This window comes from Pannonibacter sp. I15F10I1 (assembly GCF_900185665.1).
GTDB classification, from domain to species: domain Bacteria; phylum Pseudomonadota; class Alphaproteobacteria; order Rhizobiales; family Stappiaceae; genus Pannonibacter; species Pannonibacter indicus.
In genome coordinates, this window is sequence record NZ_FYAN01000018.1 from 1 (window position 1) to 55246 (window position 55246).

61 protein-coding genes (1 of these 61 cut by a window edge) are annotated in these 55246 nt (G+C 62.8%); 16 read left to right on the plus strand and 45 right to left on the minus strand.

The window, feature by feature from the left end:
* The first annotated feature begins 216 nt into the window (after positions 1-216).
* Both IF10I1_RS12040 and IF10I1_RS12045 read left to right on the plus strand, forming a co-directional pair.
* Entirely contained in the window at positions 217-1308 is a 1092-nt protein-coding gene (locus tag IF10I1_RS12040; protein WP_186392958.1) for a 4-oxalomesaconate tautomerase, read from the plus strand.
* On the plus strand, positions 1305-2270 hold the full coding sequence (locus IF10I1_RS12045) for a D-2-hydroxyacid dehydrogenase family protein (protein WP_186392959.1): 966 nt from the start codon (positions 1305-1307) through the stop codon (positions 2268-2270). The genes IF10I1_RS12040 and IF10I1_RS12045 overlap by 4 nt, the downstream gene beginning before the upstream one ends.
* Here IF10I1_RS12045 and IF10I1_RS12050 read toward each other — a convergent pair.
* Positions 2251-3279: an AbrB family transcriptional regulator gene (locus tag IF10I1_RS12050; RefSeq protein ID WP_208977655.1), complete on the minus strand. Its 1029-nt coding sequence runs from the start codon at positions 3277-3279 to the stop codon at positions 2251-2253. The genes IF10I1_RS12045 and IF10I1_RS12050 overlap by 20 nt on opposite strands.
* A gap of 97 nt (positions 3280-3376) precedes the next feature.
* Here IF10I1_RS12050 and IF10I1_RS12055 point away from each other — a divergent pair, with 97 nt between their 5' ends.
* Genes IF10I1_RS12055 through tcuB form a run of 3 tightly spaced genes read left to right on the plus strand, consistent with a single transcriptional unit; the run spans position 3377 to position 6508 of the window.
* Entirely contained in the window at positions 3377-4045 is a 669-nt protein-coding gene (locus IF10I1_RS12055) for a GntR family transcriptional regulator (RefSeq protein ID WP_186392960.1), read from the plus strand.
* The gene (tcuA, locus tag IF10I1_RS12060) at positions 4042-5433 is read left to right on the plus strand and encodes an FAD-dependent tricarballylate dehydrogenase TcuA (RefSeq protein WP_186392961.1); all 1392 of its coding nucleotides are present in this window, start codon (positions 4042-4044) and stop codon (positions 5431-5433) included. Before IF10I1_RS12055 ends, tcuA begins: the two co-directional genes overlap by 4 nt.
* A complete protein-coding gene (gene tcuB, locus IF10I1_RS12065; protein ID WP_186424517.1) occupies positions 5423-6508 on the plus strand; it encodes a tricarballylate utilization 4Fe-4S protein TcuB in 1086 nt (361 codons plus the stop codon). The genes tcuA and tcuB overlap by 11 nt, the downstream gene beginning before the upstream one ends.
* A 60-nt stretch (positions 6509-6568) precedes the next feature.
* Here tcuB and IF10I1_RS12070 read toward each other — a convergent pair whose 3' ends face one another.
* Positions 6569-8782, minus strand: a complete 2214-nt coding sequence (locus IF10I1_RS12070) for a SulP family inorganic anion transporter (protein ID WP_186392963.1) — start codon at positions 8780-8782, stop codon at positions 6569-6571.
* A gap of 563 nt (positions 8783-9345) precedes the next feature.
* On the opposite strand from IF10I1_RS12070, the gene IF10I1_RS12075 reads away from it, so the two are divergent.
* Positions 9346-10446, plus strand: coding sequence for an HD-GYP domain-containing protein (locus IF10I1_RS12075; RefSeq protein WP_162936295.1), 1101 nt, complete (start codon positions 9346-9348; stop codon positions 10444-10446).
* Positions 10447-10477: 31 nt separating this feature from the next.
* Here the strand turns inward: IF10I1_RS12075 and IF10I1_RS12080 are convergent, their stop codons facing one another.
* The gene (locus IF10I1_RS12080) at positions 10478-10966 is read right to left on the minus strand and encodes a DUF3237 domain-containing protein (protein WP_162936294.1); all 489 of its coding nucleotides are present in this window, start codon (positions 10964-10966) and stop codon (positions 10478-10480) included.
* A 117-nt stretch (positions 10967-11083) separates the two neighbouring features.
* Between IF10I1_RS12080 and IF10I1_RS12085 the strand changes: the two genes are divergently transcribed.
* The gene (locus tag IF10I1_RS12085) at positions 11084-11575 is read left to right on the plus strand and encodes a MarR family winged helix-turn-helix transcriptional regulator (RefSeq protein WP_058898109.1); all 492 of its coding nucleotides are present in this window, start codon (positions 11084-11086) and stop codon (positions 11573-11575) included.
* A 92-nt stretch (positions 11576-11667) separates the two neighbouring features.
* Here the strand turns inward: IF10I1_RS12085 and IF10I1_RS12090 are convergent, their stop codons facing one another.
* The 5 genes from IF10I1_RS12090 to IF10I1_RS12110 all read right to left on the minus strand — a co-directional run bounded on the left by IF10I1_RS12090 (position 11668) and on the right by IF10I1_RS12110 (position 16415).
* Positions 11668-12990, minus strand: coding sequence for a TRAP transporter large permease (locus tag IF10I1_RS12090; RefSeq protein WP_050474428.1), 1323 nt, complete (start codon positions 12988-12990; stop codon positions 11668-11670).
* Positions 12983-13507: a TRAP transporter small permease gene (locus IF10I1_RS12095; protein WP_082206086.1), complete on the minus strand. Its 525-nt coding sequence runs from the start codon at positions 13505-13507 to the stop codon at positions 12983-12985. Before IF10I1_RS12095 ends, IF10I1_RS12090 begins: the two co-directional genes overlap by 8 nt.
* A 57-nt stretch (positions 13508-13564) precedes the next feature.
* A complete protein-coding gene (locus tag IF10I1_RS12100) occupies positions 13565-14599 on the minus strand; it encodes a TRAP transporter substrate-binding protein (protein ID WP_208977580.1) in 1035 nt (344 codons plus the stop codon).
* A gap of 62 nt (positions 14600-14661) precedes the next feature.
* Complete coding sequence (locus tag IF10I1_RS12105) at positions 14662-15444, minus strand: crotonase/enoyl-CoA hydratase family protein (RefSeq protein ID WP_186392964.1); 783 nt, start codon at positions 15442-15444, stop codon at positions 14662-14664.
* A gap of 101 nt (positions 15445-15545) precedes the next feature.
* Positions 15546-16415 carry a LysR family transcriptional regulator gene (locus IF10I1_RS12110; RefSeq protein ID WP_186392965.1) on the minus strand — a complete coding sequence of 290 codons (870 nt, stop codon included), beginning with the start codon at positions 16413-16415 and terminating at the stop codon, positions 15546-15548.
* Positions 16416-16522: 107 nt separating this feature from the next.
* Here IF10I1_RS12110 and glyA point away from each other — a divergent pair, with 107 nt between their 5' ends.
* Complete coding sequence (glyA, locus tag IF10I1_RS12115) at positions 16523-17845, plus strand: serine hydroxymethyltransferase (RefSeq protein WP_186392966.1); 1323 nt, start codon at positions 16523-16525, stop codon at positions 17843-17845.
* A 16-nt stretch (positions 17846-17861) separates the two neighbouring features.
* Here glyA and IF10I1_RS12120 read toward each other — a convergent pair whose 3' ends face one another.
* From IF10I1_RS12120 to IF10I1_RS12145, 6 genes are all read right to left on the minus strand, one after another.
* Entirely contained in the window at positions 17862-18581 is a 720-nt protein-coding gene (locus IF10I1_RS12120) for a glutamine amidotransferase (protein WP_186392967.1), read from the minus strand.
* A 176-nt stretch (positions 18582-18757) separates the two neighbouring features.
* A complete protein-coding gene (locus IF10I1_RS12125) occupies positions 18758-19501 on the minus strand; it encodes a response regulator transcription factor (protein ID WP_186392968.1) in 744 nt (247 codons plus the stop codon).
* Between the two features lie 313 nt (positions 19502-19814).
* Positions 19815-21137 (minus strand): flagellar protein export ATPase FliI, encoded by a 1323-nt coding sequence (gene fliI, locus IF10I1_RS12130; RefSeq protein ID WP_058898114.1) that lies wholly within the window; start codon positions 21135-21137, stop codon positions 19815-19817.
* The gene (locus tag IF10I1_RS12135) at positions 21124-21849 is read right to left on the minus strand and encodes a hypothetical protein (protein ID WP_186392969.1); all 726 of its coding nucleotides are present in this window, start codon (positions 21847-21849) and stop codon (positions 21124-21126) included. The genes fliI and IF10I1_RS12135 overlap by 14 nt, the downstream gene beginning before the upstream one ends.
* Positions 21846-22571, minus strand: coding sequence for a flagellar basal-body rod protein FlgF (gene flgF / locus IF10I1_RS12140; protein ID WP_050474418.1), 726 nt, complete (start codon positions 22569-22571; stop codon positions 21846-21848). Before flgF ends, IF10I1_RS12135 begins: the two co-directional genes overlap by 4 nt.
* Positions 22572-22574: 3 nt before the next feature.
* Positions 22575-23447, minus strand: coding sequence for a DUF1217 domain-containing protein (locus IF10I1_RS12145; RefSeq protein WP_244284702.1), 873 nt, complete (start codon positions 23445-23447; stop codon positions 22575-22577).
* Positions 23448-23642: 195 nt separating this feature from the next.
* Between IF10I1_RS12145 and motA the strand changes: the two genes are divergently transcribed.
* The 7 genes from motA to IF10I1_RS12180 all read left to right on the plus strand — a co-directional run bounded on the left by motA (position 23643) and on the right by IF10I1_RS12180 (position 29164).
* Positions 23643-24536, plus strand: coding sequence for a flagellar motor stator protein MotA (gene motA, locus IF10I1_RS12150; RefSeq protein ID WP_094463447.1), 894 nt, complete (start codon positions 23643-23645; stop codon positions 24534-24536).
* A gap of 3 nt (positions 24537-24539) precedes the next feature.
* A complete protein-coding gene (locus IF10I1_RS12155; protein ID WP_050474415.1) occupies positions 24540-25487 on the plus strand; it encodes a flagellar motor switch protein FliM in 948 nt (315 codons plus the stop codon).
* Positions 25468-26004 (plus strand): hypothetical protein, encoded by a 537-nt coding sequence (locus tag IF10I1_RS12160; protein ID WP_050474414.1) that lies wholly within the window; start codon positions 25468-25470, stop codon positions 26002-26004. The genes IF10I1_RS12155 and IF10I1_RS12160 overlap by 20 nt, the downstream gene beginning before the upstream one ends.
* 110 nt (positions 26005-26114) lie before the next feature.
* Complete coding sequence (fliN, locus tag IF10I1_RS12165; protein ID WP_371328666.1) at positions 26115-26390, plus strand: flagellar motor switch protein FliN; 276 nt, start codon at positions 26115-26117, stop codon at positions 26388-26390.
* 95 nt (positions 26391-26485) lie between these two features.
* Positions 26486-27520 carry a flagellar motor switch protein FliG gene (locus IF10I1_RS12170; protein ID WP_050474413.1) on the plus strand — a complete coding sequence of 345 codons (1035 nt, stop codon included), beginning with the start codon at positions 26486-26488 and terminating at the stop codon, positions 27518-27520.
* An 88-nt stretch (positions 27521-27608) separates the two neighbouring features.
* Complete coding sequence (gene flhB, locus IF10I1_RS12175) at positions 27609-28685, plus strand: flagellar biosynthesis protein FlhB (protein WP_122519162.1); 1077 nt, start codon at positions 27609-27611, stop codon at positions 28683-28685.
* 26 nt (positions 28686-28711) lie between these two features.
* Positions 28712-29164 carry a hypothetical protein gene (locus IF10I1_RS12180; RefSeq protein ID WP_200901784.1) on the plus strand — a complete coding sequence of 151 codons (453 nt, stop codon included), beginning with the start codon at positions 28712-28714 and terminating at the stop codon, positions 29162-29164.
* Between the two features lie 42 nt (positions 29165-29206).
* On the opposite strand, the gene IF10I1_RS12185 is transcribed toward IF10I1_RS12180, so the two are convergent.
* From IF10I1_RS12185 to flgB, 31 genes are all read right to left on the minus strand, one after another.
* Complete coding sequence (locus IF10I1_RS12185) at positions 29207-29533, minus strand: YnfA family protein (protein ID WP_186392970.1); 327 nt, start codon at positions 29531-29533, stop codon at positions 29207-29209.
* Between the two features lie 245 nt (positions 29534-29778).
* Positions 29779-30237, minus strand: coding sequence for a hypothetical protein (locus IF10I1_RS12190; RefSeq protein WP_050474411.1), 459 nt, complete (start codon positions 30235-30237; stop codon positions 29779-29781).
* Positions 30234-30647, minus strand: a complete 414-nt coding sequence (locus IF10I1_RS12195) for a hypothetical protein (RefSeq protein ID WP_152967583.1) — start codon at positions 30645-30647, stop codon at positions 30234-30236. The genes IF10I1_RS12190 and IF10I1_RS12195 overlap by 4 nt, the downstream gene beginning before the upstream one ends.
* Before the next feature lie 17 nt (positions 30648-30664).
* Positions 30665-31156, minus strand: a complete 492-nt coding sequence (locus IF10I1_RS12200; protein WP_050474409.1) for a rod-binding protein — start codon at positions 31154-31156, stop codon at positions 30665-30667.
* A gap of 14 nt (positions 31157-31170) precedes the next feature.
* Positions 31171-31608, minus strand: a complete 438-nt coding sequence (locus IF10I1_RS12205) for a hypothetical protein (RefSeq protein WP_050474408.1) — start codon at positions 31606-31608, stop codon at positions 31171-31173.
* A gap of 7 nt (positions 31609-31615) precedes the next feature.
* Positions 31616-32371, minus strand: coding sequence for a flagellar biosynthesis protein FliR (gene fliR, locus IF10I1_RS12210; protein WP_208977656.1), 756 nt, complete (start codon positions 32369-32371; stop codon positions 31616-31618).
* Between the two features lie 17 nt (positions 32372-32388).
* Positions 32389-34479 carry a flagellar biosynthesis protein FlhA gene (gene flhA, locus IF10I1_RS12215; protein WP_050474406.1) on the minus strand — a complete coding sequence of 697 codons (2091 nt, stop codon included), beginning with the start codon at positions 34477-34479 and terminating at the stop codon, positions 32389-32391.
* Between the two features lie 214 nt (positions 34480-34693).
* Positions 34694-34960, minus strand: a complete 267-nt coding sequence (locus IF10I1_RS12220; protein WP_050474405.1) for a flagellar biosynthetic protein FliQ — start codon at positions 34958-34960, stop codon at positions 34694-34696.
* Between the two features lie 2 nt (positions 34961-34962).
* Positions 34963-35367, minus strand: coding sequence for a flagellar hook assembly protein FlgD (flgD, locus tag IF10I1_RS12225; RefSeq protein ID WP_050474404.1), 405 nt, complete (start codon positions 35365-35367; stop codon positions 34963-34965).
* Between the two features lie 9 nt (positions 35368-35376).
* A complete protein-coding gene (gene flbT / locus IF10I1_RS12230) occupies positions 35377-35799 on the minus strand; it encodes a flagellar biosynthesis repressor FlbT (protein WP_050474403.1) in 423 nt (140 codons plus the stop codon).
* A 5-nt stretch (positions 35800-35804) separates the two neighbouring features.
* Positions 35805-36155: a flagellar biosynthesis regulator FlaF gene (flaF, locus tag IF10I1_RS12235; protein ID WP_186392972.1), complete on the minus strand. Its 351-nt coding sequence runs from the start codon at positions 36153-36155 to the stop codon at positions 35805-35807.
* Positions 36156-36220: 65 nt separating this feature from the next.
* A complete protein-coding gene (locus IF10I1_RS12240) occupies positions 36221-37270 on the minus strand; it encodes a flagellar hook-associated family protein (RefSeq protein WP_186424518.1) in 1050 nt (349 codons plus the stop codon).
* Between the two features lie 3 nt (positions 37271-37273).
* On the minus strand, positions 37274-38758 hold the full coding sequence (flgK, locus tag IF10I1_RS12245; RefSeq protein ID WP_186392974.1) for a flagellar hook-associated protein FlgK: 1485 nt from the start codon (positions 38756-38758) through the stop codon (positions 37274-37276).
* Between the two features lie 28 nt (positions 38759-38786).
* A complete protein-coding gene (locus tag IF10I1_RS12250) occupies positions 38787-40061 on the minus strand; it encodes a flagellar hook protein FlgE (protein WP_186392975.1) in 1275 nt (424 codons plus the stop codon).
* Positions 40062-40232: 171 nt separating this feature from the next.
* Complete coding sequence (locus tag IF10I1_RS12255; RefSeq protein WP_208977582.1) at positions 40233-40814, minus strand: transglycosylase SLT domain-containing protein; 582 nt, start codon at positions 40812-40814, stop codon at positions 40233-40235.
* On the minus strand, positions 40771-42051 hold the full coding sequence (locus IF10I1_RS12260; RefSeq protein WP_186392976.1) for a flagellar hook-length control protein FliK: 1281 nt from the start codon (positions 42049-42051) through the stop codon (positions 40771-40773). Before IF10I1_RS12260 ends, IF10I1_RS12255 begins: the two co-directional genes overlap by 44 nt.
* Positions 42052-42053: 2 nt before the next feature.
* Positions 42054-43313 (minus strand): hypothetical protein, encoded by a 1260-nt coding sequence (locus IF10I1_RS12265; protein ID WP_058898119.1) that lies wholly within the window; start codon positions 43311-43313, stop codon positions 42054-42056.
* Positions 43313-44725 carry a MotB family protein gene (locus IF10I1_RS12270; RefSeq protein ID WP_186392977.1) on the minus strand — a complete coding sequence of 471 codons (1413 nt, stop codon included), beginning with the start codon at positions 44723-44725 and terminating at the stop codon, positions 43313-43315. Before IF10I1_RS12270 ends, IF10I1_RS12265 begins: the two co-directional genes overlap by 1 nt.
* Entirely contained in the window at positions 44722-45357 is a 636-nt protein-coding gene (locus tag IF10I1_RS12275) for a hypothetical protein (RefSeq protein WP_050474394.1), read from the minus strand. Before IF10I1_RS12275 ends, IF10I1_RS12270 begins: the two co-directional genes overlap by 4 nt.
* Positions 45357-46997 carry a flagellar basal-body MS-ring/collar protein FliF gene (gene fliF, locus IF10I1_RS12280; RefSeq protein ID WP_186392978.1) on the minus strand — a complete coding sequence of 547 codons (1641 nt, stop codon included), beginning with the start codon at positions 46995-46997 and terminating at the stop codon, positions 45357-45359. Before fliF ends, IF10I1_RS12275 begins: the two co-directional genes overlap by 1 nt.
* Before the next feature lie 144 nt (positions 46998-47141).
* Entirely contained in the window at positions 47142-48059 is a 918-nt protein-coding gene (locus IF10I1_RS12285) for a flagellin (protein WP_186392979.1), read from the minus strand.
* Between the two features lie 263 nt (positions 48060-48322).
* A complete protein-coding gene (fliP, locus tag IF10I1_RS12290) occupies positions 48323-49072 on the minus strand; it encodes a flagellar type III secretion system pore protein FliP (RefSeq protein WP_122519159.1) in 750 nt (249 codons plus the stop codon).
* The gene (locus IF10I1_RS12295; RefSeq protein WP_050474390.1) at positions 49069-49575 is read right to left on the minus strand and encodes a flagellar basal body-associated FliL family protein; all 507 of its coding nucleotides are present in this window, start codon (positions 49573-49575) and stop codon (positions 49069-49071) included. The genes fliP and IF10I1_RS12295 overlap by 4 nt, the downstream gene beginning before the upstream one ends.
* A 23-nt stretch (positions 49576-49598) precedes the next feature.
* The gene (gene flgH / locus IF10I1_RS12300; protein ID WP_050474389.1) at positions 49599-50303 is read right to left on the minus strand and encodes a flagellar basal body L-ring protein FlgH; all 705 of its coding nucleotides are present in this window, start codon (positions 50301-50303) and stop codon (positions 49599-49601) included.
* Complete coding sequence (locus tag IF10I1_RS12305) at positions 50303-50899, minus strand: MotE family protein (RefSeq protein ID WP_058898123.1); 597 nt, start codon at positions 50897-50899, stop codon at positions 50303-50305. Before IF10I1_RS12305 ends, flgH begins: the two co-directional genes overlap by 1 nt.
* A 249-nt stretch (positions 50900-51148) precedes the next feature.
* Positions 51149-52267, minus strand: a complete 1119-nt coding sequence (gene flgI, locus IF10I1_RS12310; RefSeq protein ID WP_058898124.1) for a flagellar basal body P-ring protein FlgI — start codon at positions 52265-52267, stop codon at positions 51149-51151.
* A 2-nt stretch (positions 52268-52269) separates the two neighbouring features.
* Positions 52270-52734 carry a flagellar basal body P-ring formation chaperone FlgA gene (flgA, locus tag IF10I1_RS12315; protein WP_050474387.1) on the minus strand — a complete coding sequence of 155 codons (465 nt, stop codon included), beginning with the start codon at positions 52732-52734 and terminating at the stop codon, positions 52270-52272.
* Positions 52735-52762: 28 nt separating this feature from the next.
* The gene (gene flgG / locus IF10I1_RS12320) at positions 52763-53551 is read right to left on the minus strand and encodes a flagellar basal-body rod protein FlgG (RefSeq protein WP_050474386.1); all 789 of its coding nucleotides are present in this window, start codon (positions 53549-53551) and stop codon (positions 52763-52765) included.
* A gap of 50 nt (positions 53552-53601) precedes the next feature.
* Positions 53602-53943, minus strand: coding sequence for a flagellar hook-basal body complex protein FliE (locus IF10I1_RS12325; protein WP_026355490.1), 342 nt, complete (start codon positions 53941-53943; stop codon positions 53602-53604).
* A 2-nt stretch (positions 53944-53945) separates the two neighbouring features.
* A complete protein-coding gene (gene flgC / locus IF10I1_RS12330; RefSeq protein WP_050474385.1) occupies positions 53946-54362 on the minus strand; it encodes a flagellar basal body rod protein FlgC in 417 nt (138 codons plus the stop codon).
* Between the two features lie 3 nt (positions 54363-54365).
* Positions 54366-54746 carry a flagellar basal body rod protein FlgB gene (flgB, locus tag IF10I1_RS12335; RefSeq protein WP_050474384.1) on the minus strand — a complete coding sequence of 127 codons (381 nt, stop codon included), beginning with the start codon at positions 54744-54746 and terminating at the stop codon, positions 54366-54368.
* 232 nt (positions 54747-54978) lie between these two features.
* On the opposite strand from flgB, the gene IF10I1_RS12340 reads away from it, so the two are divergent.
* Positions 54979-55246: the start of an Hsp70 family protein gene (locus IF10I1_RS12340; protein WP_186415657.1), read on the plus strand. Its footprint extends 1031 nt past the window's final position; only the first 268 of its 1299 coding nucleotides appear in the window; the start codon lies at positions 54979-54981; the stop codon falls past the right edge of the window.

The following is a 55246-nucleotide window of genomic DNA, read 5'->3' on the forward strand; positions in this document are numbered from 1 at the left end:
TCATCCTCACCCTCGCATGGGCCCTCTCCCTCAACTTCCCGTCAGGCATGCTGCAGGACGCAATGGACCTGCCCTGGCCATTCCGCTAAGCAAAAACCTGACCCGCCCGGAACAAACGGGCGGGTCATATCAAGGCTTTCGATGCTGACGCATCACACCTTGGAAATGCTCAAACGCCGCACGGGCTTAACCAGTCTTCGGCTTCAGGAGATCAAGATGGCGCAGACAGCCATTCCCTTCCATTTTTTCCGTGGCGGCACCTCGCGCGGCCCCTATTTCCGGCGGGAAGACCTGCCGCAGGACCGCGAGACGCTGGCCCGGGTTCTCGTGGCGGCGCTCGGCTCCGGGCACAAGCTGAACATTGACGGCATCGGCGGCGGTGCCGCGGTGACGACCAAGGTCGCCATGCTCTCCCGCTCCGAAACGAGCGGCTGCGATATCGACTACTTCTTCGCTCAGGTCAGCGTCGAGGACGGTCTGGTTGATTTCAAGCCCACCTGCGGCAACATCCTTTCGGGCGTCGGCCCAGCCGCCATCGAGATGGGCCTGATTGCCCCTCAGGGTGATGAAACCCGCATCCGCATCCTCTCGGTCAACACCGGCGCGAAGGTGGAGGCCGTTGTCCGCACCCCCGGCGGGCAGGTCGAATATGCGGGCGACGCCGCGATCGACGGCGTTCCGGGCACGGCTGCGCCGATCTATCTCAACTTCATGGATGTGGTGGGCTCCGCCACCGGCGCGCTGCTGCCCACCGGCAATCTGCGCGACGTGATTGACGGCATCGAAGTGACCTGCATGGACGTGGCCATGCCGATCGTCATCGCCCGCGCTTCCGATTTCGGCCTGAGCGGCGCGGAGACGGTTGAGGAACTGGACGCCAACCGCGCCTTCTATGACCGGATGGAGCCGATCCGCCGCAAGGCGGGCGAGCTGATGGGCATGGGCAATGTCGAAAAGTCCGTGACGCCGAAGTTCGCCCTGCTGTCTGCGCCGCGCAACGGCGGCACGATCACAGCCCGCTACTTCATGCCCTGGAACTGCCACCCCACCATGGCCGTCACCGGCGCGCAGTGCCTTGCTTCCTGCGTACTCACCCCCGGCACCGTGGCCGAAGGACTGTTCACCGCTCCGCAGGGAATGCCTGCGCTCGTGCTCATCGAGCATCCCGGCGGCGTGATCGACGTGACCGTCGACTATGAAAACGGCCCCGGCGGCTTTGCGCTGAAATCGGCCGGGCTGCTGCGCACGGCGCGCCTGCTCGCCAAGGGAGAGGTGATGGTTCCGGCAGAGGTGTGGGGCGGCAAATGAAGGTCCACATTCTGGACGACTGGTCCGATACCCTGCGCCACCTGCCCTGCTTTGACCGGCTCAAGGGGCATGAGGTGACGGTCTGGACAGATCACGTGGAAGGGGCCGCGCTGGCCGAACGCCTCAAGGAGGCGGAGGCTGTCTGCCTCTTCCGCGAGCGGACCCGTGTGACCGCTGATCTGCTGGAGGCTCTTCCCGGCCTGAAGCTGATTTCCGGCCGGGGCGCCTGGCCGCATGTGGATGTTGCCGCCTGCACGGCCCGCGGTGTGGCCTTTGCCTCCATGAAACCGGCTGAGGTTCCCAACCACGCCGCCGCCGAGCTGACTTGGGCCCTCATTCTGACAGCGCTGCGGGGCCTGCCGGAGCAGATGACAAGTGCCAAGGCCGGCCAGTGGCAGGCCGGGGTCGGCCGCACGCTGCAGGGCAAGACCATCGGCATCTATGGCCATGGCCGGATAGGCCGGCTGATCGCCGGCTATGCCGCGGCTTTCGGTGCCAGAGTGATCTGGTGGGGATCGGAGGCCGGACGGGCGAGAGCGGCCGCAGAAGGCGGAGAAGTCGCGGCCAGCCGCGAGGCCTTTTTCGCCGGATCGGACATCGTGACGCTGCATCTGCGCCTGACGCCGGACACCAAGGGCATCGTCACGGCCGCAGACCTTGCCCTGATGCAGCCCCGCTCCATTCTGGTGAACACGGCACGGGCCGGGCTGATTGCCCCCGGCGCCCTGCGCGCGGCACTGGACGCGGGCCGCCCCGGACTTGCGGCGCTGGATGTGTTCGACGAAGAGCCGCTGACCGATGCCGGCGACCCCGTTCTGTCGCATCCGCGCGTGATCGCAACGCCGCACATCGGCTTCGTCACGGAGGAGGAGTTCGACCTGCAGTTCGCCGACGTGTTCGATCAGGTCAATGCCTTTGCCGCCGGCAAGCCGGTGCACCTGGTCAATCCGGAGGTGCTTTGACCCCAAAGAGGCGCGCCGCAACCGGCGCGCCCAGGATCACGATGACGATGCGGGTCAGATGGTGCAGGATGACGAAACCAAGATCCGCACCGGCCACGATCGCCAGCACCGTCATCTCCGCCTGTCCGCCCGGCGCAAAGGCGAGGAAGCCTTCCACCGGCTGAGCCAGGCCTGTGAGCGTGACAATTTCGGTGAAGATGGCCGCAAGCCCGGCCAGCAGCACGACGAAGGCAAGGCCGGACAGGATGAAGCTGCGCAGCTCGCGCAGCGTCACCCCCATGTACTGAACACCGATCCCGATGCCGATGAACAGCTGCGCGCCGAGGATCGCTTCAGCGGGCGGGCGGCTGTGAATGAGACCGCTCAACGACAGGACTGCGGTCACGATCATCGGCCCCAGGATCGACGCGCCGAATAGCCCGATCCGCTCCCCGCCTTTCCACCCGATGATGGCTGCCGCTGCCATCAGCAGAAGCTCGATCACCGGCAGATCCCGCATCGGAGCGCCGACGGCGCCCGAGAGACTGGCCCCATAAAGGGTGGTCAGAATGATGGGTGCCAGGGTGACAATGACCAGAACGCGGGTGGCATGAATGAGGGCCAGGGCCCGGACGTTCGCCCCGGCCTCTTGACCGAAAATCACCATGTCCTGCAGGCCGCCGGGCATCGCCGCGTACCAGGCCGTCACCGGGTCATAGCCGAGGCGCCGGAAGAAGGGCACGCCGACAGCCCCGATCACCGCCACATATACCGGAACCAGGGCAACGCTGCCGGCCATCTGGGGAATGCGCCCGACCACCTCCGGTGTGATGGAGGCCCCCACGGCAACGCCCAGGACCGTCCGTGCCAGAACAGAAACCGTGCCCATGCCCTTCAGCGGTGCACCGGACAGGGCCGCCAGCAGGCATGCGGCCATCGGGCCAAAGAGAAAAGGCAGCGGCAGACCGAGCACATAGAACACCGCCACACCCAGCCCCGCAATGGCGAGCGTCATCATTCTTTTTGTCATGCTTTTTGTCAGGTCCGCCGGCACATCTGCCTCCTTGCGCTTTCTTGTATCCAGATGTATACAGCCGGATACCAAAAGACACAAGCGAGTTCACCCGATGGCTGAAGACAGCGAAATCCCGCAGGGCCAGGCGGCCTACCGCCGCTTGCTGGAAGACATCCGCGATGGCGGCCTGGCCCCCGGCATGCGCCTTCGCGAGACCGAGCTGGCCGAGCGGCTGGGCATCAGCCGCACGCCCGTCCGCGAGGCCATCCGGCAGCTGGAAGCCGACGGCCTCGTCGTTCACCTGCCCCGGCAGGGCGCCTCGATCCGCACGCTGGACCATGCGGAAGTGGTCGAGCTCTATGAAATGCGGGCGGTGCTGGAAGGCACGGCGGCACGGCTGGCCGCACGCGCGGCCTCCAGCATCGAGCTGGCGGAACTCGCCGCCCTCAACAACGAGCTGGCGGCCGCGCCGGCTGGTCCGCAGGCCCGCGAGCTGAACCGGCAGTTTCACCGCACCCTGTTCGATGCGGCACGCAACCGGTTTCTGCTGAAGTCGATCAGTGCCCTGCAGAAGACCCTGCTCATTCTCGGCCCCAGCACCCTGTCAGACCCGGAGCGCGCTGCGCTGGCCGTGGCCGAACATGCGGCGGTGCTGGCCGCCTTTGAGGCCCGCGATGGCGCGGGTGCTGAAGCGGCGATGCGTGCGCATGTGGAAGCTGCCTTGTCGGCCCGGATCCGCAGCATGCGCGGCCGCGAAATTCCGCTGGAGGATGACGTATGAAAGACTGGCCCGGCACATTTGACGTTGCTGTTGTCGGCGGCGGCAACGCAGCGCTTTGCGCTGCCATCACCGCTGCGGAAGCGGGCTGCAGCGTCCTGATCCTGGAAGGCGCTCCGAAGCCTTACCGGGGTGGAAACTCGCGCCATACCCGCAATTTCCGCTGCATGCACAAGGGGCCCGCCTTTCCCCTGACCGGCACCTACGAGGAAGAGGAATATTTCCACGACCTCATGCTGGTGACCAAGGGCAAGACGGATGAAGGCCTGGCGCGCCTTGCCATCCGCACCTCGGAGGAGTGCCTGCCCTGGATGCAGGAGCATGGCGTGCGGTTCCAGCCCTCGCTCTCCGGCACCTTGTCCCTGTCGCGCACCAACGCCTTTTTCCTGGGCGGCGGCAAGGCACTGGTGAACGCCTATTACAACACCGCCAGCGACCTGGGCGTGAAGATCGCCTATGAGGCGCAGGTCAAGCACGTGCATCTGGACGGCAGCCGCATCAGCCACCTGGAGGTGGAGATCGCCGGACAGCCGGTCACCGTGCAGGCCCGCACCTTCGTTCTGGCCTCGGGCGGCTTTCAGGCCGACATCGACTGGCTGGCCCGCGCCTGGGGGCCTTCGGCCCGCAACTTCCTGATCCGCGGCACACCCTATAATCGCGGCACCGTGCTGCGGGACATGCTGGATCAGGGTGCGGAGTCCGTTGGCGACCCGACCCAGTGCCATGCGGTCGCCATTGACGGCCGCGCCCCGAAATATGACGGCGGCATCGTCACCCGCCTCGACTGTGTGCCCTTCTCCATCGTGCTCAACAAGGATGGCGAGCGGTTCTACGATGAAGGCGAGGATGTCTGGCCGAAACGCTATGCCATCTGGGGCCGTCTGGTGGCCGCCCAGCCCGATCAGGTCGGCTATGCGCTCATTGATGCGAAATCGATCGACCTGTTCATGCCCTCCGTCTTCCCGCCGGTGAAGGCGGACACGATCGAAGAACTGGCCGCAAAGATGGGGCTGGAGCCGGAAGCCGTGCGCCGCACCGTCGACACGTTCAACGCCGCATGCCGCCCCGGCCACTTCCACCCGACCGAGCTCGACGGTTTGCGCACGGAAGGGCTGAATGTGCCCAAGACCAACTGGGCGCGGCCGCTGGATACGGCCCCCTTCTATGGCTATGAGCTGCGCCCCGGCGTGACCTTCACCTATCTCGGCCTGAAGGTTGACAGCCGTGCCCAGGTGCACAGCGCAGCCGGCCCCATCAGCAATCTCTGGGCTGCCGGCGAGATCATGGCCGGCTCCATTCTCGGCCAGGGGTATCTGGCCGGATTTGGCATGACAATTGGCACTGTTTTCGGACGTATTGCGGGCAAGGAGGCCGCCGCCCATGCCGCTTGACACCACATCTTCCTTCGATGAGGCACGCCGTCAGATCGAGATCTGCAACGCCTGCCGCTACTGTGAGGGGTTCTGCTCGGTTTTTCCGGCCATGACCCGGCAGAAGGCCTTTGCCGATGGCGACCTGACGCAACTGGCCAATCTCTGCCACAACTGCCGGGGCTGCTATTATGCCTGCCAGTACACCGCGCCGCATGAGTTCAACCTGAACATTCCGGCGGCTCTGGCCGAAGTCAGGGCGGAAAGCTGGGAGCGGCTGGCCCGCCCGCAGGCCATCGCACGGCTGTTCCAGACCCATGGCGTTGCCATGGCCGGGCTTCTGGCTGCCGCGCTGGCCTTCTTCTTCTGGGCTCTTGCCGCCTTCAAGCCGCAGGATGGCGCGGGTTTCTATGCTCATCTCGCGCATAACACGATGGTGGCAATCTTCGTGCCTGCGTTTCTGGCGCCACTCGGGCTCATTGCCCTGTCGGTGCGTGATTACTGGCGCGAGACCGGCGGCGGCCGTTTCCAGCTGATCCACGTGCTGCGGGCCTTTGACAATGCCGCCCGGATGAAGAACCTTTCAGGCGGCCACGGCGAGGGCTGCAACTTCGAGGACGGCGACCGTTTCAGCGACCGGCGCCGGGTGTTCCACCAGCTGATGATGTATGGCTTCCTGCTCTGCTTCGCGGCAACCGCCAGCGGAACCGTCATGCACTATGCCTTCGGCTGGGAAGCGCCCTACCCGCTGTTCTCCCTGCCCAAGCTGCTCGGCGTTCCGGGCGGGGTGATGATGGTGGCAGGCGCCGCCGGGCTGGCCTGGCTGAAGCTGCGGGCCGATGCCACGCTTGGCGCGGTCCGGGTCTGGGGCGGTGAAATGGCCTTCATCCTGCTGCTGGGAGCCGTGGCTCTCACCGGGCTTGCGCTGTACGCCGCCACCGGCACAGGCCTGACCGGACCGCTGCTCGCCATTCATCTGGCCTGCGTGATGGTGCTGTTCCTGCTGATGCCCTTCTCCAAGATGGTGCACGGCTTCTTCCGCCTCGCCGCCCTTGTGGCGGAAGCCGCCAAACCGGCCCCGGCCGGCGGAGAGTGAGAAGGAACGGGCATTTCCAGAGGTGGCCTCAAAACGCGCGTTTGGGAGCCACCTCTTGCCTCACCCATGCGCGAGTTGCACCAGCCGGTTGGCGAGCACCAGCTTTTCGGCAAGGGTGACGGCAAGCAGGCGGTGGAAGAGGAGGGCGAGTTCGCTGTCGGTGCGCTCCAGCTTCTCAAGATCCGCGCGGCAAAGACGGTAAACGGTGGCGGGGCTTTCCACCACCACATCGGCGGTGCGCTTGCCGTTGAGGCAGTGGCCGACCTCCCCCACCACCGCGCCGGCCGTCATGGTGCGCAGGCGCAGGCTGCGGCCATCGGGAAGCGTCATTTCCACACGCACGCGGCCTTCGCCGACGAGGAAAACGTCATCGGCCGGGTCGCCTGCCCGGATCAGTGCCGTGCCCGGCTCCAGCTCCAGCCGCTCCATGGCGCCTGCAAGATCGGCAAGGCGCGGATGCGGTCCCAGGATCGATTCAAGGTGATGGGATATCTCCGCCCCGACCGAAAGCAGCTTTTCCTGCACCAGCAGCGCGTCCTCGCACAGTTCCAGCGCATGGTCGAGATCGGCCGCACAGGTGACGCAATGCGCGCCGTCTCCCGCTCCGGTTCCCGTGTTCAGCCCGGAACGGGCCAGCGCTGCGGCAACATTCTGCGGCATGGCACTGAAGATCAGGCGCACGCTTGCCCGTTCCGTCATGCCGTGGATCTTGGCAAAACCGGCGGCCGCGGCGGAGTCCATGCCGCTCATGCCGCTGAGATCGATGATGAGAAACCGCAGCGGCGTGCCGGAGGCCTGACCGGCCCGCTTGCGCACGCGGGCGACAACCTGCTCCATCGTGCCGAAGAAGAGATAGCCCTGCAGGCGCAGCACATGGATCTGCTCCCCTTCCCGGTCGAGCGCGCGCACGGCTTCTGCCGAACGGTCCACACCGCTGCGCAGCTGGCGGCCATCGGCAGCCATGCGCACCACCGGCAGGCGGGCGTAATTATAGACGAACATGACCACCGAGAAGGCCAGCCCCAGCATCAGGCCATAGAGGAAGCCCAGCACGGCGATGGAAGCCAGAATGGCCAGAACGATCAGCCATTCGCCCTGCGGCAGCTTGCGGCGGGCGGCGATGGCCCAGTGGTAAATCAGTTCCGCGCCCAGAAACATCATCAGCCCGGCGGCAAGGAACCCGGGCATGGCGGCAGCGAGCGTTCCGGCAAAGGCAAGGCTGATGAGCAGGATCACCCCGGCAGCAATGCCCGTCAGCCGGGTTGCTGCCTGCATTCTGGCGGCGAGCAAGGTGAGGCTGAGGCCGGTATAGCCCGGCGCGCCGCCGAAACACCCGGCCAGAAGATTGGCAACACCGCTCTCACGCAGTTCCGCATTGGCATCCACCTCCCGGCCGAAAGCCACTTCCAGCCCGCTGGTGTTGAGCAGCAGGCCGATGATGTTGAGGATGGCGATGCCGATCATCACCGGGATGGCCTGCACGACGGCCGTCCAATCCGCCTGCCCCACGATCCAGAGTGGTGAGGGCAGGCTGACCATGGCATCGGCCGGAATATCCGGCAGCCATGTCCAGGCGCGCGCCTGATCCGCCGAGATGCCGGCTGCGGCCAGCACCGCATAGAATGCGGCAATGGCGCCGGCCAGAGCCAGCGGCATGGTCAGCGGATGCGGCAGGCGGACAAGGCTGACCGCAAGCACCAGTGCCATCAGCACGGCAGGCAGCAGGGCGCCGAGGAACACGGGGTCCTTCAGGCTGGCGGAGAGATCCCCGGCGAAACCGGCCGCAATCGCGGCAAGGCTGTGCTCCCCCGTCACCATGACGAGCGCCCCCTCGATCAGCAGCCAGCCGGTGCCCGACAGAAACCCGGCAATCACCGGATAGGGCAGAAACCGCACCAGCGTACCGAGCCGCAGCCGGCCGAACAGCAGGAACATCACCCCGGTCACCAGGGTGCTGGTACCCAGAATGGCCAGGATGGTCGCAATCTGCCGGTCCGTCTCCTGCCCTTCCATGCCAGCGAGGATGCCCGCCATGGAGGCGGCCAGAATGGCGATGCCGGTTTCCTGCACCAAGGCCACATTGCCCACATAGGGACTGCGCAGCGCGATATAGACCGACAGGATGACGCCGCTGAGCAGCAGCACCGCCACTCCCATGCCAAGCCCGGCGGCCAGCGGCCCGGCAAACAGCAGTGCCGCAAAGGCGACGCCCGTGCCCAGATTGTCGAGACCCGCCGTAAGGCCGGCGGTGATGGACCGCAGATGCTCTTTCATGACCACGCCTGCCCGCCCCGGTCCCTGGCACCTTCAATGAAAAAGGTCATCCTGAACCGGGAAAGGAACTGGAGCTGAAACTGGCTGAATGTCATGTCAAACCGATGCAGCAAAACTGTGAGGCCGGGGTCCTGCCGCTTCCGGAGCAATACACTCCCGCCGCCGCACGCTTCTCAAGGACAGGGCCGCGCAGAGGAGAACCGGTCCCGGCTGAGCGACGCCCTGCGCGGCCCCGACGATACAGCATGAAGCTTCCGGCCGAGGCAAACGCATTTTTTCTATGAAATCTGCCGTTTGCAGCCTTTGCCCTGCAAAGTGGCCAATCCTGCGCACATACATCAACACCTGTTGAAGCTTGGCGTCATGCGGAACCGTGCCGCCGCCGCCAGCATCACCGGCATGCGGACAGGCAGGCCCGTGCCGGAACATCTCGCCCTGCACAGAAATGCAAGCTCCCTGAGAGGCAGGAACGTTGGGAAATCCTTGAATTCTTCAAGTGAATTTACTGAAACTTAGAAGTCACCATATACATCAAGATTGCTAAATTTTGGGAGAAACGGGCTGTGTTCAAACTAGTCATGCTCGTTAAAAACCTCGATCATTGCCCCCTCATCATGCACAAGCTCGGCCAGTTTTATCCAGCTGAGCTGTTTGAGCACGGGGATGCACACCGTGCCGGCCTTTTCGCTGCCGATCTGGTCCTGATTGATCTCGCCGAAGCGGACGAAGCCGACATGGAGACGGTTCGCCAGGCGCTGTCCGAGACGCGCAATGTCACAAGCGTCGCGCTGGTGCGGCCCAACAACCGCCGGGATGAAGTGCAGGCGAATGCGCTTGGCACCACGCTCATATGGTCCCGTATCCGCCCGGTGAGGGCCGTGCTGCAGGAGGTGGAACGCCTGCTCGGCTCCTACAGCATGCCCGCCATTCCGGCAGATGTGCCGCCGGCAACGCGCAAGTCTGTGCAGGCCGTGAGCCGGGCGCTCGGTGATTGCATCACCTCCGCCATTTCGGATGAACCCTTTCCGGTTGCACAGATCGGCCGGGCCGTCGATCTGACCCTGTCGTCCTTCCGTGTGGAGGGGCTGGACGCCTGGACGGCCGCCGTGCAGATGCACCACAGCCACACCTATTGCCATTCCATGCTGGTGACAGGCTATGCGCTGGCCTTTGCCGATGTGATGGGCATGACGGCGGATGAAAGGGCCCGGCTTGGCGCTGCCGCGCTGCTGCATGACGTGGGCAAGGTGTTTATCCCGCTCTCCATTCTCGACAAGCCCGGCAAGCTTACGGATGACGAATTTGCCACCATCAAGATGCACCCGGTCAAGTCGCGTGAACTGCTCACCGGTCAGCCGGGCATTTCTGACGAAGTGGTCGACATCGCCGCCCACCATCATGAATATCTCGACGGCAGCGGCTATCCGGACGGGCTCAAAGGCGACGAAATCAGCCCCAGCGTGCGGATGCTGACCATCTGCGACATCTATGCGGCCCTCACCGAGAAACGCGCCTACAAGCCCGCCCTCAGCCCGCGTCAGGCCTATGGCATTCTGGTCGACATGGGCCGCAAGATCGACCAGAAACTGCTGAAAATGTTCAGGCAGGTTGCCTTTGAAGCTGACAGGGTGGCCAGCGTCAAACGCAAGGTCAGCGGCCTGTGATACCAGTCCCCGAGGGAGTTGGCCCTACGGCCTATTCGAGGGCGTAGAGAGAAACGGTGACAGCCTGGGCATGGCGGGCGCCGGTGCCCACGAACAGGGTGCGGTTGACCCATCCATAGCGCGGGTCCCCCGTTTCCAGCCTTGCCTGCGTGCGCATGTAGTAGGACCCCGGCGGCACGCTTTCCCCCCGTGCGACGGCAGCCAGCACCTCCGCCGGACCATGGCGGAAGCCGTAGTTGATGATCTCGATCACCGCACCATCGTCCGTCTCCATCGCATAGCGCGTATCCAGTTCGGCAAGGCCATCGGTGAAGATCGTCTGCCAGTCGGCTCCCAGGTTCAGGATACGGCCGTTGAGGCGCGGGCCCGTCACCTTTCCGCCAATGATGGGTATGATCCGCCGCTGGCCCGCACGCCCCGCGCCCATCTCCATGATGGGGGCGAGTTCGACCTCAAGATTGCAGACATGAACGAGTTGCGGAACCGGCAGGACAACGGGCGCGCTGGCGGGCTGGGGCATGGACTTTCCTCCGGTGAAGTGTATATTGTTAACCTCATAAACAACATAAGCAGGCGGTGCTTTTTCTTGCAAGACGCAAGGGATGCAGCAGCCCGGGAACCGGAGGAAACCCGCCCCATGGCAGGCGACGGGGAGAACAGCAACGGCGGGGCAGAAACAGCTGCCGTCACCGCCGAGCCGATGGACAAGCTTGACCAGCTGATCGGCTACAATCTGAAGCGCGTTTATATTCTCGTTCAGAATGACTTCCGTCAGGTGCTGACGGATGACGACATTTCCCCGCGGATGTTCTCCGTGTTGTCCATGAGCGTGGAATCCGCGGGCATCACCCAAAGCGAAGTCGCCCGGCAACTGGGCATCGAGCGGTCGGGCCTCGTGTCCATCATCGATGACATGGAAAGGCGCGGCCTCTTGAACCGGATGCCGGTGGAGGGCGACCGGCGGGCCCAGGCGCTCCACCCGACAGAAGAAGGCCGGGCGGTCTACGAGCGGGCGCTGACCGCCGTCTTCGGCCATGAGGAGCGGATTTTCTCCGTCCTTTCCCCGGAAGAGCGGGCCAAGCTGCTGGAGCTGCTGATGCGCGTGCGCCGCTCCGTCGAGGGCGGCTGACGGCTTCTTGTCAGCTCCATGGTAGATAAAGACGAACGGCGCGGATCAACTCCGCGCCGTTCGTCTTTACAAGTCCGGCAGGTGCCAGCCCGTCAATAAATGAGCCAGACCAGCGCCAGCGTGATGGGCGGGAACAGCACGAGAATGACGGTGCGCACGAGATCGGTCACCACGAAGGGCATGGCACCGCGGAAGGTATCGCCAATCGGGATATCCTTGGCGAGCCCGTTGATGATGAAGAGATTCATCCCCACCGGTGGTGTGATCAGGCCCACCTCGACGACGATCAGCACCAGAATGCCGAACCACAGGCCGAAATCATCGGGCGACATGCCGAAATCAAGGCCAACCATCACCGGGTAGATGATCGGAACCGTCAGCAGGACCATGGACAGGGAGTCCATGATGCAGCCGAAGACCAGATACATCAGCAGAACGATGCTGAGCACGAACCAGGGCGAGAAGCCCTGACTGCCGACCCACTGCGCCGAAATCTGCGGCAGCTGAGTGAGCGCCAGAAAGCCGTTGTAGACCGCCGCCCCCAGAACGATCAGGAAGATCATCGCCGTGGAGGACGCAGTGGACAGAATGGCCTTGCGCAGCTTCTGCCAGCTCATGCCGCCGGATGCGACGGCCGCGATGCCGGTGCCAGCCGCACCAACGGCGGCCGCTTCTGTCGGGGTGAAGAAGCCCAGATAGATGCCGCCGACAACCACGAAGAAGATGGTCAGCACCGGCCAGACGCTCACCAGCGCCGCAAGGCGTCCGGACCACGGCACGCGGTCCTGCACGGCGGCGGAATTGGGCGACACACGCACCCAGATGGCAATGGCAATGATATAGCCGACAGCAGCCAGAATGCCCGGGATCATCGCCGCGACAAACAGCTTGGCGATGTTCTGCTCGGTCAGGATGGCATAGATGACGAGGATCACCGACGGCGGGATGAGGATGCCCAGGGTGCCGCCGGCCGCCAGCGCACCGGTGGACAGGGAGCCCGGATAGCCATAGCGGCGCAGCTCCGGCAGCGCGACCTGAGCCATGGTTGCGGCGGTGGCCAGCGAAGATCCGCAGATGGACCCGAAGCCGGCGGACGCACCGATTGCGGACATGGCAACGCCGCCGCGCCGGTGCCCCAGGAAGGAGGCGGCGGCACTGAAGAGCGATGACGACATGCCCGACAGGGTCGCGAACTGGCCCATCAGCAGGAACAGCGGCACGATGGACAGCGAATAGTTCGAGAAGGTGCCAAACGTCAGGTTCTTCAGCTGGTTCAGCATCATCATGTTGCTGCCCGTCACCATCCAGGCGCCGCCCAGCCCGACCGCCAGCATGGCAAGGGCGATGGGAAAGCGCAGAAAGATCAGGACCAGCAAAACCGGAAAGGACCAGAGCCCCAGCTCAACATTAGACATTTGCCGCTTCTCCCCCTGTCCTGCCCGTCAGCGCCCGGACAGAGCGCAGAACACAGAACACGGCGACATAGATGAAGGCTGCACATCCGGCGACACCGGCCGCATAGGCCTGCCAGACAGGAAACTGCAGAATGAAGGTGGTCTCGGCATAACGCATCTTGTCATGCATGCCGAGCCAGAGGCGCCAGGTGATTACCAGCGCTGCCCCAAGCATCGCCAGATCGATGAGCACATCAAGCACCCGGTTCATGACGGCCGGATAGACGGGCTGCAGCAGATCGACGCTGGCATGGCCCCTCATGAGGTGGCACCAGGGCAGAAAGGCGAAAATGGCAAAGCCGACGCCCATCTCGATCCACTCATAGTCGCCCCTGACCGGCTGCAGGCCGAAAGGGATCAGGATACGGCCGATGATCGAGACACAGGCAAGCACTGTCAGGACGATGAGCACGCCACCGCCCAGATAGGCCATCGCGCGCGCAACCCAGTCAGCGGTTCTGAAGTAGAGAGAATACACGGTGCATCATCCTGCTGGCGGGGGAAGGGCCGGACGGAAACCGTCCGGCCCAACAGATCACTTGGCTGTATTTTCCTCGATCAGCTTCTTGGCCTGATCGATGAGGGCCTGACCGTCGATGCCCTTGGTCTGCATGTCGGCAACCCAGCGGCCGATCACCGGCTGGGACGCTTCCTTCCAGCGGGCAACTTCCGTCTCATCAAGCGTGATGATGTTGTTGCCGGCCTTGACGGCGATCTCACGCGCCGGGGCGTCATACTCATGCATGACCTGGGCCGCGAAAGCCGAAAGCTTGGCGCCGGACTCGGCATCCACGATTGCCTTCAGGTCATCCGGCAGCGCGTCGTACTTGTCCTTGTTCATGGCCAGAACGATGGTCGCGGTGTAGAGCGATTCCTTGCCGCCAAACTCCGTATGGTTCTTGACCAGTTCGGCAAGGCGGATCGAAGCGGTCACTTCCCACGGGATCACCGTGCCGTTGATGACACCCTTGGAAAGCGCTTCCGGAATACCCGGCAGCGGCAGGCCGACCGGCGTTGCGCCAAGTTCGGACAGAAGGTCGTTGATGACGCGGGTCGGGCCGCGCATCGTCTTGCCCTTCATGTCCTCCAGCTTGGCCACCGGCGCGATGGAGTGAATGACGCCCGGGCCATGCACCCATGCACCCAGGATCTTGACGTCCTGGTATTCGTTATTCTGGAAATCGCTGTCGACCATGTTCCAGAAGGCAACGGAGGTGGCGACCGGATCGGTCATCATGAACGGCAGTTCGAACACTTCGGTCCGCGGGAAGCGGCCCGGCGTGTAGCCGACGACGGTCATGATCATGTCCACGACGCCATCGCGCGCCTGGTCCATCAGCTCCGGCGGACGGCCGCCGAGCGACATGGCATCGAAATGCTCGATCTTGATGCGCCCGCCCGAGGCCTTGGCCAGTTCCTCGCTCCATGGCTTCAGGATCTTGGCAGGAACCGGCGCGGCCGGCGGCAGAAACTGGTGCAGGCGCAGGGTCACTTCCTGCGCCGCAGAGGGCAGAGCCGAAAGGGCCATGAGCCCGGCGGCCATCAATGCAACAAGTCCACGCTTCTTCATGTCTTTCCTCCCGTTTCACCACAGCCGGACCCCGGCTGCGGTGCATTCCTCCTCCAGAACCCTCAGCGGAAGCTGGGGGCCCTCTTTTCAAGAAAGGCCTTGAGGCCTTCCTGCGCATCCGGCGTCGTGACCGACATGGCCGCCGCCAGGCTTTCCACGAACAGGCCGTCGCTTCTCGACATATCATCGATGCGGCCGAGAGCCTGAATCATCAGATAGTTTGAGAACGGCGCATTGGCGGCGACGCGGGCGGCGATTTCCATCGCCCTGTCCAGCGCCTCACCCTCGCCCACCACATAATGGGCAAGGCCGAGGGAAAGCCCCTCCTCCGCACCATAACTGCGGCCGGTGAGCATCATCTCCCGCATGCGGTCGGCGCCGATGAGCCGGCCGATGCGCACCGTTGCGCCTCCGCCAACGAAGATGCCGCGGCGGCCCTCCGGCAGCTGGAACCGCACCGAAGGCTCGGCGATGCGCACATGGGTCGAGGCGGCAATCTCCAGTCCGCCGCCAATCACAGCGCCCGTCATCGCCGAGATGACCGGCAGACGGCCATATTCGATGAGATCGGAAACCCGGTGCCAGTTGCGGGAATGATAGACCGTGTCCTCGCCGGAGCGCGCCTTGTGCTCGGCCAGATCAAGCCCGGAGCAGAAATGGCCGCCCGAGCCGGTCAGCACCACGGCCCGGACATGGGCTGGCGGGGCTGAAAAGAACCGGTCCAGCGCATCCACCAGAGCATCGCTCATGGCATTGCGCTTTTCGGGCCGGTTGAATGTCAGAACAGCAATGCCTTCGCGCTCCTCAACGCGCATGACATCCGTTCCATTCACTGCTTCACGCATCGGGTCCTCCCTCCCGATCCATGTGGATCGAGATTGTTATAGCAGTGAACAGTTTATTCTCATAGCGGTTTTTAAGGGTAAATGCGCATGGCCGGACGGGCTCAAAGACTGGAAAGAAGCCAGTCCCGCACCCGGGCGGCAGGGCTGCGTGGTGCCGGGCGGCGGGCGGACCAGAGCCGCAGCCCGCGCCGGAGAGTAACCCTTCCAGCAAAAGGCGCAACCAGCGTGCCTGCTGCCAGTTGCCGCGCCACCAGCGCCTCATGCCCGATCAGAACCCCCGCGCCGTTGATGGCCTCCTCCAGCGCCAGAGCATAAAGGGAAAAGACCGGACCAGCCCGCAAGGGCACATGCGGCGCGTGGACGGAAGCCCAAAGGGTCCAGTCATCCGCCCAGCTGGCATCCTGCAGGCAGGGCACTCCGGCAAGGCTGTCCACTCCCTCCAGTCTCGCGGCAAGAGCAGGCGCACAGACAGGGAAAATCACGTCCCGCGCCAGCCAGCCGCCAGCCTCCTCGCCATAGAAGAGGCACAGATCATAGGGGGCGCGCTTGAGATTGGGCGGGTCCTCCATGGCGGTGATGGAGATGGAGATTTCGGGTGCCGCCGCGCGCAAGGCCGGAAGGCGCGGGGAGAGCCAGAGCTGGGCCAGCGATGGCAAGGTGGCGATATGCACCTGCCGGGGCGCCGCTTCCGCCTGAAGAATGCGGGACGCATCCGCAAGCGCATCAAAGGCCGACGTGAAGGCGGGCCTGACCCGCTCTCCCAGCCGTGTGAGCTTTACCCCGCGCGGCGAGCGTTCGAACAGGCCTGCCCCCAGTGCCTTTTCCAGCGCCTTCACATGGGCGGTCACCGCACCCGGCGTGACGCCAAGCTCCTGTGCGGCGGCCACAAAGGACCCAAGCCGCGCCGCCGCCTCGAAGGCACGCAGGGCATTGAGCGGCAGATCCCGTGGTTTTGGCGGCGCAACAGCCATACTGAGCCTCAGTTTTTCTAAGCCTAGATTTTTCTCGATCTGAGTTGCCGTCAAGCCGCAAGACGCCCTAGCCTCGGGTTACCGAAGTCCCTTCACAGGATATCAGCATGACCAGCCTTGTCCGCCGCCCCTGGGTTCCCGCGCCTTGCGAAACCCGTGTCCTGGAAATCGCAGCCGCCACGGCCAGGGAAACTTCCGCCGGAACGGCAGAACGGATCGAGGCTTTGATCCGCCGCAACCTCGCCATCCACGACGAGGAATGCTTCAATCTCAACCCGGCCACCAACGTGATGAACCCGCGCGCGGAAGCCGCTCAGGCCCGCGGCCTCGGCGGACGGCCCTCCCTTGGTTACCCCGGTGACAAATACGAGATGGGGCTTGAGGCCATTGAGGAGATCGAGGTGATTGCAGCCGAACTCTCCGCTGAAATCTTCAAGGCCACCCATGCGGAGATCCGCGTTGCCTCCGGCGCCATGGCGAACCTTTATGGCTTCATGGCGCTGACGAAGCCGGGCGACGTGATCATTGCTCCACCCGGCTCCATCGGCGGCCACGTCACCCACCATGCGGCAGGCTGCGCCGGGCTTTATGGCCTTGTCACCCATGCTGCGCCCGTGCTGGCCGATGGCTACACGGTGGATCTGGAAGGCCTGCGCAAGCTCGCTCTGGAGGTATGCCCGAAGCTGATCACCATCGGCGGCAGCCTCAATCTTTTCCCCCATCCGGTGCGGGAAATCCGGGCGATTGCCGACGAGGTGGAAGCGCATGTGCTTTTTGATGCCGCGCATCAATGCGGCATGATTGCCGGCGGCGTCTGGGCCAATCCGCTGGACGAGGGCGCACATCTGATGACCATGAGCACCTACAAGAGCCTCGGCGGCCCGGCCGGCGGCCTGATCGTGACCCGCGACGCGCAGATTACCGAGCGGCTGGACCACATCGCCTTCCCCGGCATGACCGCCAATTTCGATGCCGGAAAATCCGCTGCGCTAGCGCTGACCATGCTGGACTGGCGCGACTTCGGCCCCGCCTACACCCGCGCCATGGCAGAGCTTTCACTTGCCTTGGCGACTGCCTTGAAGGCGGAAGGACTGCCCGTGTTCGAAACCCCGCGCGGCATGACGCAGAGCCACCAGTTCGCGCTGGAGGCAGCCAGCTTCGGCGGCGGACAAGCGGCGTCCAAAACCCTGCGCAAGGCAGGCTTCCTTGCCAGCGGCATCGGGCTTCCGGTTGCACCGGTCGAGGGGGACATGAACGGCCTGCGCTTCGGCACGCCGGAACTGGTGCGCCGGGGCGTGACGCCCGCCACCGCCCCGGACCTCGCAAGATTGATCGCTGCAGCCCTGACCGGCGGCAAACCGGAAACGCTGGCCAGGGAAACCGCTGCCCTGCGGCGGCAGTTCACCGGCGTGCATTACGTGCACGCCTGAAGCGTCCGCCAGTCCGTCAAACTCTCCCGGCAGCGGCGGCGCAGAACTGGCGCAGCATCTGCCGGGACACCGGCGTCTCCGACACGGCCGCAAGCAGTCCCTCGACATCGGCTCCCTTCGCCTCGAAAGACAAACGGCGGCGCTCGATGCAGCTGCGCATGAGATCCGGAAAGAACTCCGGATGGAACTGCACGGACAGCGCATTGCGGCCATAGCGCAGGATCTGATGCGGATCATGGGCGGAACGTGCGAGCACTTTTGCACCGGCCGGCAGCTCCAGCACGCTCTGCTCATGGGTGAGGAAAACATCGAACTGCTGCGGCACGCCATCAAGGGCCGTATCGGCAAGTCCTGCGGCCGAGAGCGTCACCGGCAGCTGCCCGACCTCCGGCCCGCCGGGATGATAATCCACCCGGCCACCCAGCGCATGGGCCATGAGCTGATGCCCGTAGCAGACGCCAAAGAGCGGCAGGTCTTCGGCCATGGCGCTGCGGATCCAGTCCGCCGTGCGCTCGCTCCAGTCCTCGCGGTCGCTCACCATGGACCAGGAGCCGGTGATGGCGGCGCCCCGCACCTCAGCAGGTTCCGGCAGCGCTTCACCCAGATGCGGCTGCACCACGGACACATCCAGCCCCAGCCCTTCCAGCGCAGAGCGGAACCAGTCGCCCTGCTCGCCCCATTGCGTGCGCAGGTCCGCGGGCGGAGTGCCGGTCTGAATGATCAGGATTGAAGACATGCGGGAACGCCCCCTGTTGTGGCAGCTGAAATTAAAGGGGTTTTCCGGAGTTCACCAGCAGCTGGGGACAACTTGCCAGAAGGCACAAAACTGTTCAGGCCCGCACAAGCTGCGGGCTGCAGATTGCCGTCAGCAACCCGCAGCCCTCAAGCCAGGAAAGGGAAAAGAAGAAAAGTTCAGACGCGTTCCATCGGAGCCGTGGCGCTGCGGCGGGCATCCTGCGCGGGACGGGCAGCAGCGTCCTGAGGCTGAGCCTTGAGCATGTAGCCGATGTAGCGCTTGGATTCGACCGGATCATACCCGAGGCGCGCCTTGAGCTTCTTGCGAAGCTTGGAGACGTGGCTTTCGACAACGCATTCATCGACTTCCTCGTTCATGAGGCCGTAGACGGCGTTGTAGATCTGGGTTTTGGTGACGCGGCGGCCATGGTTGCGCGCAAGATACTCCAGAATGCGGCGCTCACGGCGTGGCAGTTCGAACACATCACCCCCGACGAGGGCGTCCCGGCCATCGAAGAAGACCTTGATGCGGCCGACTTCGAGATTGTCGGCTTCGGTCATGGTGCGGCGGCGGATGGCGCCGACACGGGCGAGGATCTCGCGCACATGGATCGGCTTGCGCAACACATCATCAACGCCGCAGGCAAACAGCTCCAGCGTCTGATCGAGGCTTGGCCGCTCATCCAGTGCCAGGATCGGAGCCTGATCACAGTATGACCGGATCAGCCGCGGAAAATCGGGCCGTTCCTCACATTCGCCCAAAAGAAAAGCCTCAATTGAGGCGAGGTCATCTTCTGAAGCGGTCTTCACCCATTCCGGAAGCTCGGACGGGGTTAGTGCCATACAGGCGAAACCTTCACGCTCGAAACCGGCGGCATAACCTGCCGTTACGATCTCCCGCGAGTCGACAATCACGAACATAGTGTTTTCCCCAACACAGCCTTGCAACCAACTGGTAGTGGGTAGAAGCGCCTACGTCAAATGTATCGTGCAGTTACAGCCGGAAAAGGTTGTGACTTTGGCGTATAATCCGTAACATCGGGGTTGAATATTTTATATAAATGCCAACTTACGGCACCAAAGCGGAAAAATCGATAAACTTCAAATCAATCAGATATTGTGATTCGCACCTTCACGCGCCCTCACATCAGGGAACGTGTGTGAAATTATAATGACACAACCTGAGCAACGCAAGAGGCATGCTCACCCTATTCTTCCGTTGCGTCATTTTCTGCTATGAAGAGAGTGCTCTTGCCAGATCGCCGAATGGATCGGGCGATGGCAGGCCCCGTGCGTCCTGCCTCAGGAACTCATAGATCCGCGGAACCAGTTGCACGGCCTTGTCGAGCGCGGGATCACTGCCGGCCTGATATCCCCCCATCAACCGCAGGTCGCGGGTGTCTTCGTAGCGCGAGATCATGGCTTTCAGCCGCATGATCAGCTCACGCTCTTCCGGTGTCCAGGCATGCTGGGACAGGCGGGAGACGGACGACAGGATATTGACCGCCGGATAGCGGCCGGCGTCAGCGATGGCACGGTCGAGAACGATATGCCCGTCCAGCACACCGCGCATCGTGTCGGCCACCGGATCATTGTGATCGTCGCCATCCACCAGCACCGAGAAGACGCCGGTGATCGCCCCCTCCCCTTCGGCCCCGGGGCCAGCGCGCTCCAGCAGGCGGGTCAGGTCAGAGAAAACGCTTGGCGTATAGCCGCGGGCGACCGGCGGTTCGCCGGCGGCCATCGCCACATCGCGGGCCGCATGGGCAAAGCGCGTCGCGGAATCGATGATCAGCAGCACGGACTGGCCGAGGCCCCGGAAATATTCGGCCACACTCATCGCCGTGCGCGGGGCAAGACGCCGCATCATGGCGCTCTCGTCACCGGTTGCAACGACCACCACGGACCGCTCCAGCGCATCGCCCAGCACATCCTCGACGAACTCGCGCACCTCGCGTCCACGCTCGCCCACGAGGCCGACGACGACAGTGTCGAAATCGCCCGACCCCGCCAGCATGGCCAGCAATGTGGACTTGCCAACGCCAGACCCGGCGAAGACGCCGATACGCTGGCCAACGCAAAGCGGCGTAAACAGGTCAATGACCTTAACGCCCGTGCGCACCGGCTTGCGGGCACGGGCGCGCTCCAGCATCTGCGGCGGCTCGTTGTCGAGGGACATGGCCGCGGCGCTGGTGCGCAAGGGCCCCTTGCCATCCGCCGCCTGCCCCAGCGCATTGACCACACGGCCCTTCCAGGCCTGATGCGGATGCACCGTCAGTGCGCCCTTGCGCCAGGCACGGGCGCCAATGCCGATATCAGCCAGATTGCCGTAGGGCTTCACATAGACATCATCTTCATCGAGACGGATGATCTCGCCGCGCCGCTCGCCGCCCTTGCCTTCGAGTGACACAAGATCACCGATGCAGACGGAGCGCGACAGCCCGGTGACGCGAATGACGCCAGGTGTCACCTGAATGACCCGGCCGCCGATGCGGACCGGATCAACTTCCTTGGAAGCTGCAGAAACGGCAAGCGCCAGCCGGTCAAGCGCGGGCATCGCGGATCAGATCCTTATGACGGTTGCGCAAGGTTTCCAGCACATCGAGCGGCAAACGGTTCGCCGGGTGCTGGATAACCGCATCCAGCGCGGCCGGTTGATCCGGACGCTGCGCCTCCGGCGTCCCGGAGCCGGACGACGGTTTGGCCAGAGGCACTGCAACGCTTGCCGGATCCGTGAGCCAGCGCGTGAGGTTCACCGGTGCTGCCGCAGCCTCGTCGCGCGAGCGGGCCACGCGCATGCCCAGCGGATCATCCGTGCCGGTGCCTTGTGAAGACGCAGGAATGGAGTCCTTAGCCAGCTCATGAACCTGAGGTTTGGCTGAAGGAATGGCCGGCTCATCCGGAGCCCGCGCAACAGCCGCTTCCGTGTTCTCCGTTGTGCCCGGCGTTTGCAGGGCGCCTTCCACGGCAGAACCGGCCATGGCATAACCAAGCATGCCGGCCATGCCAAGCGGACCGCCGAGGGCCAGCCCATAAAGCGCGTGACCCGCGTGGCGGGCCCCGTCGGAGATCTGGTCCCCCGTCACATTCCGGTAGATCTCACCGATAACCGGCAGATGCTGGAAAGGATTGATGATATCAACGATATCGCGAAACCCCAGGCCGTTGCCGTCTTCACCGGTTGAGACATCCGCAGCCTGACGGGGTGAATTGACGCTGCCGGCGCTCACTTGCGGCTTGACCGGCGGCACAGCTCCCAGCGGCGTCACGAGGTCGCTCCCAGATCGCGCACGGCCTGCGACTGGGTGTCATTGCTGGTGTCGATCATCTTCGTCGCACTGTCGAAGGCGCGGGTCAGCATGATCAGCTTGGTCATTTCACGGATCGGATTGATGTTGGAGCTTTCCGTGTAGCCTTGCACGATGCTTGCCGTATCAAAGGCCTGCACCGGCTCTGCGGGCTGATCCGGGATGACGCCCGAGTTTTCGAAGCGGCGGAGCTTTGCATCTTCGGGAATGCGGAACAGGCCGACAGCACCGGCGATATCCTCGCCCTGCGTCACCGTTCCATCCGGCCCGATCCGCGGCATGCCCTGATTGAGATCGAGCTGGATCGGCAGGCCGCCAGCATCCAGCAGGTCATGGCCATTCAGCGTGCGCAGAACGCCGTCCACATCGATCTTCATGCGCCCGTCACGGGTGTAGGCAACCGTGTCTCCGGCGCGGATGGCAAACCAGCCGTCGCCATCGACGGCCAGATCCAGCGGATTGTCGGTCTTGCTCACCCCGCCCGCCTGCCGGGAGATATAGGTTTCACCAGCCGTGGCAAAGCTCACCGGATCAGCGCCTGCCTTGGACAGGACTTCGGCGAACTTCACCTCATCCGCCCGGTAGCCGGCCGTATTCATATTGGCAAGGTTCCGGGCGACCGTCTCCAGCCGGTTGGAAAGAGCGACCTGAGCCGACAGGGCGACATAAAGTGCGGACTGCATGGATCAACGTCCTCCTAGCCTGAGAGACTGGATCTGGGAGAGAAGGTTCTCACCAATGGCAGCCGACGATCCGGGCCCGGCCATGATGAGGGTCGCAATGGAAGAGGTTGCAGGGGTGCCGTTCTGGAAGTCCCACATGGTGGCAAAGCGGCGCAGGAAAGTGTCGAGCTTTGCGGGATCCTTGAAGTCATCGAAGTTCAGGCGCTGCTTCAGAAAATCCGCCTGCTTGTCGATGTTGGCCATGGCAAAGTTTTCCGGCAGGCCAAGCGATGTATAGACCACCTTGGCAAGCGCCCGGTCCGAAAGAATGTCGAAGGGCCCTTTGATGCTGCTGGCCTTGCGGTTGAAATAGAGCGCCAGACGCACGGCCTCATTCTGGTTCCCGGAATTCACTTCAAGGGTCTGACGGACGTAGGCATCCACGACCGGCTGCTTCACCTCAGGACGCGCGGTTGTGAGCTCCTCGTAAACCTTGAAGTCAAACGCCGTCACAAACTGGGCATAGCGCTTGTCGGAAAGCTTGTTGGCAAACGAATCTCTGTCGTCCACACCTTCCTTAAGCGCCTTCTTCATGAAGGCCTTGGCATAATCCATATCCTCAAGGCCAAACGCCTTCATCGCGTATTTGAAAATACGCGTGTCCTTCAGAAAATCATCAATCGTTTTGATGTTCCCGATGTTCTTCAGATAATATTCTGTCTCACGCTTGACCTGAGGGTCTTTGGCGGTGGTCTCGAGCGTACGGTTCAGATCCCTCGACACCAACTGATACTGGAACAATGTGCTTATCATCGGCGCAGCCCCTCCGGAGAACTTGTGTCCTTTCGCATCCTTCAGATGCGCCCGGACAGCTCGGCAACAGGAATCGGCACGCATGGCGCACCTCTTGCGGCCAGTCTTGCCGCCAAGGCTTGCGCCGGGCTGACTGACCGCGCCGCAACCTCGCCTTGCAGCGGCATCATGGTTAATCCCGGCCCGCCAAAACCCAGCAAAATTCAACAGCCTCGGGCAAGCCTCGTCTCCTAGCGTGAGGGCATCGACATCCCACACGCACCAAGCAGGAGCTGGCTCGTGACAATCATGCTGGGTCTCATCATCGCAATGGCATCTCTTCTTGGCGGGTTCTACGCCATGGGGGGGAAGGTGCTGGTTCTGTGGCAACCGTTCGAGGTGCTGATCATCGTCGGGGTGGCGATTGGCACGTTCTTCGTCGCCAATCCGATGAAGACCATCAAGGACACCATGCGCTCCGTGCAGGAAGCGGTACTGAATTCGGTGCCGAAGAAGCGCGACTACCTCGACATTCTCGCTCTTCTCTATGCGCTGATGCGCGAGCTGCGCTCCAAGGGCCGCAACGAGGTTGAGCCGCATATCGAGAACCCGCAGGATTCCGAGATTTTCCGCGCATTTCCGACCGTTTACCGCAACAGGAACCTCACCACCTTCGTGTGTGACTACTTCCGCCTGATCATTGTCGGCAATGCCCGCGCCCATGAGATCGAGGCGCTGATGGACGAAGAGCTGCAGACGGTTCACCGCGACCAGATGAAGCCCTATTACGCCCTGTCCGCCGTGGCCGAAGCCTTTCCGGCAATCGGTATCGTCGCGGCGGTGCTCGGCGTGATCAAGGCCATGGGCGCGATCGACCAGTCACCCCAGATCCTGGGCGCCCTGATCGGTGCCGCACTTGTCGGCACGTTTCTCGGCATTTTCCTCTCCTATGCACTGGTGGCGCCTGTCGCCCACAAGGTGAAGGGCGTGCGTGAGGCACGGCTGCGTCCTTATGTGATCGTCAAGCAGTCTCTGCTGGCCTTCATGAATGGCGCGCCTCCGCAGATCGCGCTTGAGCATGGCCGCAAGACCATCTCGGCCTCGGACCGCCCCTCCATCGATGAAGTCGAAAACGAAACCATGAACTCCGGCGGCGTGGGCGAAAGCGCCGCGGAAATGAAGGGAGCGGCGTAAGTCATGCTTGATCACGCTGCCAACTCGTTCCATTCGGAACGCGCCCAGATCACCGACCGGCTGCTGGATGCCGCAGGCATCTCCGTCGACCGGCTGCCGATGCTGCCGGTGCTCTTCGACCGCATGGCCCGCGTCTTTGCCGATGCGATGCGCCAGAAGTCGGCCTCGCCGTCCTACATTTCCGTTTCCGATATCGGCAACGAGCGTATCGGCGATGTTCTGGATGTTTATGAATCCAACGCCCTGGTCGCCGTGCTCTATTCCCCGGAATGGGACACGCGCCTGCTGATCGGGTTCGACCGGGACTTCATCTTCACGATGATCGACGTGCTGTTCGGCGCCGATGGCACCGAGCCGCCGATCGATGAGGAGCGCACCTTCTCCTCCATCGAGACGCGCATTGCCCGCACGGTCTTTGAAGTGGCCGCCAATGCGCTGCAGGAATCGTTCAGCCCCATCGCCGAGACAACGCTGAAAATCGAGCGTGTCGAAAGCCGCATGGACTTTGCCATCATTGGCCGCCGCAACAATCCGGCCGTCGTCGCACGCCTGTTGCTCCAGGCCATCGGCCGCGGCGGCGAGATCTTCGTCGTCATGCCGCACTCCACTCTCAACCCGCTGCGCCAGCGCCTGTCGCAGGTGCTGTCGGGCGAAATGGCGGGACGCGACAAGCAGTGGACCCAACATTTCCAGGCCGAAATCCAGCGCACGGAAGTGAAGTTGCAGGCGGTGCTGGAAGAGCGTGAGCTGACGCTGGGCGAAATCGCCAATCTCAAGATTGGCCAGATCATCGAGCTGCAGGCCACCCCCCGCAGCCCGGTGAAGCTGGAATGCAACCAGCAGCCCATCTTCAACTGCCGTCTCGGCCAGCTGGATGGCTCCTACACACTTCAGGTCGAAGACCTGATCCATCTGGAAAAGGACATCGTTGATGATCTCCTATCTCGTTGATGCAGTTCTGCTGATCGCTCTGGCGATCACGAGCTTCAAGATGGTCACCATGTACCGGGAACTGCGCCGGCTGGGATCCTACCATGAAGATTACCAGCGGATCTTTGACCAGACGGCGCTTGCCCTTGATGGCATCGAGGTGTCGGTGAAGGAGCTCAATGTCCGCGGGGCGCAGGTGCTCAACGCACTTGGCGCGAGGATGGATGACGCGAGGGAGCTGATTGCCGAGATCGACGCCCTTACCCGGGAGGCCAAGCGCCAACAGGCGGTGCTCAAATCCGAGCTGAAGCAGCTGTCGACCGAAGTCGCGATGCGCGCCAAGGCCGGCCATATGGAGCCTCCTGCCAGCGACATGGTGTCCACGGTTGTCGAGACGGTTCTGCGCAACACCGCATCGCCGGCGAGCGAACCTCACGGCCCCGCCGCGCCAACGGAAATGAAGGTTCACCGTCTGGATGACCTGGCCACCGGCCCGTTCCGATCCGTATCCATCCACCGCAAGGATGATCTGACATGAGCAGCAATGATATGAACGAGACCCCTTCCGCCAAGGCCGCAGGTGCGGCTGAATTCGCCAAGGTTGAAACCGGCGGATCCAAGAGCGCAAAGTTGACCAGCTCCGACCTGATGGGCGACGAGCGCAACCTCGACACGATCCTCGGCATTCCGGTCAATATTCAGGTCGTGCTGGGTTCGGCCACAATGCTGGTCGCCAATCTGCTGAAGCTTGGCCGCGGTGCCGTCATTCCGCTCAACCACCGTGTCGGTGAGCCGGTTGATATCGTGGTCAACGGCCGCGTGGTTGCCCGTGGCGAAGTGGTCGTCGTCGAAGACGACAACTCCCGCTTCGGCGTTTCGCTGACCGAAATCATCAGCGCCCAGAACAGCCTGCTCGACGCCTGACACCAGCCCGTGCGGCGCATGAGCAATTTCAAGGCATGGCGCGCAAGCGTCTCAGATGCCTTGGCATGACTTAAGCTGCAGGAGAGACCGCGAAAATGAATGCGAGCACATCTGCCGAAAACCTCCTGCCGACGCGCACCCTGAAGGGCACGCAGAAGGTCGCGGCGCTTCTTCTGGCGCTTGGCAAGCCCAGTTCACGCCGGCTTCTGCAGCATTTCGATCAGGAAGAAATCCGCATGATCACGGTGGCTGCAGCCCAGCTCGGCACGGTGGCGGCGGAGGAGCTTGATCAGCTCGCGGAAGATTTCATCTCGCAGTTCTCTTCTGGCACAACGCTTTACGGCACGCCGAACGAGGTGGAAAAGATGCTGGAGGGTGTGCTGCCGGAGGAGCAGCTCTCCGACATCATGTCCGACGTGCTGGGCAATTCGAACCGCTCGATCTGGGACAGGATTGCCACCGTTTCGGAGACCGTGCTCGCCAACTATCTGATGAAGGAACACCCCCAGACGGCGGCCCTGATCCTGTCGAAGATCAGGCCGGCTGCCGCTGCAAAGGTGCTGAGCCAGCTGCCGCCGGATCTGCGCAACCAGCTCATGCGCAGAATGCTGTCGATCAAGGCCATCGTCCAGGAGATCATGCGCGACGTGGAAAAGACGCTGCATGAAGACTTCATGCTCAATCTTTCGGGCACGATGGAAGCCGATTCCTATGCGCGCATGGCGGACATCCTCAACAAGATGGACCGCGACCACATGGAAGATGCCTTGTCGAGCCTGACGGATGCACGGCCGAAGTCGGCGGAACTGCTGAAGGGACTGCTCTTCACCTTCGACGACATCATCAACCTGAACGCCCGCACGCGCATGGCCATCTTCGACCAGATCCCGACGGACCGGATTGTGCTGGCGCTGAAGGGAACCGACCGCGCCTTCCGCGAGGTTATCCTGTCTTCGATGACATCGCGCACGCGCAAGATCGTCGAACACGAACTGGCCGGCGGCGAACCGGCCGGACAGCGCGAAGTGCTTCAGGCGCGCTCGTCCATCACGGATCTTGCCCTGGAGATGGCTGGCCGCGGAGAGATCGACCTCAATCCGAAGCAGGAAGACAGCGCCGTCTTCCGGTAAGCCCGGCGCACACTCCCCGGCAGAAGCCGGGGCAATGGCCCCCTGCCGCATGGCGGGGCAGAAGACTGGCTAACCGGTGGACGCGTAAATGTCAGATCAGGACGACAAGGACTCTAAAACAGAGGAACCGACAGAGAAGAAAATCAGGGATGCGATCGACAAGGGAAACATACCTGTTTCCAAGGAGGCCTCGATCCTCTCCGCCTTTCTGGCTGTTTTGCTGATTGGAAGCTTCGTCATTTCACCGGGTGTCCAGCGCCTCAGCGGCGGGCTCTCGGGTTTCATCGACAATGCGGGGGGATACAGCATTGGAAATGGATCGGATGCAATCCAGCTCACCCATGCCCTCAGCCTGGATCTGGGGCTGTTCCTCGCGCCCATCGTGGCGATGCTCATGGTTGCTGGCCTTGCGGCATCGTTCTTCCAGAACACGCCGAAGGTGGTCTTCACCCGCATCAAGCCGGAGCTGTCGCGCCTTTCGCTCGCCAAGGGCTGGAGCCGCCTCTTCGGCATGCAGGGGCTTGTCGAATTCGGCAAGTCGGTTTTCAAGTTCTCAGCCATCAGCCTGGTCGCGTTCCTGCTGCTGCGCTCGAACGCCAATGCGCTGGTGAATGCCATGTTCACCGACCCGTCCGCTCTGCCGGAAACCGTTCTTCACCTGTCGATGAAGCTGCTTTCGGGCATCTGTATCGCAACGATTCTCCTTGTGGCCCTCGATCTTCTGTGGGCCCGCATGCACTGGCGGAAGAACCTGCGCATGAGCAAGCAGGAGCTGAAGGACGAATACAAGCAGGCCGAAGGCGATCCGCTGGTGAAGGCCCGCCAGCGCTCGCTTGCCCGCGACAGGGCACGCAACCGCATGATGGCGGCCGTGCCGAAGGCGACACTTGTGATCGCCAATCCGACTCACTTCGCCGTGGCCTTGCGCTACGAGCGCGATGAAACAGCCGCTCCGATTGTGGTGGCCAAGGGGCAAGACCTGATCGCGCTCAAGATCCGGCAAATCGCAGAGGAAAACAACATTCCCGTCGTAGAGAACCGCGAGCTGGCCCGTTCACTTTATGCGAGTACCGAATTGGAAAGAATGATTCCGCCGCAATTCTATAGAATGGTTGCGGAAATCATCTGTTACGTGTATTCGCGCAAGACAGTGAAGGTCGTGTGATGCACGAGAGTTTTGAGGGCTTCAACATGAGCATGGGATCCTTCAGCCAGATGCCGCGGATTCCGGGCTCGGTGCGCTTGCGGGAAGAAGCTCTTGCACAGGCCGTTTCTGACGTTGCCGAAGAGCTGCGCCTGATTGACGTCACCGACTTCATCGCCTTTGTGCGTACGGAGAAGCACGCCAATATCTCTGATCTTGTGAAGTCCTCGACCGAACTCTTCTTCAAGAACGAGACGCTGCGCTACGGCCTCGGCGCCCATGTCGAGGCCGATTGGGACACGACGCCCGATGTCCGGCTGGACCTTGAATTCCGCAACAACGGGGTCTGGATCTATTTCAGCCTGACGCTGAACGCGCGCGGATCGAGCGTCGAGATCCACCACATCGAATTTGCCGACCCGTCGGAAGATCCGGAAGAGAACACCCGGCGTCTCATCGAGGCGCTGGCGGATGCACGCCTGAAGCCGCTGCCTCAATAGGGCCGGCAGACACGGTGCGGAAGCATCGCGCTCTGTGCTTGCTCAGGCGCTCCGCGGACCGCCCATGATCAGCGCGCTGCCGGCCAGGATGACAATCGCCCCGGCAATATCCCACCGGTCGGGCCGCGCCGCCTCCACAAGCCAGAGCCACAGGATCGAACTCACCACATAGATCCCGCCATAAGCGGCAAAGGTTCGGCCGGCGGCCGGACTGTCCACCCGTGCCAGCAGGAAAGCAAAGAAGGCCAGCGCCAGCGCGCCCGGCAGCAGCCACCAGACGGATTTGTCAAGCCGCCACCAGGCCCAGACGGCAAAGCATCCGGCGATTTCGGCCAGGGCGGCACCAAGGAAAAGAAGGGCTGTCTGCATCTGATATCCGGCGGGTTGTGCGTCAGGATAGATGATATCAGCCCATGCGGCGCTTGAGAAATTTCAAGGCGTGATGCGTCAGCATCTCCAAAGGTCCGGCATCGCCAGCAGCTTCGGCAGATCCCTCGCCGGGTCTGCCGGCGCAAGGAGCAGTGCAGCAATGCAGGTGTTTCAGAAGAAAGGGCAAGGGCCCGGAAAATACGCCTTGCAGATGCCGCGAGGCTTGAGCAGCCCAGACCTCGTCCTCAATGCGACAGGACGTCGGACTTCGTGAAGTAATTGAACTCTTCCACCAGGATCTCCTGCACGAGCTTGTTGCCAAGCCGTGTGTTCACCGCATCCCGGACCCTGGTCTTGAGGCCTTCGATATCATAGCGCTCAAGCCTGCGGAAATTCAGCTTCTCATCGGTGTAGAGAAGACGGAAGGCCTCATCGATGATGAAGGGCTGCGGTTTCACCGGGCTCTTGCGCAATGCATCGCCATCGGCTGTGAACACAAGCTGCACCACCACATATCCCTGCAGCGCGCCATTCTCGATGATGGGCACGTTGATGGCCCGCAGCTGCTCGTAGTCAATACCGACCATGAGGCGCTCGTCTCTCGCTGCCCCGTTGCCGTCCTGGGTCATCCAGTAGACAGCGGCATAGGAGGCGCCAAGCGTCGTCAGGCAAACCCACAGGCCGGCAAAGAGGAGCCGCATCATGGGCGGACCCTCGCGTGATCCAGGGAGTAGGTGCCGTCAGAATCCGCTTCGAGCATCGCCTGGGAAATCATCCCGGCAATCTCGCGAACCGCATCCAGATGCAGCGAAAGCACCTGCATGTTGGCTTCCAGCGCCGCACGCAGACGTCTCAATTCCGTCGCGACGGCCACGTCACGCGCACCATCACCGCCAGGCGCAAGCAGTGTCCGGCTGGCGCGGGCGAGCTCCAGCAGAGCCTGGCTCTTGCGGAACTCAAAGGCGCGAAGATCTGCCGTGCCCTGTTCGCGCAAGGCTTCCGTTTCGGCCTCAACCACCGTATGCGCCTTGATGATGGCCATGATCAATGTGTCATTCACATAGACCGGCAGCGGTTCAGGCGAAGTAATCTCAGCGTTTTCCTCATCAGACATGTCAGGCTGCAGCTCCATCAGGCGGTTTCCCGCTTGCCGAGGGTCTTGGCGATAAGCTCCGCGATACCGATGCCGCCGCGTGCGGCCATCTGATTGCCGATCTGCTCAGCCAGCATGGATTTCCAGATGCCTCCGGCCGTGCCGGAGCCAAATACACTTTCCGCGTCTTCAGGCAGAATTCCCTCCACCATCTGCTGCATCATCAGCGCCTCAAACTTCTGGGCCGGCGACAGCGCACGCGTGTTCAGGGCCGTGTCGTTCAGCATCGCCACGCGCGCTGAACCGGTGGAGCCGATGGCAGGCGTAAAGCCGTCGACGGGCCACTGCGAATTATCCAGCCCGCGCCCGCCCGAAAGGCCGGCGGCCGCCATGGCATCCTCGAACAGGCCGCTGTCACCAGACGCGGCATAGCCAAGGCTCTCAAGCTTGGCGGCCGCGGCCCGGATCTGCTGCGGATCCGCGGCACGGGCGACATCGAGGACGATGTCGGAAATGGGAGAAATCGCCATGGCAAAGGTCCTCGTTACGCCTTCATTGCCTTGGAGACTAGGTCGTCCAGCTTGTGGGAGGCTTGCGTTGCGCCGCCCACATGACGCTCCAGAATCTCGGCGAGGCTCAGGTGCTCGTCCGTCTGGCGTTCAAGCTTGGCCACGGTTTCAAGGCGCCGCTCGGTGACCTTCAGCATCCGGCCCTGGCGAGCCATTTCCGTTTCAACCTTCTCCCGGGCAGCAGTAAGCTGCGCCTGCTCCTCGGCGATGGTCTTCAGGCGCTGCGAGGCATTGCGGATGAAACGGTCGTGCATGGCGAGGTCGCCCTCGGACAGGGCGCGCAGCACGCGGTCCTGCTTTTCGGCAAGCTGCTCGTCCTGACGGTCGAGATTGACCAGCATCCAGGCTGACAATTGATGGATCTGGCGCTGCAGCTTGAGAATGCGCCCGATTTCCTTGCTGTTCTTCGACATTGTTGCCTCAACCGAATCTGAGCCAGGTGGCATAGCCGTCCAGAAAAAGCGTGATCGCCTCACCCAGGATGACAAAGAGAAAGTACATGCCGCCCGCAATGAGGAACGGGGTGGCAATGAAGTAGACCGGGATCTGCGGCGTCAGCTTGTTCAGAAGCCCGAGGGCAAAGTTGATGACGACGGCGTAGATCACGAAAGGGCTGCCGATGCGCAGGGCAAGCCAGAATGCCTCGGACAGCCGGTCGGTCAGCTGTGCCAGCCCGGCCGCCGGGTCGATGGGGGTACCGGCCGGCAGGGCGTTGTAACTTTGCGCCAGCGCCCGGAAGAGTTCCCAGTGCTGGTTGGTGATGAAGATCATCGCGGTGGCTGTCAGCGTCATCAGGCTGGCCAGCGGCGGCAGGGACTCGTTGCCCTCGATGGCCATGCCCGGCATGTTCGACAGGCCGATGGACATGGCAATGAAGGTGCCGATCATCTCCAGCCCGGCGATGAAGCAGCGCCCCATGATGCCGATCAGCAGCCCCGTGAACAGCTCGCTCAGGATGAAGCGCCCCACCGTCTCGAGATCTGCGGCCGGCATCGCCGCCTGAATCACGGGAACCAGCATGGGCGCAAGCGCCAGCGAAGCCGAGATCGCCACGAAGAGCCGCACCTTCACCGGCACGCGGTCGCTGCCGAAGCCCGGTATGACCATGAGGCAGGCGCCGATCCGGCAGAACAGCATGAAGGCTGCCAGAATCGCCTCGACGCCAAACTGGGACAAGACCGCCCCGGCCATGATCAGGACACGCTGCCAATAGTTTCCACATCCACCCCTCGCGCGATTTCAAGATGTGAGAGCACCGGCAGGGTCGGGAACATGCGTTCCACGATCATGCGCACATAGGGGCGGGCATCAGGTGCCGCGACAACGGCAAAGCGCTTGCCGCCGGCGACCAGCGCCTTGACGGTCTGGGACATCTGGGTACCAAAGTCCTCGACCAGCTGCGGCTCGATGTCGAACTCGATGACCTCGCCCTTGCTGTCGCGCTTCAGGCTCTGGTGGAACGCCAGGTCCCAGCGATTGCCAAGCCGCAGCACATGCAAGGGGCCGCCTTCGGCCAGATCACCGCAGATCTGCTGGGCGATCCGCATGCGCACATGCTCCACCACCTGCTCAGCGCGGCGCACATGCGGCACGATCTCCGCGACAGCTTCGAGGATCAGATGCAGGTTGCGGATCGAGACACGCTCCGACAGGAGCAGCTTCAGCACAGCCTGCAGGCCGGAGAAGGAGATATGCGAGGGGCAGATATCCTCGATCAGCTTGCGGTATTCCGGGTCCAGCCGGTCCAGCAGATTGCGCATGTCCTTGTAGGAGAGCAACTGCGGCAGGTTGTTGCGGATCACTTCCGAAAGATGCGTCAGGATCACCGTGTTGTTGTCGGCGGGCATGAAACCGTCGCGCTTCAGCTCGTCCTGATAGGCCATCGGCACCCAATAGGCCGGCATGCCGAAGGCAGGCTCCCGTGTCGGCTCGCCCAGCATCGGCAGTGGATGATCGTCACTGGCCATCACCAGAAGCTCGCCGACCTTCACCTCCTGCGCCGCCACCACCGTGCCGTGGATCTTGATCTGATAGCCTTTCGGCGGCAGCGTCAGGCTGTCGGAGACCCGGATATCGGGCACGACAAATCCATATTGCTCGGCGAACTTGCGGCGCATGCGTGCGACACGGCGCGCCAGCTCGCTGTGGCCAACCAGAAGCTGGGCGGCGACCTGCTTGCCGAGGCAAAGCTCGATTTCCGCCGTCTTGAGGGATTCCTTGACGGATTCCTTGCTCTCGCGCTGCGCCTTGGCTTCCTCCGCATCGGCCATGGCCTTGGCCATCTTGCGCTTCTCTTCCAGCTTGCGCGGGATCGTGTAGCCGATGAAGGCCATCAGGCCGCCGAGCAGGGCGAAGGGAATGGTCGGCAGCCCCGGCATCAGGGCCATCACGCCCATCAGCATCGCCCCGACGAACAGGGCACGCGGATAGGCACCCAGCTGCCCCAGCACCGCCTTTTCGGCCGTGCCGCGGGTGCCGCCCTTGGAGACCAGCAGACCGGCGGCCAGCGATACGATCAGGGCGGGGATCTGCGAGACGAGACCATCACCGACCGACAGCTTGACGAAGACATCCGCAGCGGTTGACAGATCCATGTTGTAGCGGGTGGTGCCGATGACAATGCCGCCCAGAATGTTCACGGCCGTGATGATGAGGCCGGCAATGGCATCACCGCGCACAAACTTGGATGCACCATCCATCGCACCGAAGAAGGAGCTTTCCTCTTCCAGTTCCCGGCGGCGCGCCTGGGCTTCCTTGTCATCGATAAGACCGGCGGAAAGATCCGCATCGATCGCCATCTGCTTGCCGGGGATCGCATCCAGCGTGAAACGCGCACCCACCTCGGCGATACGGGTCGCGCCCTTGGTGATCACGAGAAAGTTCACCGTGACCAGGATGGCAAAGACGATGAGACCGATCACGAAGTCGCCGCTCATGACGAATTGCGAGAAGCCATAGATCACATGGCCGGCAGCCGTCACACCCTGGTGCCCGTCCGACAGAATGACACGGGTCGTCGCGATGTTGAGCGCCAGGCGCAGCATCGTTGCGATCAGCAGGATCGTCGGAAAGGATGAGAAATCAAGCGGCTTCTGGATCCACAGGGAGACCATGAGGATCAGCACCGACAGGGCAATCGACAGGGCCAGCCCCGTGTCGATCATGAAGGCCGGGATCGGCAGGAAGAGAACGGCGAGGATCAGCGCGATGCCAATCGCAAAGCCGATATCGCGGCGGCTTTCCGGCTTATCCGGTCCGCTCGTTGATACGACTGTCTCGGACATACCCACTCCCGGTCACTGTATCGCTGGACCAACTGTGCCCGGTGAAGCTTGCGCGAACATGGAGCGCCGGGAAGCCGGCCGGCAGAGGCGCGCGTTTGGAAGGCTGGAGCTCTATTCCAGCTCATACCAAGGCGCTGAGATGCTGACGCATCACGCCTTGAAAAGGCTCAAACGCTGCACGGGCCTGGTATTACAGGCTCAGCGGCAGCCAGCATCAGAAGCCGGTCTCGATCCGGCCATAGACCAGTGCCGTGAGCGAATAGATCTGGGCCCCGATGAAAGGCCCGGCAATGACGATCATGGCAAGGATGGCGACGATCTTCGGAATGAAGGTCAGCGTCACTTCCTGCACCTGCGTCAGGGCCTGCATCAGGGCAATCGAGACGCCGACAACCATGGCCGGAATGATCGCCGGTGCGGATCCGGTGATGATCGTCCAGATCGCGGTCCGCACCAGGTCAAGGGCGTCAGCCTCGTTCATGATCAGGAGATCTTCACACCCGGGCCGAGCAGGATGCCCTTGCCATTGTCCAGGCCGAGAATGGTCCCGTCGGAGTAGACTTCCACCGACTTGACGATCCCTGTCGTGCCGGCGGCATCAGTCACCGTGCGGCCGATGAGGTCATTGACCTGACCGAAGGACATGTTCGCCAGCATGGTTTCCAGCTTCGTGTTCATCTTGATGGACTGCTCCACCTGCGAGAAGCTGGCAAGCTGCGCCAGCTGCTGGGTGCTGTCCACCGGCTCGGTCGGATCCTGGTTCTTCATCTGCGCCATCATCAGCTGCAGGAAGGCATTGTAGTCCAGCATCAACTGGTCCCGTGCCGCAGTGCTGGCAGACTGGGATTGGGCTGCGCCGGTACCACCGACGCCCGAAACTGTCGTCATCTTCGCCTCCTAGGCTGCTACAAAGCCGGCGGCTGCCGGTTCTTCCGGGAGACTGCCCGACATGATGGACGCCTCTACCGGATAGAGATTCCTGATGGTCTTGAGGGCATCGAACAGCCGTCCTTCTCCCATCAGCTCATCGACTTGCCCAAGACCCGAGACAATGTCCGGATTTGTGAAGGTCCTGCGGGTGGACGCCAGCAGCATGTTTGCCAGATCCCGCGCCTGCGGCGCGCTGGCCGGGTCCATGAGCATGGACTGCAGCACGAAATAGAGCTGGCGCAGCGGCGTCGTTGTCTCATGCGCCTGCAGAACGTGATTTTCCAGCAGGAAGACGCAATTGTTGAGCAGCTCGACCGATGTCTTCCGGTCGACGCGGATTACCGCACCATTGATGTAGAGCCGTTCACCGGCTTTCAGGGCAATGTGCATGGCAGTCACCCCCTCAGGCTGTCACGGATGATCCCGTTGATCTCGATAATGGCGTCGAAGCTTTCCGTCTCGTACCGGCGAAGGCGCTCCAGCTCCTTGAGCACCCAGATGCCGATGGAGATCAGGTCAGCGCGGATTTCCACCGGCAGGTCATTGCTGTTCTCGGACAGGCTCTCCAGCAGGAACGTCCAGACCCGGCGCGCGTTGAAAATCGCTTCGGCCGCCTCCCGGGACCGCACCCCCTTCTCACGCGCCAGCTCGAGCTGGCTGATGACGATCCCGAGCGCCTCACGCTCATCCTGACGCGGATCGTTTCCGAACTCATCCATCGTCTGGGCATAGGAGGACTTGTACATGGCACCTCTCTGGTGTTGGCTGCCGTCCGGCAGCGGGCCGCAAGCGGCCGCGCCGGTAAAATGGGTCACAGATAGTTGAGGATGCTCAGCTTCTGCATGCGGGCGCTGACCGCATAGGTGGTTTCAAGCTGGGTCAGCGCGGTGTTGAGCCGCACCGAAGTCTCTTCCGGATTGATGTTCTCAAGGTTCAGCACGCGTTTGTTGAGGACATCGGCCTGCATGTTCAACCGCTCGGACGAAGCGGTCACACGGGCTTCGACAAGACCCAGACCGCCTTTGATCTGCGTCACGCCAGAGACCGCACCGCCCAGAACCGAAATGGCCTTGTCGACAACCACCTGCAAAGTCACGGCGTTCAGGTTCGTTATGCCAAGTTCACCGATCATGGTGTAAGCGGCGGCAAGCTGGCGGAATGCCTTGTCATTGGCACTGACCGTGGTATCCGCAGTTTCACCGGTCGAAATGGCATTCTTCATCACGTCATCGGTCGCCGAAGACCAGGTATTGCCCCACTGCGGGTCATCAAACAGCGTCTGAAAAGCACCGTCGAGGAAGGTCTGCATGGCGGCTGCAGAAATCCCTGCCGCAGCAGGATCGGACTGGCTGAAGCCGAATTCGGCGAGAAAGACAGCGTCCAGCGCGGCTTTGTTGGCTGGTGCAGGATCTGAATAATAATCCGTGACCGGGACTTCGCCCGTGTTGATGCCGCCAAAGACATAGACCCCGCCCGGCTGGATGTTGAGGCGGGAGATCAGCAGTTTCAGATTGCCCTGACCCATATTCTGCGTGCCAATACTCGCGCCCCCGGCATCGCGCACGGCAATCAGCGTCTTGAGCATTTCCTGCCCGGAGTTCAGAATATCATCCAAGGCAGACTGAGTAACGCCGAGGCGCGAAGACAGCAGCGCGTTCGTATCGACAAGCCCCTTGAGCCGCTGAAACTCAGAGCGGACGGTTACCGCTTCTCCAGTCCGGCCACCCAGCTCAAGACCAATGTCGTAATGCCGCAGGGAGGACATTTCCTGTTTCAATCTGTCGACCAGTGTCGTCTGGCGCATCAGCTGGCTGCGGCTTGAATCAGCCATGGAGTAGGTCGAAATACGGGTCGTAGTCATGACTTACCTCACAGAGTCCAGCAGATCCTGAAGCATGCGGTCAACGGCGGTCATCAGTTTGGCCGCTGCGCCGTAGGCTCGTTCAATGTCGAGCATGAGCGCCATCTCTTCATCGAGATTGACGCCAGTGACGTTCGACAAGGCACTTGCCGAGCGGGATACGATGACCGACTGAAATTCGACATTCGCCGCTGCCGTCTTTCGCCCGGCCTCCAGCCAGCTCACCGAGGAACTGGCGAAGGTCTTGAGAGAAGACGTCGGATCCAGTCCGACCCCAGCATCAAAGACGCGGGAAGGATCGTTCATGGCGCTGACGAATTCGTTCAAACGTCCGGTGTAGCCTGCAAAACCAGCCGGATTGTAGACATAGTCGGCGCCGGCCATGCCGCCATCACGCAGCAAGTCAAGGCTTCCGCCCTGATCGGGATCAGCGGCCGCATTGATGCGGATGCTTCCAGCCAGCCCCGTAGTCAGAGTGCTCGTTGCCGGGACGGCAGGGCCACCAGACCAGGTAAAGAGACCAGCCTGCAGCGGACCGCCGCCACCGGTCTGGTCGCTTTCCGCGAAAGCTTCGACGAGGCCTCGGGCAATCTCGTCCAGCTGGTTCTGATAGGTGACCGCCACATTGTCGCGCAGCTGGGTCAGTCCATGCAGGCGGCCAGTTGAAACCGGCATGATGGCCGAAGCGCCTGTCACCGGCACGCCATCAATGTAGACGGCATTTCCCACCGTGCCCGCCATGAAGGAAATTGTCGGCTCGAAGGAAACCTTGCGGGCGGACGTTTCAAACAGGGTCACGCCGCTGTCCGTATAGATCACGACGCCGCCATCCGATTGGGTCAGCGTGGAAATGCCGATCTCTTCCGACAGTGCCAGAAGGGCCTGGTCGCGGCTGTCCATGGCATCGGTGACATCTGCACCCGACGCATAGCCCTTGACGATCACAGAGTTGAGGGTCTGGATCTGACCGAGCAGATCGTTGATCCTGTTGATGGATGTACCAATCTCAGCGTCTGCATCCGCACGCACGCCCTGAACAAGACTTGTATAGTCGTTCAGGAGCTTTGCCGTATCCTTGGCAGCCGTCAGCATGGCCTGCGCCTGGATGGAATTGCCCGGCTCTGCAGCATAGTTCTGGATCGCCGTTTCCAGCTTGCCCAGCTGAGCGGCCGGAGAACGCAGGAGCTCGGTGTCACCCGTGGTGCCGGCCAGCTTGTCCAGCCCGTTGGCGATTGCATACTGCGACGTGGCGATGGACGTTGCTGCCGACAACGCCTTGTAAAGGCCGCTGTCAGTGGAGCGTGCGATGCCATCGACGCGAACGCCCCCACCGGTGCCGCCCGCAGAGATGACCGTGCTCAGCATGACCGACTTGCGGGTGAAGCCTGCCTGCTGGGCACCGGCGATATTGCGCGAGACGGCTGAGGTCTCGATTTGCCTTGCGCTCAGTGCAGACTGGGCAACCTTCAGGGCGACAGACAGGCTCATGGCAGAAGTTCCATTCTACGGCTAACCGTCAGCGAGCCAGATTCACAAGTTCTTCCAGCAGGTCAGACCCTGCCTTGAACACCTTGGAATTGGCCGTGAAGGCGCGCTGGGATTCGATCATCGACGTCAACTCGGTGGCGATGTCGACGTTGGAGTCTTCCTTGGCACCAACCTCGAGCTTGCCGAAGCCGTTCTCATCCGGGAAGCCGACACGGATTTCGCCGGAGTCGTTCGACGCCGTGTAGATGTTGCCCGACAAAACCGACAGCTTGTCCGGGCTCGGCACCGTAGCCAGCGGAATGCGATAGAGCGCGCGGCGGGTTCCGTCCCCGTAGACTGCGCTCAGAGTGCCGTCCGAGCTGAATTCCACCTTCTCCACCGCGCTGGGTGCATTGCCGTTCCGGTCGACCTCGGCAATGCTGAAGCCAGCCGCCACAGACGTAGAACCGGACAGATCAATATCGAAGGTGCCGCCGTTGGGAACGGCAACGTTGATGGCCGTGGGACTTGCCGCGTCGAGCTTGCCGGTTGTGCGGCTGTAAGTGAGTGTCTGGTTCGACAACGGGCCCGAAGTATAGGGGAAGCCGCCGCCGGCTGCCGCATCGGCCGAATTGAAGATGGTGACTTCCCAGGTGGAGTCGCCAGCTGTCTGCGCTGTCTTTGAATAGTAGACGTCCAGCTTGACCTCATTGCCAAGATTGTCAAAGACCACGAGCGAGGTCTTGGAGGTATAGGTCGAACCTGCAACGTTTGCGGACGGCAGATCGGCGGGCGCTACGATATCCGCGCCTTCCGGCACGTTCGTCCAGAGCTTGGCCGTGGTGGTCGGGGTTGCCACGAGCTGGTTCTGGGAAACGTTGATGCTTTCCAGTCCGCCGAGACCGTTGGCGACGATGCCGGGTTCTGCGCCATTGGCCACCGGATAACCCTGCAGCCGGTAACCGGCCGTGTTGACCAGGAAGCCTTCCTTGTCGACAACAAAGGCACCGGCACGGGTCAGGGACGGTGTGCCATCCTTGTCAGCAACGACGAAGAATCCATTGCCTTCGATCGCAAGATTGAGGCCCGAACTGGTGTAGCTGACCGGACCCTGGCTGGAGATGGAATAGACGGTGTTGGCTTTCACAGCGCCGGAGTTGTATTTGCCCGAGCCCTGCGACAGCACCATGGAGCTGAACTCGGTCGAAGCACGCTTGTAGCCCGTGGTGTTCGAATTCGCGATGTTGTCAGCAACAGTGCCAAGCTTGCTGGACTGCGCGTTCATACCGGACACGCCGGTGCGCATTACGCCGTAAAGACTCATGGAACGTCTCCCGTTTCCAACTCTCTCGGCTGCCATTCAACGGTGTTAATCTTGCGTGAGGCTGTTGCCGGACATCCTGCGGGAATTTCGTGCGGCGGGCCTCATCGGGACCGGGAAATGAAAAACCCGGGAACAGGTCCCGGGCTTCATCCCGTCCCGCAGCAAGGGCGGCTATTTGCAGAAGGCCTTTGCTTCTGGCGTCCATTTGCCAAATCCCGAGGCCACCATATTTGTGATGACCTTGCACACGTAGCGCTTCTGCGCCGGGTTGTTGTTGGGTCCGGCATGGTAGCGCGCAACAGCCATGGTCCAGGTGCCCTGGCGGGCATGCAGTTCATTCAGGAACCTTGCCGCGTAACGCACGTTGGCCTGCGGCTCCAGCATATGCGCGACGGAGCGGAACTGCTTGCCGTGATAGTGGTGATTGATCTGCATGCAGCCCACGTCGATGAGCTTCTTGCCTTGCGCCCGTGCCGCCGCCACCTCGCGCTCGGCCGCCTTCGCACTGTCGGGAAACCTGGCGGCCCCCTCGATGTTGAGCGCATAGGGCGAGAGCGAGTTCCGCCGGCCCGTTTCCGTCAGGCCGACGGCGTAGAGCACACCCAGAGGAATCTGATAGGCCTTTGCAGCTGCAGCCATTTCCCGCTCGCAGATGGCCTGCCCGGGAGCGGCCTGCGCCGGGGCGGCGAACTCGCCGCCCGCAAGAAGCTCAAAGATACAAAGCGCCGCTGCGGCCATCACCCGCCGTTGCATGCTGCTGACCCTCCGTGCCGTCGTTGCTATTGTCTGCCTGGGCGGATGAGGCGGAGTTGCCGCCCTGACCATCCTTGCCGCCGCCCATGGCGTCTCCGAACTGGCCCTGCGCCATGCCGCCCCGGCCATCGCCGCTGGCCTGGCCTTGCGTGCCTTGCCCTGCCTGTGCGCCTGTCACCTGAAAGGCCGGGCGGTCCTCACCGGCGGCCTGAATGGTGATGCTGTCCGCCTTGTGGCCGGTGGCACGCATCATCTGGTCCAGCAGCTGCCGGTCCTGCTTCAGAAGCTCTGCCGTGTCGGGATTGCTTGCCGTCATGACCACCTGCACGGTGTCGCCGGAAAGCTTCATCGTCACCTTCACCGTGCCCAGTTCCATCGGCTGCAGCTGGATCTCCAGCATCTTCACCGCAGGCGCATCCGGACGGACGCGGAAGACGGCCGCAGCTGCATCGCTGCGGGCCGTATCAGGCTGCGGCGGTGTGGTCAGCGCAGACGTGATCGCGGTTCCGATCTGTTGAGCCGGAGACAGGCGCAAGGACGGCGCAAAATGCGTCTCCTCACGTGTCACATTGACCTTGCCCATGCCTGCAGCAACCCGCAGCGCACCGGCATCATCCACCGGTTCTCCATTCACAGGACCATCCGGCCGGATCAGGCGCGAAATAAGGCCGGCATCATCCAGCCCGGCAAGATCCTCACTGGTGGGCATGACCGGGCCGGAGGGCATGGCCTGTTGTGCCTGAGGCTGGGACACTGGCTGCGGCTGACCCCGGGGCGTTCCTTGCGGCAGGCCGGGCTGCGGCGCCTGGGTCCAGGGGCCTGCAAGCTCCGCCGCCGCCCTCTGCGGGGCTACAGGTGGTTGGGCCTGCGCGGCAGACACGGGCATTTGTCCGGCAGCAGCGCCATCCGGCTGCGCCAGCGCAGCCATCAGCGAGGCAGCGCCGCCGGACTGAGCCGGACCCTCTTCGGTATCCGGCTGGACAGGCACTTCGAACAGGCCCGCCAGCAGATCCGGCACGGCGGTTTCGCCTTGCGTCTGAACCGGCGCCCCGGCTGTGGTGTCATCTGCAGGGGCGGGTGTCTGTTCGCCGCCCTTTTCCTGCCTACCGTCCTTGGGGGTCATCTTGCGCATGAGGTCGGAGAAGCCATTCCCGGCATCCTCCTGCGCTCCCGACTTGCCCGCAGCAGCTTGGGAAGCCACCGCCGGTGCTGCCGCTGTGGCTGCAATCATGGCCATGATCAGAACCTCCCCTTCTGTTTGCTCATCAGATCTTCCGTCTGTTTCAGCAGCCGCTCTGCCTGCCCCATCACCGGTTTGCTCCAGGAGGCCTCAGCCGGTGGAGGCAGAATGGCATAGGCTCCGAATTCACCGATCACACCGCGTGGCGGCTCGGGCCAGTGGCGCACGTGATTGAGAACGATGTAAGCCGCATCCATCAGATCCCGGTCCTGCGGAGTGAGGCTCTTGCGGTCGATCGACCAGAGCAGCTGACGCGTGCTGTGGATGTCTTCAGGGCGCAAGGACACTGCGGCCTGGTAGAGCTTCAGCTGGGTCTCGTCATAGGTGCCGGACATGGCCAGCGGCATGGCCCGTTCCGAGGCCCTGCGGGCAATCGTCAGATGCCCGCCGGCCACGGCACGGCGGGCCAGGCGCAGATAGAAACCGCGGCGCGTGTCTTCATCAAATTCCGCCAGCAGACTTTCCAGCAGGGCAAAGCGGTCGTCATTCTCGCTGAACCCAAGCGAGTCCAGCGCCAGTCCGAAGCGCCGGCGGAAGTCTCCCTCATAGATCGAACCACGGAAGCGGCGCAGATACCGGATGGAAAGCGACTGAAATCCCTCGATGTCGCCCAGCTTGCCGGCAACAAAGACCTCACGGCGCAATGCGGCCTCTTCAACCAGCGTGCCGGGCATGAGCAAACGGGCAATGGCAAGCAGACGCATCGCCTCTTTCGGATTGTCTGCCACTTCCAGAGCCGAACGCACCAGGGCAACCTGACCGCCCAGATTGGGCGCCATGTCCATGGGATCGTAACCGGACAGCAGGCGGCGGGCTTCTTCCGGCCGGCCATCCACATAGGCCAGCGCGCCGCGCATGAGGTCCTCCTCGACGGCAGGTGCTGCCTTCAGCGTCAAAAGCCTGCGGACGACATTGGGATGCCCGCCACTCAACAGATGAATGACGGCGGCTCGGGCATTGCGGGCATCTGCCCAGGTGGACGGCGGGGCTGCCAGAAACACCTCATTCATATGCTGCAGCAGGGCGCGCTGTGCCTGATGGGCCTGGGTGTTGCCCTGCGCCACCTGCCCCTGCAGCATCTGCAGGGTGCGCACCATTTCGTAAGGCGCACTCTCCTGAGGCAGGGCGGCAATGTCCTGCGCTGCAGCTTGTGTCCCTGCCGCATCATGAGCCAGCGCAAGGGGCAGAGCCAGAAGGAGGGTCAGTGCCGTGCTTCGCACAAGTGCAAGGCTGCGGCCCGACGGAAACAAGGCCGCCATCACACGCCCTCCTCCATCAGGAAGATCTCGATGCGCCTGTTTGCCGGCGCATAGGGATCATCCGCCTGCTTCAGCTCGCGGTCGGCATAGCCCTCCACGCGCTCGATGCGGCTCGCGTCGACACCGCCCCGCACCAGCATGTAGAGAGCCATGTGGGCGCGGGAGGTGGACAGACGCCAGTTGTCATTGTTGGCCGACCTGAAGGGCCGCGCGTCCGTGTGGCCGCGGATGATGATCTTGCCTGTACGGGACGACAGGACGGCACCGATCCGCTCCATCAGCTTCACGAGCTCCGGCCGCGGCTCAGCCGAGCCAACTGCGAACATGCCGAAGTTCTCCGCATCCGTCAGGCTGATCAGGACACCGCCGTCCTGCCTCGAGACTTCAATGCGGCTGGCCGTCTCTGCCAGCTGGCCATTGGCAGAAGCGGTAATCGCCTCGCGGATTTCGGAAGCGGCCGCTTCCGTGCGCGATACGGCCTGTTCTGCCTGCACCGTTTCGGGCGCTGCGGGTGCAGATGCATCAGCCACGGGGGCCTGCTGCGGCACTGCCGCCACCGCTACCGGTGCGGGCTCCGTCTCAGCGGCTGGCGCAACGCCCTCCTTCGGCTTGGGAACCGTGACCGCCGTCAAAGGGGCGTCAGGCTCGGTTTCGACGACCTGCGCGGCAGCTGTTCCCTGTGGCTGCGCCGGAGTCTCGCCTTCATCCCCGGAAGCCGGGGCTTCAAAGGCAACGGTGCCAATGGCCGTCTGACCTGTCACGGACGCCGCGGCTCCGCCTTCCTGCACCGATGTCTTGCGGCCGGGGAGAAACTGCCAGTACATCGGATCAAACGGGTCGCGGAACGCATCGCCGCCCTGGGCACCTTCCGTCTGCTGCTGCCCGATACCTTCGGTTTCAGGCGCCACACCGGCCTCCAGCTGATCCCCGAGCGTGCCGACCAGTTGATCCAGCACGGCATAGGGATCGCTGAAGAGCTGTGCCTCTGAGAGCGTGGGATTGAACTCTCCAGCACGGCGCCCTGCAACAAGGCCATCCCGCAACGGCATAGAGCCGGTCGCATCGGAGCCGTTTGCGGTGCCGGGGCTGCCGTCCGGATCCGGCGTGGTCTCCATCTGCGCATCAATCTTGGCAGGATTGGTCACATCGGGCCCCGGCACATCGGGATCATTCAGTCCCTTGCGGGTCTGGGTCGTGGAGGTCAGCTTCACGGGATTAAAATACTGGGCAACCCCCTTGCGAACGCTCTCGTCCGTGACGTTGATCAGCCACATGACGAGGAAGAAGGCCATCATCGCGGTCATGAAGTCCGCGAAGGCAATCTTCCAGACACCGCCCTTGACGGTATCCGTCTCAAGCGACGCGCGGCGGCGGACAATGATGATCTCGTTAGCCTGCAGACCTGCACTCATTCTTCGGTCTCCCGGATCGTCTTGAGGCGTCTCAGCCAGTCGGCCATCTGCGTCTCGATGATCGTGTCTCCAAGCACAGCCTGCAGTTCCGGCGTATCGCCCTGCTTGACAATGACAGAGCCTGCCAGCGGCCCAAGCTCCTGCATGACCCGGTCAAGGAGATCACGCGGACCACTGACCTCGAATGTGGCAGCGCTCCCCGTCAGCAATTCCTTGAGTGTCCCGGAGAAATGGCTGACCGCCTGCTCCCGGACGGCGTCCTTCAGGAACGGCAGAAGCACCTGCTCGACGGCATCAGACATGCGGGCCGACAGGCTGGCCACGGCATTGGCAATGCCATCGGAGAGTTGTCTTGCCTGCTCTTCTTCGAAAGCTTCACGCGCAGCAGCGGCCTCTGACCGGAGGGCGGTAACCTGAACCTCCAGATCCTCAGCCGCTGCAAGGCGCGCTTCCTCCCGCCCAGCCCGGACACCGCGCGCATATTCGGCGGCAAGCCGTTCTTCGAGGGTCGGCTCCGGCGCGCGTTCCACCGCCGGCATCACCTCAGCCATAATGACTTCGGCGCTGCTGAGATGCTGGAACACGGGACTGGAAAGCACCGGCAGGCGCGAGGCGATGGGTTTCGGGGTCATCAGGCGCGCTCCGCCTCATACATCCACTGCTTCAGGATGGCAGCGGATTGCTCCTCATTCAGCTCAAGCAGGGATTCCAGCTTCTTGATCGGCGACTGGTTGATCTTGTTCGTCAGGTCAGCCAGCAGCAGGGAGTGATCCGGTCCACCGAGTGCAGCCTGTCCGCCGAACTGTGCAGCCAGCGCCTCCGCAGAGCCATCCATGGTCATTTCGGCAATCTCGGCAGGCTTTTCTGTGCTCTGCGGGATCAGCACCGACAGAGCCGGACGCAGGCCGAACCAGATCAGCAGGCCGGCAACACCCAGGATCGCAACGGCATTGATGACATTACCCGACTGGCGGATGAGCAGTTCGGCGATTGACAGCGGCGGGGCGGCCTGCATGTCGCGCGCACCGGCGAAGAACTCGACCATCGACACCTTGATGGTATCCCCGCGGTTTGAGCTGACACCGGCGGAGGAGGCGACCAGTTCCTGGATCTCCTTCAGCTGATCATCAATCTGGTTCTGATCGGGACTGCCACCCAGCGCCTCGACAAGGCGCGCCCGGTCCACCAGAACGGCGATGGAGAGGCGCTCCACTTGGTAGCCCTCCTGCGAGGTCTCGATCACCTTGGTGGAAATCTCATAGTTGACCGTCTCTTCACGGCGCTGGTTTTCCTCACTGGAGCGCTCACCGCCGTTTGCCTGCACTTGCTCATCGGGGAGGTTCTGCTCCACCGTCGTCGGGGTCTGGGTGCTGGCGTTCTGCGAGGCCTCACTCTGGCGGATGCTGCGGGTGGAGCGCTCAACGCGGGAATCCGGATCAAAGATCGTCTCGGCCACGCGGCGCCGGTCGGTGTTGAGGGTCGCCGCCACACTGACCTGGAAATGGTCCAGCCCGAGGTAAGGAGTGAGGGTCTTGCGGATGCTCTCCTGAATGCGGGTGCTGATGGCGGTCTCGAGGCTGGCCATCTGGCCTGCGGAGGCATTCACAGGATCGGCGCCCGAGGCCAGCAGCGTGCCGGAGGTATCGAGGACCGTCACTTTGTCCGAGGTCAGCCCAGGAACGGCTGCAGCCACAAGGTGCCGGATGGCATCTGCCGTGCGCACATCGTCCCGGTTGTCCGCACGGATGACCACGGAGGCTGACGGCGGCTGCTGATCGCGGCGGAAGGAGCCTTTTTCCGGCATAACGATGTGGACGCGCGCGGCCCGCACGCCCTGCATCAGCTGAATGGTGCGGGCCAGTTCCCCTTCAATGGCGCGCAGGCGGGTGACGTCCTGCATGAAAGAGGTGAGGCCCAGCGACCCCAGATTATCGAACAGCTCATAGCCGGTGCCGGTGCCGCGGGGCAGGCCGCGCTCTGCCAGAAGCATGCGGGCGCGCGGTGCCGAGCTGGGTGTCACGAGGACTGAGGTTCCATCCGCGCTGACGTCGAAGAGGATACCGGCGTCCTGCAGGGCCTGACCCATGCGGCTCACGTCGTCCCCTTCAAGACCGGTATAAAGCGGCGTCATTTGCGGGCGGCTGAGATAGTAGGCCCCCAACCCCACCGTGACGACCGTGGCAATGCCGATGAGTGCAAGGGCAACGAGGCGTCTGACGCCCAGTTCCATGAGGTTTGCCCAGAGTTTTTCTGCATGTTCACGGCCCGGCATTCGACACCCCTGTGCTAGGTCGATGAGATCGTGCCCTGACTATCGCGGGTCTGGCTGGCGTGAGGCTTGCGGGCGCACAAAAGCAGAAAAGCCGCACCCTTGAAGGGCGCGGCTTCCTGTTTCAGGCCGGCTGGCGGCTTGAAATCAGCGGAACAGCGACAGAATGTTCTGGCTGCTGGAGTTGGCGATCGACAGAGCCTGGATACCGAGCTGCTGCTGGACCTGAAGGGCCTGCAGACGGGTCGATTCAGAGTTCATGTCGGCATCAACCAGCTGGCCGATACCACGGTCGATCGCGTCGGTCAGGGCGCCGACAAAGCTCTTCTGGCCGTCAACGCGGGTCTTGGCCGAACCGAGCAGCGTGGCTGCATTGGTGAGATCCTGAATAGCGGCGTCAACGATCGAGATCGTCTCTTCCAGGGTCGTCAGGTCAGCAGCCGAGTCCGTCAGGGCCGAGATATCGATCGTCGACACCTTGGCAGTGGTACCACCGGAAGTGCGGTCCCTGTCCAGAATGCCGCCCTGAGCGTTGCTGTCGTACAGCGTAGTCTGTGCGATGTTGATGTCGATCGTATCGATCGTGATCGCACCGCCGACACGGCTGAAGGAGCCAACAATGGACTTGGTGGCGTTGTAGTCAGCTGCACCGGTGTTCACAGACAGCCAGTTCTCACCGTTGAACACGGCAGAATCTGCCAGGGTCTTCAGGTCATTCTGGTAGGAGGTGATGTCAGCCTGAATCTTGTCGCGGTCCACGCCAGGCTGACGAGCAGCAACGAGCTTGGCCTTGATATCATCAAGCTTCTTCACGGACTCGTTCAGAGCCGTATACTGGACATCCACGGTGGCGGCGCCGAGACCCAGAGCATCCTTCACAGCCGAAAGGGCAAGGTTATCGGAGCGCATGGTGGTCGCGATTGACCAGTAGGCGGCGTTGTCCTGAGCACCAGCAACACGCAGGCCGGTCGAGATGCGGCTCTGAACCTGAGACATGGACGCGTTGGTCTTGTTCAGGGTCTGCAGCGCCGTCATGGCGGAGGCATTAGTCAGAAGGCTGGACATATCTAGTCCCTTTCATATGGAAAGTTGAAGGGGACATACCGGGTTTTCACCGGTACAGCAGGGCGGCATCATGCCTTTGAGCCTCAAAGTGTGGGAAGGGCTCAACCTGTTGTGATACTCACGCTAGCGCTGCAGGCTTGCGTGAAGCTGACCAGAAGCTAGCATCACAAAAGTGCGGTTGCCAAGGGGCAAATGCACGCGCTTCGAAACAAAAAGGCACGGCGCGGGGCGCGCCATGCCTTGAGGCACGTCTGTCCGTTTTCTCAGAAAAAGGACCGCACGAGGCTGCCCACCAGCAGATTCCAGCCATCGATCAGCACGAAGAACAAGGCCTTGAACGGCAGGGCGATCACCGTGGGCGGCAGCATCATCATGCCCATGGACATGGTGATGGTGGCCACGATCATGTCGATCACAAGGAACGGCAGCACGATCAGAAAGCCGATCTCGAAGCCCCGGCGCAGTTCCGAAATCATGAAAGCCGGGATCAGGACCCGCAACTCGACCTTGTCCGGCGAGGCGGCGGTTTCATTGGTCACCCGGCCGGCCGCCAGATCATCGAACAGCACCAGATCAGCCTCGCGCACTTGCGACAGCATGAAATCGCGGAACGGATCGGTGATCCGCTCATAGGCAACCTCTTCGGTGATCTCGTTGGCCAGAAGCGGCTTGACCCCCTCGTTCCACGCCCGGTCGAACGTGGGTGCCATGACATAGAAGGTCATGAACAGGGCAAGGGAAATCAGGATCAGGTTGCCCGGTGTCGTCTGCAGGCCGATGCCGGAGCGCAGAAACGACAGGGCGATGGCAAAGCGCGTGAAGCTCGTCACCATGATGAGAATGCCCGGGGCAACCGACAGCACAGTGAGGAGCGCAATCACCTGCACGATGCGGCCGCTGGCGCTGGCCTCACCCGCGGGCAGCAGCGAGGACAGATCCGGCAAGGCCTGCGCACTGGCGGCAACAGTGCCCGCAAGCAGCAGAAGAACGGCGGTCAGCAGCCTGCGTGTCATTGCACCACCAGGGATTCAAGGATCAGCTCACGCACCTTGCCGCCGGAGCGGGCCTTGGCGCGCTCATTGAGATCTTCGCGCAGGTGCTGAAGGCCGGCTGCTCCTTCGATCTGGGCCAGGGTGACGGTGCGCAGATAGGCCAGGACATCTTCTTCGATATAGCCAAGCAGGACGATGACATCATCGATGCCTTCCTGATCGATCACCACGGAGGCCTGCAGCCGCACCCAGGCCTCGCGCGGAGCCGCCAGGTTGGTCACCAGCGGCTTGAGCGACCTGAGCCGCACGGGAGCGAGATAGATCTGTTCCACGTCAGGCTCTTTCGCAGCCGTTGCGGCCTGACCGGCGACAGCGTTGCGGACCGTTTCCGTGAAATGCAGACCAGCGACAGCACCGATCCCCCCGCCAAGCAGCGTCAGCAGAAACAGGATCAGGATGAAGCTGCCGATGGAGCCGCCGGACGAGCCATCCCGCCCATCAGGATCATTGGCAAGATCAGCCATGGAAACGCCTCCTCAACAGGCACTCAGAAGGGTGAGATCGTGTCGATGACCTGCTGGCCCCAGGCAGGCTGCTGGATCTCCGAGATGCGCCCGCGTCCGCCATAGGACACGCGCGCTTCTGCAATCTTGTTGTAATCGATGGTGTTGTTGCCGCCGATGTCACGCGGGCGGACGATGCCGGCCACGTTGAGAACGCGCATCTCGTAGTTCACCCGGACTTCCTGGGACCCGGAGATGACGAGGTTGCCATTCGGCAGACGGTCGGTGACGACCGCGGCAACCTGCAGCTTGATCTCCTCCTTGCGGTCGATGGTACCGCGCGAGTTGGAGGAGGAGCCGGATTTGGTGTCGAAGGAAAGATCGGCCGAGGTTCCCGAGCCGCCGGCACTGGCCGAGAAGCCGCCACCGATCCCGAGCTTGCCGTCGCGCCCGCGCGCCGAATTGTTGTTCAGCGTTGCCTTGTCATTGATGGCAATCAGCACGGTGATGACATCGCCAACACGGCGGGCGCGGGGATCGGAGAAGAAATCATCGCGGCCTGAAACCCAGAGCGAATTATAGTCCTTGCGGCCGCTCGGATTGAAGGTGTTGAGCGGATAGACCGCAGCGGGCTGGGACGCGAGGCCATAGCCCACGGGTGACATCGCCGGCTCACGGCCGATTTCATTCATCTGACCTGCGCAACCTGCTGACACAAGACAAAGGGCGAAAGGGATCAACAGGCGCATCAAAGGCTCCCCTGTGCTTCGGATTTGGAAAGTCCAGCCATGGAGTGGGTCAACTGGGCCGCGCGGGCGGGATCCATTTCGTCCAGGATCTGGCTGGCTGCGCGGGCATTGAGCTTCACAAGCACGGCAACGGCCGTATCTTCATCCAGCGTCGCCAGCTGGGCTGCAGCCGCCTCGGGCCGCATGCGCTGAAAGATCGACACAACATGCCCCTCGACTTCGCCGAGAACCTTCTCGCGTCGCTTGACCCATTCCTCGTATTCGGCGCGCTTCTGCTCCAGCTCGCGGATCCGGTTCTGAAGCCGCTCTTCCAGCGCAATGAGATTCCATGTCTGCCAGGCAAGACGGGCATCACTCGCCGCCCCGCCCATGTTCTGGCAGTAGAGCGCCGCATCGCTCGGCGCGCCCGCGTCTCCAGGCTCGGCCGGGGCGGGCACCGGAAGATCCGCAGCCGATGCATTGCGCAGGTTGGAGGCCGTCTGGGCGCCCGCCGGAGCTGCAAAACCCAGCGCTGCCAGAGACAGCAAGCAGGAGATAGTCAGGATGCGGCAGACAGAACGCCGGAACAAAGGGCGCAGGGCTCCAGCCGGGGTCATGCACGGGATCATGGGCAGGAAATCCTTCCAGTCGCTGTTGGCCCGACTATGGCGGCCGAGGCTTGTGCGGAGCTTGGCCGGATGCCATGAAGGCAGCGCAGGCTTTCGGAAGAGACAGGCTGGCGGACGTAAGGGCAGGCTGAAATGCAGCACGGTCCACAGCCATCAGGCTGCGGACCGTGCCCTCCCCCGGAGCTGTGTGGGCAGGGGGCTGCCGGGAGAATTCGGGATTGCTGACCGTGCAAAGGCTTACTGGATCACCAGTTCCGCCTGCAGGGCGCCTGCCGTCTTGATCGTCTGAAGGATGGCGATGATACCTGTCGGCTTGAGACCGATGCGGTTCAGACCGCGCACGAGCGTCTGCAGGTCGGTGCCGCCGATGATGGCGAGCTGCCCGCCATTTTCAGCCGCATCAATGAAGGTGCGCGGCGTCACCACCGTTTCACCATTGCCAAAGGGCTGCGGCTGGGACACCTCCGGCGCCTCGGTGATGCGGACCGTCAGATTGCCATGGGTGACGGCGACAGTTGAAATCTGCACATCGCGGCCGATCACCACCGTTCCCGTCCGCTCATCGATGACAACGCGCGCCGACTGATCCGGCTGCACCATCAACCCCTCGATTTCCGCCATGAAGCGGGTGAGGCTGACCTTGGCCGGCGGGGTCAGATCGATGGAGCGGTGATCTCTTTCACGGGCTGACGAAACGCCATAGGTGGTCTTGGTGTAGCGGTTGATGGCATCAGCCACCCGCACCGCCGTGCGGAAGTCCGGGTTGGACAGTTCCAGCACCAGTCCGGGAATATTGGCGAAACGGTCCGGCAGATTACGTTCGATCATGCCGCCATTGGGAATGCGCCCCACTGTCGGAATGCCCTGACGCAGGCTCTCGGCCTGCCCGGTTTCGGAAAACCCCGAAACCGCAACAGCACCCTGCGCCACCGCATAGACCGCCCCGTCCGCGCCAAGCAGCGGCGTGGCGACCAGCGTGCCGCCAGCCAGAGAGGATGCATCGCCGAGGGAGGAGACATTGACGTCAATGCGCGAGCCCTGGCCAATGAAAGGCGGAAGGTTTGCCGTCACCACCACAGCCGCGACATTGCGGGTGCGTAGGCGCGCGTCACGCACGTTGATGCCCATGCTGTCGAGCATGGACTGAAGGGATTGTTCGGTGAAAGGCGCATTGCGCAGCGTGTCGCCGGACCCTTGCAGGCCGATGACAAGGCCGTAACCGACCAGCTGGTTGTCACGCACGCCCTGGAGCGAGGCAATGTCCTTGATGCGCACCATGGCACTGGCAGGCGCCGCAAGGCTGGCGGCGCCCATGGCAAGGGCCAGGGCCAGAACTGCAAGGAAAATCCGCCGCATGGTCAATCACCTACCAGAATGGAGCCGTCCGGCTGAACCCGGCCGGTGATGATGAGGCCGCTGTCGATGTTTCTGGCGCGGATGAAGGATCCGACGGATCCATTCTGCAGCGCCTCGACCTGAGCAATGATCTGCAAGCCGCCTTCGCGGAAGATCAGGCGGGCAGGTTCGCCGCGCTTGATCACCGTTTCCACCGCAACGGCGGTTGCGGGCACAGGCACACCCGGCTGCAGCGAGCGGCGGGCGACACGCCCCACCAGCTCTTCCCTTGTTGCAACCACGGAGAACTGCTGAACCGTCCTCAAGGGGAAGCGGCGGATGATCACCTGATCGGCACTGATCACCTCGCCCTGCCGGACGCCGGACCGCAGCACCGGCAGATCCAGAGAAGAGGCGCGCGCACCGGTCATGGCGGCCGTGAGGGCAAGGCCTGCCAGCATCATGCAGATGAAAAGCCGTGTCAGCATCGCTGCTCTCCTCGCCCGCTCCTAAGGATCAGCGGATCCCTTGCGTCACCACGCCAAACATGTCGTCCGCGGCCTTGATGACCTTGGAGTTCATTTCGTAGCCGCGCTGCGCCGAGATCAGCTCGGTGATTTCCTTCACCGGATCGACGTTGGAGGCCTCCGTGTAGCCCTGGCGGATGATGCCGAAACCCGGATCACCGGCGACACCGGCAATGCCCGGGCCGGAGGCCGGGGTTTCACGGAACAGGTTGCCGCCGATGGGCTCAAGCCCGACGTCATTGGCAAAGTTAGTCATGGCCAGCTGCCCCAGTTCCTGCGGGTTCACTTCACCTGCCACCTTGGCAAAGACCGTGCCGGACTCATTGATGGTGACTTCAATGGTCTCCGGCGGAATGATGATCGCCGGTTCAATGGCATAGCCATCGAGCGTCACAATGCGGCCTTCAGCATTCTTGTTGAAGGCGCCGGCGCGGGTGTAGAGCTGCTCGCCTTCCGGCCCGGTTACCTGGAACCAGCCGCGCCCGTCGATGGCCATGTCCAGCTCGTTGCCGGTCTGGTTCATGGTGCCCTGGATGTGCAGCTTGCGGATGGCGGCGGAACGCACGCCAAGACCCAGCTGTGCGCCTTCCGGCACCGGATCCTCACCGCCCCGGTTCGGCACCCCCTGCAGGCGCTCGGCCTGATAGAGCAGGTCGGTGAACTCGGCCCGCGCCCGCTTGAAGGAGGTGGTGTTGATGTTGGCGATGTTGTTGGCGATGACTTCGACATTGAGCTGCTGGGCGCTCATGCCGGTCGCTGCGATTGCCAGAGCTTTCATGTCAAACTCCCTTGGTGCGGGCTGAATTCCTGGTCATCCGGGCCGGAGCCTCAGATGGCCATGCGGCTGACTTCCTGATAGGCGGAAACGACCTTGTCGCGGATGGCGATGGCGGTTTGCAGCGAGGCCTCGGCGGCCATCACGGCTTCCACCACCTGCTGGGCCGACGCCTTGCCGCTGATGCCGGCGATCGAAACGGCTTCACCTTCCTTCACGCGCTCGATGGCTTCCTGCGTCACGGAGGCCATGGTGTCCGTGAAGCTGACCTCGGGCACCGCATTGGCGGGCGCTGTGCCGCCCAGCGGCACGCCGCCTGCGACATAGCGGGTCTGGGAGACCTGCGACGTGATACCGTCACCGGCGGATTTGATGGCGGAAATCTGGTCGATCATCTTCAATCCCTCAGAAGGTCGATGGTGCGCATGATCATGCTGCGGGCCTGCGTCATCATCTTCAGGTTGGCTTCGTAGGAGCGGTTCGTCTCGCGCATGTCGGCCATTTCGACCAGCATGTTGATATTCGGCATCTTCACGTAGCCATTTTCGTCGGCAGCCGGGTGGCCCGGATCATATTCGACGTTGAAAGGCGCCTTGTCGGACCCGATGCCCTTGACCTTCACCAGATCGGCGGACAATGCCCGGTCAACCTCGCTTTCGAAGGTGATGGTCTTGCGCTTGTAAGGATCCGAGCCCGGCGTCTTGCCGGTCGATTGCGCATTGGCCAGGTTTTCCGACACGATGCGAAGACGGTCGGACTGGGCGCGCAGGCCGGAAGCGGAGATCTTGAGAGTTGCGGCCAGCGGGTCGATCATCACTTATCCCTTCAGGCTTGCCAGATACATGCGGTGAAAGGACTTGATGATGCTGGTGTTGAGCGCATGGTCGCGCGAAACTTCACCCGCCTTCATCAGTTCCTGCTCCAGATTGACGCTGTTGCCGGAGTGGGAAACATCCCAGCTTTCCGCCTTGCCAACCTTGGACGCTTCAGGCGCATCCCCGAGGCTGCCCATGTGGCGGCCGTGGGTTGCGGTCATCACCAGGCTGGTTTCATCCAGAAGCGTGGTGAAAGCCTCGATGTCGCGGGCGGCATAGCCGGGCGTGTTGGCATTGGCGATGTTCTGCGCCACCGTTGCCTGGCGCACCGACAGCCAGTCGGCCTGACGGGATGCAAGACTGTTCAGATAGACAGGTTCCAACGTCGCTCTCCGAAGCCTGTTGTGGCGTTCGGTAACAGAACTAGGGTGTCAACCTTGTCCGAGGCTTTCGACCCCGGCCCTGCCGGTACGGCTGGCGCAGGCGGGAAGGCATCGGCCGGACAGGCGGAAAACCGGCCCCTGCCCTTGCGCAAGGCGGCGGGATCGGCTAATGCGCACGTCCCTTGCGCGCCTGCACGGCGTCCCACTCCAGCGACATTTCAGGGAGCCCGCCATGCGTCCGGCCATCGGTCTTGATTTCGGCACGTCCAACACGGTGCTGACCGCCTGCACAGCAGCAGGCAATGCCAGCAGCATCACCTTCGGTCATGCTCCGGAACAGGTGGACAGCCTGCCTTCCGTGCTGTCCTTCCTGGAGCCGCCGCGCGGCGTCCATCCGGATGAACGCGCCGACGTCGGCCAGTGGGCCATCCGCCAGTTCATGGACCACACGGGCGAGTGCCGTTTCCTGCAGTCGCTGAAGACTTTCGTCGCCAGCAAGC

Bases quoted from the DNA above. Each gene is read 5' to 3' on its own strand.
- IF10I1_RS12040 (WP_186392958.1), top strand. From the start codon at position 217: ATGGCGCAGACAGCCATTCCCTTCCATTTTTTCCGTGGCGGCACCTCG.
- IF10I1_RS12045 (WP_186392959.1), top strand. From the start codon at position 1,305: ATGAAGGTCCACATTCTGGACGACTGGTCCGATACCCTGCGCCACCTG.
- IF10I1_RS12050 (WP_208977655.1), bottom strand. From the start codon at position 3,279: ATGACAAAAAGAATGATGACGCTCGCCATTGCGGGGCTGGGTGTGGCG.
- IF10I1_RS12055 (WP_186392960.1), top strand. From the start codon at position 3,377: ATGGCTGAAGACAGCGAAATCCCGCAGGGCCAGGCGGCCTACCGCCGC.
- tcuA (WP_186392961.1), top strand. From the start codon at position 4,042: ATGAAAGACTGGCCCGGCACATTTGACGTTGCTGTTGTCGGCGGCGGC.
- tcuB (WP_186424517.1), top strand. From the start codon at position 5,423: ATGCCGCTTGACACCACATCTTCCTTCGATGAGGCACGCCGTCAGATC.
- IF10I1_RS12070 (WP_186392963.1), bottom strand. From the start codon at position 8,782: ATGAAAGAGCATCTGCGGTCCATCACCGCCGGCCTTACGGCGGGTCTC.
- IF10I1_RS12080 (WP_162936294.1), bottom strand. From the start codon at position 10,966: ATGCCCCAGCCCGCCAGCGCGCCCGTTGTCCTGCCGGTTCCGCAACTC.
- IF10I1_RS12085 (WP_058898109.1), top strand. From the start codon at position 11,084: ATGGCAGGCGACGGGGAGAACAGCAACGGCGGGGCAGAAACAGCTGCC.
- IF10I1_RS12090 (WP_050474428.1), bottom strand. From the start codon at position 12,990: ATGTCTAATGTTGAGCTGGGGCTCTGGTCCTTTCCGGTTTTGCTGGTC.
- IF10I1_RS12100 (WP_208977580.1), bottom strand. From the start codon at position 14,599: ATGAAGAAGCGTGGACTTGTTGCATTGATGGCCGCCGGGCTCATGGCC.
- IF10I1_RS12105 (WP_186392964.1), bottom strand. From the start codon at position 15,444: ATGCGTGAAGCAGTGAATGGAACGGATGTCATGCGCGTTGAGGAGCGC.
- IF10I1_RS12110 (WP_186392965.1), bottom strand. From the start codon at position 16,415: ATGGCTGTTGCGCCGCCAAAACCACGGGATCTGCCGCTCAATGCCCTG.
- glyA (WP_186392966.1), top strand. From the start codon at position 16,523: ATGACCAGCCTTGTCCGCCGCCCCTGGGTTCCCGCGCCTTGCGAAACC.
- IF10I1_RS12120 (WP_186392967.1), bottom strand. From the start codon at position 18,581: ATGTCTTCAATCCTGATCATTCAGACCGGCACTCCGCCCGCGGACCTG.
- IF10I1_RS12125 (WP_186392968.1), bottom strand. From the start codon at position 19,501: ATGTTCGTGATTGTCGACTCGCGGGAGATCGTAACGGCAGGTTATGCC.
- fliI (WP_058898114.1), bottom strand. From the start codon at position 21,137: ATGCCCGCGCTTGACCGGCTGGCGCTTGCCGTTTCTGCAGCTTCCAAG.
- flgF (WP_050474418.1), bottom strand. From the start codon at position 22,571: ATGCAGTCCGCACTTTATGTCGCCCTGTCGGCTCAGGTCGCTCTTTCC.
- IF10I1_RS12145 (WP_244284702.1), bottom strand. From the start codon at position 23,447: ATGCGTGCCGATTCCTGTTGCCGAGCTGTCCGGGCGCATCTGAAGGAT.
- IF10I1_RS12155 (WP_050474415.1), top strand. From the start codon at position 24,540: ATGCTTGATCACGCTGCCAACTCGTTCCATTCGGAACGCGCCCAGATC.
- IF10I1_RS12160 (WP_050474414.1), top strand. From the start codon at position 25,468: ATGATCTCCTATCTCGTTGATGCAGTTCTGCTGATCGCTCTGGCGATC.
- fliN (WP_371328666.1), top strand. From the start codon at position 26,115: ATGGGCGACGAGCGCAACCTCGACACGATCCTCGGCATTCCGGTCAAT.
- IF10I1_RS12170 (WP_050474413.1), top strand. From the start codon at position 26,486: ATGAATGCGAGCACATCTGCCGAAAACCTCCTGCCGACGCGCACCCTG.
- flhB (WP_122519162.1), top strand. From the start codon at position 27,609: ATGTCAGATCAGGACGACAAGGACTCTAAAACAGAGGAACCGACAGAG.
- IF10I1_RS12180 (WP_200901784.1), top strand. From the start codon at position 28,712: ATGAGCATGGGATCCTTCAGCCAGATGCCGCGGATTCCGGGCTCGGTG.
- IF10I1_RS12185 (WP_186392970.1), bottom strand. From the start codon at position 29,533: ATGCAGACAGCCCTTCTTTTCCTTGGTGCCGCCCTGGCCGAAATCGCC.
- IF10I1_RS12190 (WP_050474411.1), bottom strand. From the start codon at position 30,237: ATGATGCGGCTCCTCTTTGCCGGCCTGTGGGTTTGCCTGACGACGCTT.
- IF10I1_RS12195 (WP_152967583.1), bottom strand. From the start codon at position 30,647: ATGTCTGATGAGGAAAACGCTGAGATTACTTCGCCTGAACCGCTGCCG.
- IF10I1_RS12200 (WP_050474409.1), bottom strand. From the start codon at position 31,156: ATGGCGATTTCTCCCATTTCCGACATCGTCCTCGATGTCGCCCGTGCC.
- IF10I1_RS12205 (WP_050474408.1), bottom strand. From the start codon at position 31,608: ATGTCGAAGAACAGCAAGGAAATCGGGCGCATTCTCAAGCTGCAGCGC.
- flhA (WP_050474406.1), bottom strand. From the start codon at position 34,479: ATGTCCGAGACAGTCGTATCAACGAGCGGACCGGATAAGCCGGAAAGC.
- IF10I1_RS12220 (WP_050474405.1), bottom strand. From the start codon at position 34,960: ATGAACGAGGCTGACGCCCTTGACCTGGTGCGGACCGCGATCTGGACG.
- flgD (WP_050474404.1), bottom strand. From the start codon at position 35,367: ATGACGACAGTTTCGGGCGTCGGTGGTACCGGCGCAGCCCAATCCCAG.
- flbT (WP_050474403.1), bottom strand. From the start codon at position 35,799: ATGCACATTGCCCTGAAAGCCGGTGAACGGCTCTACATCAATGGTGCG.
- flaF (WP_186392972.1), bottom strand. From the start codon at position 36,155: ATGTACAAGTCCTCCTATGCCCAGACGATGGATGAGTTCGGAAACGAT.
- IF10I1_RS12240 (WP_186424518.1), bottom strand. From the start codon at position 37,270: ATGACTACGACCCGTATTTCGACCTACTCCATGGCTGATTCAAGCCGC.
- flgK (WP_186392974.1), bottom strand. From the start codon at position 38,758: ATGAGCCTGTCTGTCGCCCTGAAGGTTGCCCAGTCTGCACTGAGCGCA.
- IF10I1_RS12250 (WP_186392975.1), bottom strand. From the start codon at position 40,061: ATGAGTCTTTACGGCGTAATGCGCACCGGCGTGTCCGGTATGAACGCG.
- IF10I1_RS12255 (WP_208977582.1), bottom strand. From the start codon at position 40,814: ATGCAACGGCGGGTGATGGCCGCAGCGGCGCTTTGTATCTTTGAGCTT.
- IF10I1_RS12260 (WP_186392976.1), bottom strand. From the start codon at position 42,051: ATGGCCATGATTGCAGCCACAGCGGCAGCACCGGCGGTGGCTTCCCAA.
- IF10I1_RS12265 (WP_058898119.1), bottom strand. From the start codon at position 43,313: ATGGCGGCCTTGTTTCCGTCGGGCCGCAGCCTTGCACTTGTGCGAAGC.
- IF10I1_RS12270 (WP_186392977.1), bottom strand. From the start codon at position 44,725: ATGAGTGCAGGTCTGCAGGCTAACGAGATCATCATTGTCCGCCGCCGC.
- IF10I1_RS12275 (WP_050474394.1), bottom strand. From the start codon at position 45,357: ATGACCCCGAAACCCATCGCCTCGCGCCTGCCGGTGCTTTCCAGTCCC.
- fliF (WP_186392978.1), bottom strand. From the start codon at position 46,997: ATGCCGGGCCGTGAACATGCAGAAAAACTCTGGGCAAACCTCATGGAA.
- IF10I1_RS12285 (WP_186392979.1), bottom strand. From the start codon at position 48,059: ATGTCCAGCCTTCTGACTAATGCCTCCGCCATGACGGCGCTGCAGACC.
- fliP (WP_122519159.1), bottom strand. From the start codon at position 49,072: ATGACACGCAGGCTGCTGACCGCCGTTCTTCTGCTGCTTGCGGGCACT.
- IF10I1_RS12295 (WP_050474390.1), bottom strand. From the start codon at position 49,575: ATGGCTGATCTTGCCAATGATCCTGATGGGCGGGATGGCTCGTCCGGC.
- flgH (WP_050474389.1), bottom strand. From the start codon at position 50,303: ATGCGCCTGTTGATCCCTTTCGCCCTTTGTCTTGTGTCAGCAGGTTGC.
- IF10I1_RS12305 (WP_058898123.1), bottom strand. From the start codon at position 50,899: ATGACCCCGGCTGGAGCCCTGCGCCCTTTGTTCCGGCGTTCTGTCTGC.
- flgI (WP_058898124.1), bottom strand. From the start codon at position 52,267: ATGCGGCGGATTTTCCTTGCAGTTCTGGCCCTGGCCCTTGCCATGGGC.
- flgA (WP_050474387.1), bottom strand. From the start codon at position 52,734: ATGCTGACACGGCTTTTCATCTGCATGATGCTGGCAGGCCTTGCCCTC.
- flgG (WP_050474386.1), bottom strand. From the start codon at position 53,551: ATGAAAGCTCTGGCAATCGCAGCGACCGGCATGAGCGCCCAGCAGCTC.
- IF10I1_RS12325 (WP_026355490.1), bottom strand. From the start codon at position 53,943: ATGATCGACCAGATTTCCGCCATCAAATCCGCCGGTGACGGTATCACG.
- flgC (WP_050474385.1), bottom strand. From the start codon at position 54,362: ATGATCGACCCGCTGGCCGCAACTCTCAAGATCTCCGCTTCCGGCCTG.